Source organism: Proteocatella sphenisci DSM 23131, from assembly GCF_000423525.1.
GTDB classification, from domain to species: Bacteria; Bacillota; Clostridia; order Peptostreptococcales; family Filifactoraceae; genus Proteocatella; species Proteocatella sphenisci.
Map to the genome: position 1 here is coordinate 1 of NZ_AUID01000023.1, position 43,763 is coordinate 43,763.

Here is a 43,763-nt window from a genome sequence, read left to right on the forward strand (position 1 = left end):
TTTTATATTTATTAAATAGAAGTTGACCGCTTTGGTACATTTCTTCTGCGAGATACCAAAGATGCTCTTCATTTTTTTGCTGTGAAAGTGAGAAATTAAACACAAATCGGCTACAACCTATAGTTTTGTTGATTAGAACAACCTGTTCTTGTGTAGGATATATTCTAAATTTGTATGCTTTGTGTTTCAACATTTTCTTCACCTCGCCTCAATGTTAATATAGTAATATTATACCACTATTATCTATACTTGTAACACTTGCAACCGATTCATCTCCCGCCTTCATTCTCGCTAAAGCGAGCAAGGAGACTTAGAGGCGGGGGTATTCTCGGCACTACTGATAAAATTTTACAAAAAAACTGATTTTCATATAGAAGGCCAGTTTTTTTGTAAAATTATAATTATTTTTAAGTCTAATCTTTGTATGATATGGAGTTGAGTTTCTTTTTAGCCCTTTGTAATGTGCTGCTTATTCCTTTATCACTTATACCTACTATATCTGCCATTTCCGAGTAACTGAAACCCAAAATAAAAAGGTTGACAATCCTGGCTTCTTTTTCTGTAAGTTTGTCTTTTATAGTTCTTCGTATATTTTCATTTTTTTCTTTTTCAATCAAAATTTCTTCCGGACTTTTTGAAAAATCTAAATTTATATTTTCGAGCAAGTCTTCATTTTTTTCATCTGCACTTGAACTAAGGGAAATATAATCATTTAGCGGTATGTGTTTTTGCCTGTTTGAAGTTTTTACTGCAGTCATTATCTGCCTTGTGATACAAAGTTGTGCAAATACATGAAAGTAAACCTTTTTTTCAGGATTAAAATCTCTTATTGCTTTGTAAAGACCTATCATACCCTCTTGAATCAAATCTTCCCTGTCAGCTCCTCTAATGTGATACTGACTGGCTGTTTTTTTGACCAGGTTTTTGTATTTTTTTAGTATTAATTCCTGTTCATCCTTATTTCCATTTTGTGCTCTTATAACTGATTCATCATCTTTATAGCTTGCAGATTCCCTATCTTGCTTTCTCGGTTTTTCCACTGACACACCACCTTTTAAGTTTGGTATCTTACTTGCCTCGTCTCATTTTTTCCAGTTTGTCTACTACGTCTTGATTAAGTATAGTATCCAGAGTGTTTTTGCTCGCATACTTACCGCTTATTTTTTCTTTTATTTTTTTCTGGCTATCTTTAATTTCAAGATGGAGTTCTCTGGTGGACATCCGGTTTGCGCCTTTTCCTAAGACCATATTCTGCTCGGCCATATCATCTGTTGCAACCCTTATTATAGTATTTCTCTTATCTTCAAAATCATGAATAAATTTTTCTATAAAACTGTCTGCTGTCTGATTTTCTTTTGTATATATAATTGTCATGTCCTTGTTTTTTTCTTCTCTGGAAAGAGAAGTTTTTATCTTGTATGCGTCATATACTATATAAGTGTAAATACCCTTATAAGATGAGTACTCCGCTATCATGAAATTAAGTTTTTCTCTTGCGTTTTCAAGGCTAATCTCTGCTGTTTCAATAAGCTCGTCCCATGCATTTATGACATTATACCCGTCTATTACAAGTATTTCTTTTATTTTCCTTTTCACTCACCTATCCTCTTTGCCTTACGGCTTCAAACATCAGAATAGACGCTGCAACCGAAGCATTCAAGGAATTGATGTGCCCTTTCATTGGAATGCTGACAGTAAAGTCACTTTTTTCCTTTATCAGTCTGGATATTCCCTTGCCTTCATTTCCTATCACAAGTGCGATATTACCCTTGAGATCTGTCTTTGTATACTGGGTTCCATCCATATCCACGCTGTAGACCCACACTCCTGAAGCTTTGAGTTTTTCTATAGCCTGAACCAGATTTGTAACTCTTGCTATCTTTACATGACTGGTCGCTCCAGCCGCTGTTTTTTCAACAGTTGCATTTACCTGACACGCTCTTCTTTTAGGAATTATTATAGCATCTACTCCACTGGCTTCGGCGCTTCTTATCATAGCTCCAAAATTATGTGGATCTTCTATTTCATCCAGAATCAGAAAAAAGCTTTCTTTTTCCCTGGTCTGCTCTATTATATCTTCAAGGTCAAAATATTTGTATTCATTGGCTACAGCAATTACCCCCTGATGATTTTTGCTCTCTGACATTTCATCAAGCTTGTTCTTATCCACGACTTTTATCATGATCTTCATATCATTGGCTTTCCCAATTATCTTGTTGATAGATCCTTCATTATCACCTTTTTTAATGTATATATAATCTATTTCCCTTTCGTTTTTAAGGGCTTCGAGTACGGCATTTCTTCCTTCTATCTGCATATTTTCCCTCCGGTGAAATCTCTAAATTTGCAATTCCATCTGCTCTATTCTGTTTCTTGATATTTCTGGTTTTTTACAGCTCATCTTTCCTTCTTTGCATGATCCCTTGTAACAACTCGGTCCACATTTTCTAAAGAGTATAGGAGCTGACTTTTTGCATTCTTCAAGCATTTTGTAAGCAAGCTCTCTTATTTCCCACTGAGCTCTTTCGCAGCATCTGTGCTCAAAAAAGTTAAACAGGCTTCTTGCATTCATTGTAACTACAATCTTGGTTTCACATGCATTCGGAAAGACATATCTTGCATCTTCAATTGCTTCTTTTTCTGTTCTTCCATTTTTTATAAGTTCTGCAACCATTGTATTGTAATCGCTTTGAGCTCTATCCATAGCTTGGACATATATCTGCTTTAATTTTTCATCCGATTCAATTGTAGGAGGTATTATATATTCAAATTGTGAAAGCTTTACATATCTTTGAGACTGCTGGGAATATGAAGCCATTCTATGCCTGACAAGTTGGTGAGAGCAGGCCCTTGATATACCTTCTATGGCAAAGGTAAAGCTAGTATGCTCTACCGGACTTTCATGTCCAAGACTCATAAGCATACTCAGGAATTTATCAACTTCTTGATTTGTCATCTTTTCTGACATTTCCTCAACCCCAACATGTGAATAGCATAGCTTTGCAGCCATTGATACAACTTTATCAGGCTCAGGTGTATGTGCTATAAGTTTTACTTTAAGTGTGCTCATTTTTTTCTCCTTTAAAATCCATTTTTATTTACTTTGTGTTAATTTAGAAAAGTGTCAGCTGATTGCTCTCTGGAAGCCCTTGAAGGCATCCATGACTTATGAGTATATCTGTAACTGATTTATTAGCTTTGGTTCGAGTTCTAAAATCTTCCAGAGAAATAAATTCTCTATCTGCCTGAGCCTCTATATTTTTTGCAACCGTTTCTCCAAGCCCTTGAATTGAACAAAGAGGCGGAAGAAGCTTATTGTCTTCAATCTTGAATTTTTTAGCATGAGATCTGTACAGATCTACTTTTTTTATCTCTACTCCCCTTGAAAACATCTCATAGGCAACTTCCAGAACTATAAGCATTCCTTTTTCTTTTGCAGTTGCATTGTTCCCAAGTACATCAAGTTCTTTTATTTTATCATAGACATATTCTTTTCCTCTGCATATAAGGTCTGCATCAAAATCATCTATCTTTGTAGTAAAAAACGTCGCATAAAACGCTTCTTTATGATGAACTTTGTAATATGCAACTCTAAAAGACATCATTACATATGCTGCGGCGTGAGCTTTGGGGAACATATATTTTATCTTCTGACATGATTCTATATACCACTGAGGCACATTATGTTCTTTCATGTCTTCTATGTGCTCTTCAGTAAGACCTTTTCCTTTTCTGACATTTTCCATTATCTTAAAGGCGGTCTTTGGCTTCAAGTCTTTTAGCATAAGATAATTCATTATGTCATCTCTTGTAGATATTACCTCTTTAAGAGTTGTGACCTTGTTTCTTACGAGTTCTTGAGCATTGTTGATCCACACATCTGTTCCATGTGAAAGACCCGATATCCTTACGAGTTCGCCAAAGGTACTGGGTTTTGTATCCATAAGCATCTGCCTTACAAATTTTGTTCCAAATTCAGGTATGCCCAAAGACCCTGTCTCACATTTTATTTCGCTTAGGTTGCACTCTATGGCATCTGCAGATGTAAATATAGACATAGTATCAGGATCATCAAGTTTTATAGAGGTCGCTATCACTCCTGTAAAATCTTCCAGCATTTTTATTATAGTAGGGACGTCATGGCCCAGTATATCAAGTTTGAGTATTCTTCCACTTATGGAGTGATAATCAAAATGAGTTGTCTTTACCCCGCTTGTCGGGTCGTTGGCCGGATACTGTATGGGTGTAAAATCATATACATCCTTGTAATCTGGAACTATCATTACCCCGCCAGGATGCTGGCCTGATGTACGCTTTACCCCTGTACACCCTTCTCTGAGCCTGCTTATCTCTGCCCCATTTGCAACAGAATCAGTCTCTTCAAGATATTTCATCACGTATCCATATGCCGTTTTTTCTGCTATGGTGCCTATTGTTCCCGCCCTGAAAACGTAATCTGCTCCAAATAGTTCTTCTGTGTATTTGTGAGCAAGAGACTGATATTCTCCGGCAAAGTTGAGGTCTATATCTGGTTCTTTATCCCCCTCGAATCCAAGGAATACTTCAAATGGTATATCATGCCCATCTTTTATGAGCTTCTCTCCGCAATCAGGACAGTATTTATCAGGAAGATCTATGCCTGAAGCATAACTCCCATCTGTAATGAACTCACTGTATTTGCAGGTTTTGCAGACATAGTGAGGGCAAAGGGGATTTACTTCTGTTATATCGCTCATGGTTGCTGCAAATGAAGAACCTACAGATCCTCTTGATCCTACCAGGTAGCCATCTGCTATAGATTTTGTAACCAGCTTTTGAGCTATTATATACATTACTGCGTAGCCATTTCCTATAATAGAATTGAGTTCTCTGTCAAGCCTTGACTGGACTATCTCTGGGAGAGGACTTGAATATATATTCTCTGCTTTTTTAAAACACATTTCTCTTAGCTCTGTATCTGATCCTTCTATGAAAGGCGCAAATGTCCCGTCTGGAATGGGTTTTATAAATTCTATCATGTCCGCAATCTTGTTTGTATTTTCAACGACTACCTCATGCGCTATCTCTGTGCCCATATAAGTGAATTCTTCTATCATTTCATCAGTTGTTCTGAAATAAAAAGCCTTATCTTCTTCTGTAACCGAATATTTTTGTGCTACTTTTAATATATGACGGTATATTCCATCCGATGGATCTTTATAGTGGACGTCCCCAGTTGCTACAACAAGTTTTCCATTTCTTTTTGCATGATTGTATATATTTTTATTTATCTCTTTTAATTCATTTACATCCTTTACTATCCCTTTTTCTATCATAAAGGAATTATGCTCACATGGCATTATCTCTATATAATCATAATAAGCCATTATTTTATCTATCTCTTTATCTGAAAGTTTTCTTTGTACAGCCTGGTATACCTCTCCTGCTTCACATGCACTTCCAACTATAAGACCTTCTCTATACTTGCTTAAAACACTTTTCAGGGTTCTTGGGTTTTTATAAAAATTTTCTATGTGGGCAATTGATATCATCTTATAGAGATTTTTTAAGCCAATCATGTCTTTTACAAGTATGGTTATGTGATTAGGCCTCTTGGTCTTGTAATCTTTGTCTGTATATCTCTCATTTACCTGAGAAAGAATTTCTATGTCATCAGCTCTAAACATTTCTATAAATTTGAGGAATATATTTGCAGTAGCTTCGGCATCATCGACTGCCCTGTGGTGGTTATCAAGCTTTATGCCAAGATGTTTTGCAACTACATTTAGCTTATGCCTCTTTAATTCTGGAAGCAAAACTCTAGAAATTGAAACGGTATCCAGGGCCTTGAGATTATATATTATATCTTGTTTTTTGCAGGCTTCTCTTATAAATCCTGTATCAAAGTCGCTGTTGTGGGCTACCAGCATGCTATCACCAACAAAATCCAGAAAATCAGGCAGCACCTCTTCTATGGTCCGGCTATCTTTTACCATGTCATTTGTTATTCCTGTAAGCTCTGTTATTTTTGAAGGAATCCTCATCTGTGGGTTAATCAGTTCGCTGAAGCGTTCCACTATCTCACAGTTTTTTATTTTAACTGCTCCAATTTCGGTTATTTTTTCATTAGAAGCTGAAAGCCCTGTAGTCTCTAAATCAAACACCACAAAGGTCTGGTCAAATGTAAGATTGTTATAATCTTTAAGTACCATTCCAAGGTCATCTATAAGGTATGCTTCTACCCCGTAGAGTATCTTTATATCATGCTTTTTCCCCGCACTCATGGCATCTGGAAAAGCCTGAACTATTCCGTGGTCTGTTATTGCCACAGCTTTATGACCGAAGTCTTTTGCCTGTTTTACAAGGTCTTCTACATTTGATACTGCATCCATCATGGACATTGAAGTATGCATATGAAGCTCCACTCTTTTTTCTTTAGAAAAATCTCTTCTCACAATTTGGTCCGCTTTGTTTATATCTTTTACCATCACTATGAGCTCTCTTGCATAGGGGTCGTACTGAGCGTCTCCTCTGACCCTTATATAGTCACCCTTCTTGACAATATCTTCTTCGGTGTCTGTAAATAACTTGCAGTGCATGGAATTTGTAAAGTCCGTTACCGAAAATGTCTGAATTACTTTTCCGGAGTTAAGAACTCTTTTATCCGTTGCAAAAACGCCTCCCTCAAATGCAATATTAGGACTTATATCTCTGATTGTTGCAAGCTTTACAGTTTCAATACTTATCTTTCTTCCATGGATAATGTCTTGATCACTTACCTGTTTTTTGGGAGCAGATGCTTTTCGTCCCTTTTCAGCTTTTTGACTTATTATATCAGCTTCTTTTTTAATCATTTCTGAATTTTTATTAATAAAATCTGTTGTATCCTGGGATATGCTGACATCATTTATGTTGACCCTTACATCCACCCCTAAATCAAAAGCCATGATATTTTTCAGCTCAGAATCTATTCGTTTTGTTTTTATGCTGTTAAATACCATTTTATCTTTAACATCAAGGGTTACCTGGGCTTCTGGATTGTTTTCATACTTGATTTCAATATAATTTTTACCACACTTTACAGCAGGGCAAAAAGCCTCAAGCATATATTCTATGTTTGGAATATATGCCTGAAGCAGTTGATCTTTATCTTTGTTTCCCTTATATTTGATTTTTATAAGGGCTTTTTTGATATCTGGATTCTCTCTTACAAAGCTCTCTTCAACACTTCTTATGTCTCTGTAGTTTACTATAGTGTCTGAGTTCGCAGTAAATTCGAGTTTTTTTTCTTCTTTATAAAGACTTATGTTTTCCAGTGAAATATTGTTGTTTCGAAAATATTCTTTTACTTTTTGCATGGCTTTTCTTTCTAATAGTTTTCTATTTCTTTAAGAAGGACAGCCTCTATTTCATCCTCGCTGAACTTGCTTACAATTTTTCCCTTTTTAAAGAGTATGGCTTCCCCATTTCCACCTGCAATTCCTATGTCAGCTTCACTTGCTTCTCCAGGTCCATTTACTGCACACCCCATAATAGCAACTGTTATCGGTTTTTTTATATTTTTTGTTTTTTCCTCAATACTCTCTGCCAGTTCTATAAGGTTTATCCTTGTTCTCGCGCATGTAGGACATGATATTATCCTTAATCCATCTCTTTGCAATTCAAGTGATGAAAGAATCTCTTTTGCAACATATATCTCTTCTACGGGATCTGCTGTAAGTGAAACTCTTATGGTATCTCCTATCCCATTAAGAAGCATGTGGCCTATACCTATCGCAGATTTTATGGTGCCTTTTTTCATCGTTCCCGATTCTGTTATCCCAAGGTGAAGAGGATAATCTGTCATTTGCGCAAATTTGGTGTATGCTTCTATAGTCTTGAATATATCACTTGATTTAAGTGATACCACTGTATTATAAAAATCCAGATCTTCAAGTATTTTTATATGACTCATGGCGCTTTGCACCATGGCATCTGAGCCCTTGCCATATATATTTACAATTTCTTTTTCAAGAGAGCCCCCATTGACACCTATTCTTATCTTTATGTTTCTCTCTTTGGCTTTTTGTATTACCTCTCTTACTTTTTCTGTTCCCCCGATATTTCCAGGATTTATTCTAAGTCCATCTACCCCATTTTCAATAGATTTTATAGCAAGTCTGTGGTCAAAATGTATATCTGCTACAAGAGGTATGTTGATTTTATTTACTATGGTCTTTATGGCTTCTGCAGATTCCACATCCGGAACAGATGCTCTTACAATCTCACACCCGGCTTCTTCAAGCCTCTTTATCTGTGCAACAGTTGCTTTTATATCTGATGTTCTTGTATTTGTCATAGACTGTATGCTTACTTTATGACCACTTCCTATTTTAACATCTCCAATAGTTGTGGTTTTTGTTTTTCTTCTATTTATCATTTTTTACTCCAGTTTATTCTCTAACCAATAAGTCTAATTATATCCTTGAATGTTATAAAGACTGTAAATGCCATAAGAACTGCAAATCCAACCATTGTGAGTTTCATTTCCAGATCTTTGTTCATAGGCTTTCCACTCAAAGCTTCAAATCCATATATCAGTATCTTGCTTCCATCGAGTGCCGGTATTGGAAGAAGATTCAGTATCCCCAGGTTGAGACTCAGTATGGCCGTAAGATAAATCAAATTTATCATTCCTGTCGAAGCCACATCATCTACTATAGCCACTATCCCCACTGGACCAGAAAAACTGTTAATATCTGCTTTGCCTGTAAAAAGTTGCTTGACTACATCTATCATCATAGTACTCATCTTAAGTGTTGCTGTTGTCCCCGCTGAAATTGACTGTCCCAGATTTTTTTCAAAAGCCGGGGAAATACCAATCATCATCTTTCCGTCGCTTTCAACAGGCCTTATTTCAAGTGCTGCGGTCTCTTTGTTTTCTCTTTCCACTACCACACTTATTACCTGGTCTGAATTGGATTCAATAGCTGCTACTACGTCATTCCACGATTTTACTTTAGTGCCTTCAATCTCTATAATTGAATCTCCTTCTTGCATCCCAGCCTCAATTGCAGGCATGTCAGGAGCCAAAGATCCTATTTTGTTTACAGGTACTCCTGTCATAAATACCACAAGTATCATAAGCATAAGCGCTGTAACTATGTTTACAAGCGGCCCCATAACTATTATCTTTATCCTGTCCCAGGGTCTCTGATTCATAAAATTGTCTCCCTCTTCAAAAAGAGAGTCTTCTTCATCTCCAAACCTTACATATGCACCAAAGGGTATTGCCCTAAGTGTATATTCGGTATCTTTATATTTTTTTCCAAATATTTTAGGTCCCATTCCTATAGAAAGTTCATATGCTCTTACGCCTAATATTTTGGCTGTAAGAAAATGTCCCAGTTCGTGTATAAGAACCAGGAATGTAAATATCAGTATCGCTATTATTATACTCATTTATTCTCCTTAACTTAAATCCTATTAAAGGTTACAGATTTTGAATATAGTTTATGAATGTTATTCCATAATAAGTCAAAGGAGCAGTGAACAGTATGCTGTCAAATCTATCCAATATTCCTCCGTGACCTGGAATAAGATTTCCATAATCTTTTATTCCGAATTCTCTTTTTATAGCAGATGCAAACAAATCTCCTATCTGAGAGACTGTGCTCCCTATCATTGCTAAAGGTATAAAATACATGAGGTTGGGTTCTTGAAAATATTTAGCAAAAACCAGTGTCATCACTACTGTTCCCGCAATTCCACCAATAGAGCCTTCTACAGTCTTTTTAGGACTTATTTCAGGTATAAGTTTGTGTTTCCCAAAGAACATACCTGAAAAGTAAGCACAGGTATCACTCCCCCACGCAAATATAAACACCAGCCATATATATATTGTCTGCTGCATACTCATAAGATTTATGTGAGACAAAAATACAGGTATATATATATACCCCATTATGCTTATCATTAAATCTTCGACTCTCACCTTACGGTTCATTATATATACAGCACCAACTGCAAAAATAATATATATTATAGAGATCACTATGTGTGAATACAAGATTCCCGAATATGTCATGGCAGTATACATTATTACAGTAGCGGCATAAATTGTACTTTTAAGCGGTTTGTAGCCACTGCTCTCAAACACTTTGAAAAATTCATACAGTCCTATAAGTGAACATATAAGTGCTCCCAGATATATCGATATCCCGCCTTTTATTATTACAAAAAATAAAAGTGGAAGCAGTACCAGTCCGGAAATTATTCTCGTCAGCATAAATCCCCCTTATTTGGCATTGCCAAATCTTCTGTCTCTATTTTGATAATCTGAAATAGCCTGTTGAAGCTGGTCTGCTCCAAAATCCGGCCAGTTAATATTTGAAAACCACAATTCACTGTATGAGGATTCCCACATCATAAAATTAGAAAGTCTGTATTCTCCGCTTGGCCTTATTATAAGATCAGGATCTGGCATGAAATTTGTGCTTAGATGATTGGATATTGTTTCTTCATTTATTTCTTCCAAAAGGATCTCTCCATTTTTCACCTTGTCTGCTATAAGCTTTGTCGCCTGAGTTATGTCAGATCTTGATCCATAGTTAAGGGCCAGAGTAAGTGTAAGGTCACGATTATCCTTTGTATATTCTATGCCCTCTGTCAGTTTTTTGCACGTGGACTCTGGGAGTTCATTTATGTCACCTATAGTCTTTATCCGCACCCCTTCTTTGTGTAGCTCTTTTAGCTCTCTGGTCATATATTGCTCAAGCAGCCACATAAGTGATGAAACTTCTTCCTGAGTTCTTTTCCAGTTTTCCGTAGAAAAAGCGTATACTGTAAGAAATGGTATCTCCAGTCTCTTACACTCTTTTACTATAGTTCTCAGGTTTTCAACGCCTTGCTTGTGACCCATGGTACGTTTTAGTCCTTTAGATTTTGCCCATCTTCCGTTGCCATCCATTATGACGCCTATGTGTTTTGGCATATTTTCTCTGTTAAGTTGCATTTTCTATCCTCTTTTTTGAATCATTGAATTATATATGTTAACGTGAGTTGTTTTCGAATTTATATTTTTTAACAAACTCAGCGGATTTTCCGCTGAGTCTGTATTTGTAAAATTTTATATTTTTGTTTTAAAGCCTGTCAATGTAAGTATTATTCCTTCTGGTTTTCTTAATGCCCGTATTACATACATATCTTTAAGGATATCAGCATCCTTTCCTCCACAAGTATACTCCACTTTATATTTTTCTTTATTAGCCTTTAAAATCTCTTCGGCTTCTTCTAAACGCTTAGAAATAAGGTCATTTATATCCATTATACTTCCATTATCTCTTTTTCTTTTCTAACTACCATTTCATCTACAGTCTTTGTATATCTATCTATTATCTTTTGTACTTCATCTGTAGCTTTTTTTGCGTCGTCTTCTGAAATATCTCCATCTTTTTCAAGTTTTTTGATTTTTTCATTAGCTTCTCGTCTCTCATTTCTCAGTGCTATTTTTGCCTGTTCCCCAGTTTTTCCAACAAGCTTTGTAAGATCTTTTCTTCTGTCTTCTGTAAGTTGGGGTATAGCAATTCTGATTTGGATTCCGTCATTAGTTGGATTGAATCCCAGATCAGATATTTGAATGGCTTTTTCTATGCTTTTAAGAGAGCTTTTGTCCCATGGTTGTATAAGTATTACTCTTGGTTCTGGCGCTGATACTCCTGCCATCTGTTTAAGTGGCGTAGGCGTTCCATAATAATCTACTACTACCTTGTCTAACATTGATGGATTTGATCTTCCAGCTCTTATTACTGCCATGTCCTCTTTTAGCACAGATATTGTTTTTTCCATTTTGGATTCAAGCTTTTCATGCACTTCTGTTCTCATAGTAATACTCCTTTGCTTTTTAGTTTATTATATCATATACTACTCTACTATTGTCCCTATATTTTCGCCGTTTATAACCTTTATTATGTTGTTTGGATTTTCAAGTGAAAATACTATTATAGGTATTTTATTGTCTTTACAAAGGGAGGTTGCTGTTGAATCCATTACTTTCAAATCTCTGTTTAGTACATCAAGATAGGTCAGTTTATCGAATTTAACCGCATTTGGGTTTGTAACAGGATCACAGTCATATACCCCATCAACTTTTTTTGCAAGCAGTATTACATCTGCATCTACTTCGGCAGCTCTGAGTGCTGCAGCTGTATCTGTAGAAAAATAAGGGTTTCCACTTCCTGCCCCAAATATAACTACTCTTCCTTTTTCCAGGTGTCTCATAGCTCGTCTTCTAATATAGGGTTCAGCTATTTCTTTCATTTCAATTGCAGTTTGAACTCTTGTAACTACATCAATGTTTTCAAGTGAAGTTTGAAGTGCTAGAGCGTTTATTACAGTTGCAAGCATTCCCATGTGGTCTGCTGTTGTTCTGTCCATGTTCTCTCCAGATCTACCTCTGAAAATATTGCCGCCTCCAACTACTATAGCTACTTCAACTCCCATTTCCATGATTGTTTTAACTGATTTTGCTATTTCCAGAACCATACTGGTGTCTATGCCAAATCCTTTTTCTCCTGCAAGCGCTTCGCCACTAAGTTTTAAAAGTACTCTTTTATATGCTAATTCACCCATTTGATTATTTCCTCCGCTTATAAAAAGAGAACACTCTCATAGCCGACAGATGATTTATTTCACTGCATCACAAGGTGTTCTCTACTAATTCAGTTTAGTTTCCTAATTGTTTTGCAACTTCATCTGCAAAATTTTCTTCTTTTTTCTCTATTCCTTCTCCAACTTCAAATCTCTGAACACCTGCAACTTTTATATATTTTCCAAGAGCTTTTGCCTTGTTTTCTATTATCTGTTTTACAGTGAAATCTGAATCTTTTACAAATACCTGCTCAAGAAGACAAACTTCTTTAAGTTGCTTGTTAAGTCTTCCTTCAACCATCTTTTTCGCTATTTCTTCTGACTTACCTTCGTTTATAGCCTGAGCTGTAAGAATTTCTCTCTCATGCTCGATGTATGACTGATCTACATCATCTCTTGAAATGTACATTGGGTTCATTGCAGCTATCTGCATTGCAACGTCTTTTCCAAGTTCTTGAAGATCTCCAGCTGCAGCATCTGAATCAAAGTTTACAAGAACTGCTATCTTACCAGCGCCGTGAAGATAACCCACAACTGCTCCTTTAGCTTCTTCTCTTGCCAGTCTTCTCAGGTTCATATTCTCACCGATTCTTGAGATCTTATTGTTAAGAACGTCCTGAACGGTTTCTTCTGTTCCCATATATTTTTTGTTTTTAAGGTCTTCTACTGAAGTTGGTGCTATCTCAAGTACCATTTTCGCAAGATCTTCTACAAATCCTATAAATTCTTCGTTCTTTGCAACGAAGTCAGTCTCTGAGTTTACTTCTACTAATGATCCTGATTTCATATCATCTGCTATTACAAGTTTCACAAGTCCTTCTGCTGCTATTCTGTCTGCTTTTTTAGCTGCTTTTGAAAGTCCTTTTTCTCTTAGAAGATCTATTGCTTTTTCCAAGTCGCCTTCAACTTCAGTTAAAGCTTTTTTACAATCCATCATTCCAGCTTGAGTTTTTTCTCTAAGCACCTTTACCATACTAGCTGTTATTTCCATTTATCTTTTCCTCCTGTGCATATTAAAATAAGGTACCCAGACTACCACACTTGCCTTGGTGGGTGAGTATTTTAATGAGGATACCTTACTTTGAGTTTGAATTATTTATTATGCTTCTACTGTTGTTTCTACAGTAGCTTCTACTGTCTCTTCAGCTGATTCGTTTGAAGTAACTTCAATACTTCCCTGCTTAGCTTCGATTATCGCCTGTGAAATTGCTCCTGCAATAAGTTTTACAGCTCTTATAGCATCATCATTTCCTGGTATTGGGAAATCAAGTTCATCTGGATCACAGTTTGTATCAACTATTCCTACTACTGGTATTCCCAGTTTTTGAGCTTCTTTTATCGCTATTCTTTCTTTTCTTGGGTCAACTACGAAAAGTGCTCCTGGTAGTTCTGGCATATCTTTGATTCCGCCAAGATATTTCTCAAGCTTTTCTTTTTCTGCCATAAGCTTTATTACTTCTTTTTTAGGAAGTACATCAAAAGTTCCGTCTTCTTGCATTTTCTCAAGTTTTCTAAGTCTGTCTATTCTTGTCTTGATAGTCTTGTGGTTTGTAAGCATTCCACCTAACCATCTCTCGTTTACATAGTACATTCCTGATCTTTCAGCTTCTTCTTTTATTGAATCCTGAGCTTGCTTCTTTGTTCCTACGAAAAGAACTGGCTTTCCTGATTCAGCTACTTCTCTTATGAACTCATATGCTTCTTCTATCTTCTTAACAGTTTTCTGAAGATCTATTATATAGATTCCGTTTCTTTCTGTAAAGATAAATCTTGCCATTTTTGGATTCCATCTTCTTGTCTGGTGTCCAAAGTGTACTCCAGCTTCTAAAAGCTGCTTCATGCTAACTACGCCCATTTTTTTCTCCTCCGGTTTTTTCCTCCGCTGCGCTTACCTCTGCAAAAGCCCTGTTTCAGGCACCCTTTTGCAAAATGCACAGAGTGTGTATTATTAAAATTTATACCCATAACATATTATACCATTTTTACTGAAAAAGCAAGATGATTTTAAGAAAAACAAATACTTTCACAATCCTACTTTGAAGGAAGTATCTCCAGCCAGTACCCATCCGGATCTGATATGAAGTATATCCCCATAGTTTTATTCTCAAAACATATGCAACCCATGTCCTTATGCTTTTTGTATGCTCCTTCAAAATCATCTGTCTCAAACGCAAGGTGGAATTCATTATCTCCAAGATTGTAAGATTCTACTCTATCTCTCATCCATGTGAGTTCAAGCTGGTGGGTTCCTGATCCAGTCTCCAGATAAACCAGTTTGAAGCTCTTATCTTGCGGCTCATATTCTCTCTTTATTTCCATGCCCAGTGCATCTTTATAAAAAGTAATGCTCTTTTCCAGGTTCAGTACATTAATGTTATTGTGAATTATTTTAAATTCCATTTTATACCCCTTTCTTTTTAAGCAGTATCACCGCCTGCGAAGATATACCTTCTTCTCTTCCTTCAAACCCGAGCCTCTCAGTAGTCGTTGCTTTTATACTTATACGGTCTTTGTCAGTTTCAAGGTCCATACATACGTTTTCTCTCATAAGGTCTATATACTGGGCCATTTTGGGTCTTTGGGCCACTATGACAGCGTCTACATTTCCTATTTCGTAACCTTTGCTTTTTATGAGCGCAAAGGCATCTCTTAGAAGTATTCTTGAATCTATGTTTTTAAAGTCCTTGGAAGTATCCGGATAAAGTTTCCCTATATCACCCAGCGCAAGCGCTCCGAGCATTGCATCTGTTATGGCATGAAGAAGCACATCTGCGTCCGAATGACCGGCAAGCCCTTTTTCATGAGGTATTGTTGCTCCCCCAATTATTAGTTTTCTCCCATGTTCAAAAGCATGTACGTCATATCCTATTCCTATTCTCATATACCACACTCCGATTTTATTATAGATTCTGCAAAGCCTATATCCGATGACGTAGTTATTTTTATGTTCTCATAGCTTCCTTCTACAACATGAACATTAGCTCCATAACGTTCTGCTACTGAAGCATCATCAGTTGGCATAAATATTTCATCTGAATTTATAAGATCCATGTAAGCATCGAGTAAGAGTTTTTTTGAAAAACCCTGTGGAGTCTGTATAAGATATACCTGGTCTCTGTCAGGAGTTGAATTTATTATTCCGTCTGAAACCAGCTTTACTGTGTCCTTTGACTTTACCGCAAGTACTGCAGCTCCAGTTTTTCTTGCTTTTTCAGCAACTTTTTCAATCTCCTCTATCTTTACAAAGGGTCTTACTGCATCATGAATTAGAATAGTATCAGAGTCTTTTGATGAAGCATTTATTCCGTTTAGACTGGATTCAAATCGTTCTTTTCCACCGTATGCAATTTTAATTGGCTTGCCCGACTTTATTTTTGAAAGCACTTTTTCTTTTAAATATTGCTCATCTTTTTTGCTAACCACGATTATTATCTCATCTATGGCTTCTGATTTTACAAATTTTTCTATAGTTCTTAGAATGATGGGTTTCCCCACAATTTCAATATATTGTTTACTTAGCCCCTTGCTGGACTTCATCCTTGTACCTTTTCCAGCTGCAACTATAACTGCACTTGTCATATCCTACCTCTAAAAAAACATTCCGAAATCAGTAATTATAATAGCCTGACTTCAGAATGCATATTTTGATATTATTTGTCTTGTTTAAGAAGAAGAGCTTTTCTTGAAAGATTAAGTCTTCCCTGTGAGTCGATTTCTTGAAGCAGTACTTCAATCTCATCTCCTGGCTTAAGCACATCTTCAACTTTATCTACTCTTTTTATATCAATCTGTGATACGTGAAGCAGACCTTCTTTTCCTGGTAGTATCTCAACAAATGCTCCAAACTGCATAAGTCTTGTTACTTTACCTTTGTAGACTGTTCCTGGAATCGGATCAGCTACTATGCCTTCGATTATTGCTTTTGCTTTTTTACCCATATCTCTTTCAATGGCAAGTATGAATATCTTTCCATCGTCTTGGATATCTATTTTAACTCCAGTTTCTTCAATTATCTTGTTGATAACTTTTCCACCTGACCCTATTACGTCTCTTATCTTATCTGGGTTAATCTGCATGTTGATAACAAGTGGCGCATATTTTGATACTTCTTCTCTTGGCCCTGCTATTGCTTTTTGCATTTCTGAAAGTATGTGTAGTCTACCTGTTTTAGCCTGAGCCAGCGCTTTTGTAAGCACTTCTTCATCTATTCCTGATATCTTAATGTCCATTTGGATTGCAGTTATACCTTTTTCAGTTCCTGCAACTTTAAAGTCCATGTCTCCCAAAAAGTCTTCCATTCCTTGAATGTCTGAAAGTATTGCTACTTTATCATCTTCTTTGATAAGACCCATAGCAATTCCTGCTACCATAGCTTTTAGCGGTACTCCTGCATCAAGAAGCGACAGTGTGCTTCCGCATACACTTGCCTGTGAGCTTGATCCGTTTGAAGAAAGTACTTCAGAAACTACTCTTATTGCATAAGGGAAATCTTCTTTGGAAGGAATCATTGGTTCAAGTGCTCTTTCTGCAAGGGCTCCGTGACCTATTTCTCTTCTTCCCGGACCTCTTGATGGTCTTGCTTCACCTACACTGTATGATGGGAAGTTGTAATGATGCATGTATCTCTTTTCGTCTTCTTCACCAAGTCCATCTATTGACTGTGCATCTCTTAGTGATCCCAGCGTAGTAATGCTCATTACCTGAGTCTGTCCTCTTGTAAAGAGTCCGCTTCCGTGTGTTCTTGGAAGAGTTCCAACTTCACACGAGATAGGTCTTATGTCTTCCATGCTTCTGTTGTCTGGTCTTATTCTGTCTATCAGTATAAGATCTCTTACACCTTGTTTTGTTATCTTGTATATTACTTCATCTACGTGCTTGATGTTGTCTGGATATACCTGAGCAAAGTGTTCAAGAGTTTCCTTCTTAACTTTGTCCATGTTATCCATTCTTTCAAGCTTATCTTTTGTAAGAATAGCAGCTTTCATCTTATCTTTTGTATAAGCTACTACTTCCGCTTCTATTTCTTCAGGTGCTTTAAAAACTGCGTACTCGTCTTTTTCTTTTCCAACAGCTTTAACTATTTTTTCAACAAATTCAACTATATCCTTGATTTGTTCGTGGGCAAAAAGTATAGCTTTTAGCATTACTTCTTCTGAAATCTCATTTGAAGCAGCTTCTACCATCATTATTGCGTCTTTTGTTCCTGATACAACAAGATACATCTCTGAGACTGCTCTTTGCTCAAGATCTGGGTTTATTATAAATTCTCCATCTATAAGTCCCACCGCTACCGATCCAGTTGGACCATTAAATGGAATTGAAGATATTGAAAGTGATATTGATGAACCTATCATTGCAAGAGTATCTGGATTTACATCTGGATCTATTGACATAACCACAGCCACTACTTGTACGTCATTTCTGTATCCCTTTGGAAAAAGTGGTCTTATGGGTCTGTCTATCAGTCTTGATGTCAGTACTGCTTTTTCTGAAGGTCTTCCTTCACGCTTTATAAAACCTCCTGGAATTTTTCCTACTGAGTAAAGCTTTTCTTCAAAATCTACACTTAGAGGGAAAAAGTCTATCCCCTCTCTTGGGCTTTTTGAGTTTGTAGCAGAAACAAACACTACTGTATCTCCGCATCTTAACAGACAAGCTCCGTTTGCCTGCTCTGCTAATTTACCTATTTCTACTTCAAGGTTTTTGCCGCCTAATTGCATTTCAAATTTTTGTATCATCGATACCTCCATTACATTAATTCTATACATAAGTTTAATTTCATTTTTTTATAGAAAAAGAGCGGTTTTTTCCCGCTCTTTTTTTCCTTTACTTTCTAAGTCCTAATTTTGCAATTAGAGTATTGTATCTACCAAGGTCTTTGGCTTTAAGATATTTTTGTAGGTTTCTTCTGCTACCTACCATTTTAAGAAGTCCTCTTCTTGAATGGTAATCTTTTTTGTGAACCCCAAGATGGCCGTTAAGCTCATTGATTCTGTGTGTAAGAATAGCTATCTGTACTTCTGGGGAACCAGTGTCTCCCTCATGAATTTCGTATTCTTTGATTATAAGTTCTTTTTCAACTTTAGTCATTTTCTTTTTCTCCTTTTAGTTTTTTTATCAATCATGTCCTGGACCAAGGCTTACGTCGGAGTGTCGTGAGTCCTAGTTTCAGGCAAAATCAATCTTTATTATTATATCACATAGCTTATTATTCGTAAACATGTTTAGACCTGTTTTCCATTATATTTTTTACATCTTCTGCCATCTGTTCAACAAGTTTATCAAGGCTGTCAAATTTTATTTCATCTCTGAGTCTTCTTACAAACCTGATTTTGATGGTCTTATCATAGAGGTCTCCTTCAAATCCAACAAGGTAAGTTTCAACTCTTAGCTTTTTCTCTCCAAGGGTAGGGTTGTTGCCTACATTTGTAGCTCCTATGAATAGGTTCCCATCTATATCTACCTCTGTTTCATAGACCCCTTTTGCAGGAACTGCCTTGTCAGCATCTATGTGCAGATTTGCAGTTGGATATCCTAATTTTCTTCCAAGTTTCTTACCATGAACAACCTTTCCTTCTACAGAAAACATCCTCCCAAGATAACGATTTGCGGTCTCTATGTCTCCATGTTCCACAAGTTTTCTTATATGAGAGCTTGATATGCGCTTGTCGTCCATAATAAGGAGAGGTATGATGTGAACTTTTATTCCACGACTTTCGCAGTAGTCCTTTATCTTATAAATATCTTGTTTCTCTTTACCAAATTTTGCATCGGCTCCCATGACAAGATGCTTTGCTCTTAGTTTGTCTATGAGTATAATGTCACAAAATTCTTCACTGGTCATATTTCTTATCTGTTCATCAAATGGCACATGCAGCACACGATCTATTCCTCTTGAAATAAGTATATTTTCTTTGTCCTGATTGCTCATAAGAAGATGGACAGACTTTGAATATAAAAAGCTTAGCGGGTGTATATCATAAGTGAAAGCTATACTTTCAAGGTTTTCTCTCTTGCCTATAAGAACAGCTTTTTTTATAAGCTGCATATGCCCCAGATGTAGTCCATCAAAATTTCCCACCGTAATCACAGTATCCCTTTTTATTTCTGTCATTTTTATATATTCCAGGAATGTCATCTAATTATACCTTTCTCTTGTCTATATTTGAGTTTCTGATTTTAACACATAGTTTGAATTGTAGTTCTTCTTGAGGTTCCCTATCCCCAAAAAGTCACCACTTTCATTATATACCTTATGCCTGGAATCTAACACTTCTTTTTCAATTTCACTTTTTAAATCTCTCTGAGTCAGATGCATTCCATTGAGATATGATTTCTGACATTCATCTTTTATCACAAGATTCGGGTATTTGGAAAGCAAATTTTCAGGTTTTACAATCACTTGTGTGAATTTCCCCTGACCAATCAAAAAATCCAGTTCTTCAATACTATAACTTTCTTCAATAGAGAAATCTTCCACTTTAGTCCTGATAAGAAGGCTCAGATGAGCAAATTCTCCCAAATCTTGCCCTATATCTTGTGCCAGACTTCTGATGTATGTTCCAGCTGAACATTCCACTTCAATTTTAATACGCGGATGTGAATAATCAATTATTTCAAGTTTTGTAATATTTATTTTTCGAGATTTTATTTCTGGTATTTCAAGACCCTTTCTTGCCAGATCATATAGCTTCTGCCCATTTATCTTTATTGCGCTGAACTTAGGAGGGATCTGCATAGTTTCGCCTTTGTATTTTGAAAGCACGTCTTCTATCTCTTGTCTGCTCAAAATTCCGGGTTCTTTTTCCTCAGTCACTTGTCCATAGGTATCCATGGTATCAGTAGTCTTTCCAAAAGTTATTTCCGCTATATATGTTTTTTTCTTTTCAACTGCATACTGACTGAATTTTGTAGCCCTTGCGCAGCATACCATCATTACGCCGGCAGCATTAGGATCAAGTGTCCCAGTATGACCAAATTTGATTTTTTCACCAAGGTGGGTTCTGGTCAGATACTTGAGTTTACCTACTAGATCATTTGATGTCATTCCCGTAGGCTTTAGCACATTTATAAATCCGTTATACATATCTGCTCCTTTGCTGCATCTTTTATTCTCTTAACTACGCTTGTTATATCTCCATTTATGGTGCACCCAGAGGCTCTTTTATGTCCGCCACCGCCAAATTTGCCTGCTATCTCGCATACATCAGTGGCATCCTTTGATCGAAGAGATATCTTGTACTCGTCATGTCCCTTCTCTTTTATAAGGATTGCTACCCTGACTCCATTAATGTTTATGATGTTGTTCACAAGTGAATCGGTATCCTTGGCATCAACTTGGTTGTTTTCAAGCATTTCGAGGGTAAGCAGCATGGTTCCTACCCCAGCTTCTACTTCCAGAGTATCCAGGCACTCTTTTGTGAGTTTTATATAATTATAGCTGGTATTTTGATATATTCGATTTGCTACAGTGTCTCTGTCAGCTCCCATTTTAGTCAAAAAACTCGCATTTTCAAATGTGTAAGCATCTACCGAATCATAGAGGAAATTTCCTGTATCAGTTGATATCCCTGTATAAATTGCTGTCGCTATCTGTGGTGTCACTTTTTTCTCATCCATAGATCTTAAAATCTTACATAATACCTCACAAGTCGAACTTACGTCAGGCTGTATGTGGTTTATATCTGCATAGCAGTCATTAGAAATGTGATGGTCTATGTTTATAGTAGATGATGCATTTTTTAGTATTTCTTCTGAGATGCATATCCTTGGCTCATCTGAGGTATCAAGGATTACCAGCACATAATCACCACTGTCAACTACTGATTTCCCCGCTTGTGTATCAAGAAATTCTTCGCTTGTATATATTCTGTGTTTCCTGCCTGTCAAATCGCTCTCATTTTTTACCCTGTGCCCGGGTTCGTCAAGAAGAAATCTTAAATTTTCTGGAACACTGTCGTCGATTACATGCCATGCTTTTTTATCAAGCTGTCTCAGGTAAATCGTCAGGGCTATAGACGAACCTATATTGTCTCCGTCAGGGCTTGTATGTGATGTTATAATAAAATTCTTTGAGCTGTTTATCTTTGTTACAATTTTTTCTATATTATTTATTTTGGTCATATTTTTCTCTTCCCTGGTAATGTATTTATTATCTTGATTATATCAGATATACATACTTGTTTACAATAAAAAGCAAGTTTTATTCCATATAAAAATGGCCGTGAGGCTCCTGATAAAAACTCAGAAGTTCACCGCCATTTTTATTTATATTGCTGATTTTTATTCTTCGCTGTTGTCACTGTTTTCTTTGTTGTCCTTTGTGTTTTCCATTTTTTCTCTGTTTTTTCTGTTATCGTCGCTTTCCTTGTTCAGATCATTTATAATTTTTGACATATGCGCTCCTCTTTCGATAGAGTCGTCAACCTTAAAAATAATCTCAGGGATATATCTTATGTCTATCTGCTTTCCTACTTCTCTTCTTACAAATCCAGCAGAACGCTTGAGCCCTTGCATTACACTTCCCTGATCTTTTCCAAGTACACTTATATAAACATATGCGTATCTGAGGTCTCTTACCACCTCTACACCTGTAACTGATATAAGTGATCTTGAACCGCTTACTTTGACGTCTTTAATCTGACCTTCAAAGAGCATTTTTCCAATTATTTTTTTTATTTCTTCACTTATTCTACTTGTTCTTGCGTATGACATATTATCACCTGCATTTCTTATTTTCTTTTAACTTCTTTCATGAAATATGCTTCAATTATATCGCCTTCTTTTATGTCGCTGTATTTCTCTAAGCTTATTCCGCATTCATACCCTGTTGCTACTTCTTTAACTTCGTCTCTGAATCTTCTAAGTGAGTTTATAGTTCCATCATATACAACTATGCCGTCTCTTACAAGTCTTACTTTAGAAGTTCTTGCAATCTTGCCTTTTGTAACATAACATCCAGCAGCCATACCTGCACCTGGCACTTTGAATACCATTCTTACGTCTGCTTTACCCTGCTCTTCTTCTACAAACTCCGGATCCAGCATTCCCTTCATAGCAGTTTCAATTTCTTCTATAGCCTGATAGATTATTGAATAGGTTCTCATATCTACCTGTTCTCTTTCTGCTATAAATGCCGCTCCAATTGAAGGTCTTACGTTAAATCCTATTATTATTGCATTGGATGCAGAAGCCAGCATTGCGTCTGATTCAGTTATAGCTCCAACACCTGAGTGAATAACTTTTACCGTAACTTCTTCGTTACTTATCTTTTCAAGCGATCCTCTAAGTGCCTCTATAGAACCTTGAACGTCAGCTTTTACAATAAGATTAAGTTCTTTAACCGAACCTTGCTGCATTTGAGAGAATAGGTCCTCAAGATGGATTTTTGAAGTTGACTTCATATAGTCTTCTCTTATCTTGTCTCTTCTCTTCTCCGCTATTGCTCTTGCCTGTTTTTCATTCTCTACTACTACAAACTGGTCTCCAGCATTTGGAACTTCGTTTAGTCCAAGTATCTCAACTGCAGTTGAAGGTCCAACCTTGCCCGTACGATTCCCTTTGGAATTTATCATAGCTCTTACCTTACCATGTGATGAACCTGCTACGACTGCATCTCCAACTTTAAGAGTTCCGTTTAATACAACTATTGTAGCAACTGGTCCTCTACCTTTGTCAAGGTTTGACTCTATTACCCAACCCACAGCATTTCTGTCTGGGTTTGCTTTAAATTCTTCTAACTCAGATACAAGCAATACCATTTGAAGGAGATTTTCCATTCCTTCTCCAGTTTTTGCTGATACTGGGCAATCTATTACGTCTCCACCCCAAGCTTCTACAAGAAGTCCGTGGCCAGAAAGTTCCTGTCTTACCTGATCTATGTTTGCAGTTGGTTTGTCTATTTTGTTTATAGCTATAATAAGTGGTACTCCTGCTGCCCTTACGTGGTTTATTGCCTCTACTGTCTGTGGCATTATTCCATCATCTGCTGCAACTACTATTATTGCTATATCTGTTACTTTGGCTCCTCTGGCTCTCATTTCTGTGAAGGCCTCGTGACCAGGAGTATCCAAGAAGACTATCTTCTGACCTTTTACAACAACTTCCGAAGCTCCTATGTGCTGCGTTATTCCACCGGCTTCTTTTTCTGCAACTCCAGTGTGTCTTATTGTATCAAGCAGAGTTGTTTTACCGTGGTCAACGTGACCCATTACTGCAACGATTGGTGCTCTTGGTTTAAGATTTTCTTCAGCATCTTCTTCTATCTCTATATCCACAAGATCCTGAGGTTCTTCCTCTACTTCTTGCTGGATAAGTATGATATCATAATCCACTGCTACTTTTTCTGCAGTTTCAAATTTTATTTCTTGATTTATACTTGCCATTATACCAATTTTTACAAGCTTTAATATTACTTCTGATACCTGAACTCCAAGCGCCTTTGCAAACTCTCCTACAACAATAGTTTCTCCAATTGAAAGTATACCGTCTTTTGCACTTCCCTCAATTTTAACTACTTCTGGATCTTCTATTACTACGTTGTCAGATTTTCCTCTTTTTTTCTTCTTGCTGTGAGTTTTTTTAGTAAGGTCTCGCTTGGCATACTTCATTTCGCCAGATGCAAATTTGTTATCTTTCTTTTTTGACTTGTCAGCTGTTGCTTTTTTTGTCTCTTCTATCTTAAGTTCTTTTCTTTTTTCTTCTTTTTTAATTTCTATAAGCAGTTCTTCTTTTGTAAGATCCTCTTTTGAATCCTTTTTATTGTCAGCTGACTTGTTGTATGGACCACCCTTTTGGTAGGGTTTTCTCTCTCCAGTTGAGCTTCCCTGGTAGGGTTTTCTCTCTCCAGTTGAGCTTCCCTGATAAGGTTTTCTCTCTCCAGTTGAGCTTCCCTGATAAGGTTTTCTCTCTCCAGTTGAGCTTCCCTGATAAGGTTTTCTCTCTCCAGTTGAGCTTCCCTGATAAGGTTTTCTCTCTCCAGTTGAGCTTCCCTGATAAGGTTTTCTCTCTCCTGTTGAGCTTCCCTGATAAGGTTTTCTCTCTCCAGTTGAGCTTCCCTGGTAAGGTTTTCTTTCTCCTGTTGAGCTTCCCTGGTAAGGTTTTCTTTCTCCTGTTTGAGTTCCCTGATAAGGCTTTCTCTCTCCTGTTTGAGTTCCCTGGTAAGGTTTTCTTTCTCCAGTTTGAGTTCCTTGATAAGGTTTTCTTTCTCCTGTTGAGCTTCCCTGATAAGGTTTTCTCTCTCCTGTTGAATTTCCCTGATAAGGTTTTCTTTCTCCTGTTGAGCTTCCCTGATAAGGTTTTCTTTCTCCTGTTTGAGTTCCCTGATAAGGTTTTCTCTCTCCGCTTTGAGTTCCTTGATAAGGCTTTCTTTCTCCCTGTGGTTTTTGCGCTTGTTCTGGCTTTTGCGCTTGTTCTTCTTTTTTACCCAGGCTTGTTGCATCTTTTTGAGTTTCTTTTTCTGTTTTGTTTTCTATTTTGTTTTCCATATCGTCCTTTTTTATCTCATCGTTTGTTTTCGATTCTATTTTACCATGTTTATTATCCTTCTTATTTGCTTCCATGTCAATCTTAACATTAGATAATTTTTTCATCATCTGTTGAGCTTCTTGTTCCGTAACTGCAGCCATATGGCTGTCAATCTTGAATCCGACCTTACTTAGCATATCTATAAATTCTTTTGTTGGCAGCCCAAGGTCTTTAGCTAGTTTGTGTATTCGTATCTTTTCCAAGTTCTTCACCTCCAACTATTTTTTTGATACTATCCGCAAAGTTTTTATCAGTAATTCCTACTACTACTCGTTCTTCTGTACCGATTGCTCTTCCGATTTCATACCTGTCCAGGTCTTCTATTACCCTTATGTTCCTGTAGCTGGCTTTGTCTTTTATTCGTTTAGATGTGTTGTTGGATGCGTCACTTGCCAGTATGACAAGTTTCACTCTTGAGTTCTTGAGATTTTCCAGGGTAATTCCCTCTCCCGAGGTTATTTTTCCTGCTTTTTTTGCAAATCCCAGCATTGTTTTTATTTTTTGTTTCAAGCTTTTATCAGCTCCTCTTTAAGACGGTCATATACTTCACTCGGGATTTCTACCCTGAAGCTTCTTTCAAGAGCATGAGTTTTTATTGCTTTTTCCATACACTCCATGCTTTGACAGATATATGCACCTCTTCCATTGGCTTTCCCTGTAGGATCTACAAATATCTGACCTTCTTTATTTTTTACTATTCTTATAAGTTTTTTCTTATCGCTTCTGTCTGTACAGACTATGCATTTTCTCTGAGGAATTTTTTTGGTTTTCACTGCTTGTGCCATAGTTGCCCTCCTGCACTTTTATTCTGTAATCAGTTCGTCTGATGTTTCCGGTGTTATCTCTTCACTTATTTCTTCGGCTAGTTCTTCAGCCATTTCTTCAGCTATAAGTGATTGACTTTCACTTTTTATGTCGATTTTCCATCCCGTAAGTTTAGCTGCAAGCCTTGCGTTTTGTCCTTCTTTTCCTATTGCAAGCGAAAGTTGATAATCCGGCACTACTACTCTTGCCGTCTTTTCTTCAAGGCCAATCTCCACAGACACTACTTTTGCAGGACTCAGCGCACTGGAAATATAATCTATCGGATCATCACTATAAACGATTATGTCTATTTTCTCGCCCCTGAGTTCATCAACTATGTTTTCTACTCTTTGACCTTTAGATCCTACGCATGCTCCTATAGGGTCTATTCCAGGGTCTGATGACCATACTGCCATTTTTGTTCTGGATCCAGCTTCTCTTGAAATCGATTTTATCTGAACTATCCCTTCGCTGATTTCTGGGACTTCTCTTTCAAAAAGCCTCTTTACCAGCCCTGGATTGCTTCTGGATACCTGCAATTGCGGCACTCCATTTTGTTTTTTTATTTCCATAAGGTATACAGTTATTCTGTCATTTACCTCATATTCTTCAGTAGGCATTTGTTCTTGTGAAGGCAGCATTGCTTCAGTTGCAATAAGCAGGTCATTTTTCCCTCTTATGCTCAGATTTACAAGCACATTAGCTCTTTGAGGTCCATTGACCTTTCTCACTATTTCTCCTGTCATTATCTCAGTTTCTTTAAGTGAGAATTCATCAAACACTATATCTCTGCTGGCTTCTTTGATTTTTTGAACAACCATCTGTCTCGCAGTTTGGGCGGCTACTCTTCCAAAGTTTCTCGGAGTTTCTTCTTCTTCTACTATGTCCCCTATTTCATAGGTCATATTTACTTCTTGAGCTCCCTCAAGTGAAATTTCCCCATCCAAAAGGTCTATTTCTCTCTTGTTAACTACTGTTTTTGATGTGTATACTTTTATGTCTCCGTTTTCTCTGTCTATTACAACTCTTACATTATTTGTAGCCCCAAAATTTTTCTTGTAGGCATTTACTAATGCATTTTCAACAGCCTCTATAATTACGTCTTTGCTTATGCCCTTTTCTGCTTCAATCTGGTTCAGTGCTGTTATGAAATCAGCGTTCATCTGTTAATTTACCTCCTAAAATTAAAATATTACTTTAAGTCTTATTATAGCAATATCTTTTTTGTTTAATTCAATAACTCTATTGTTGAATTCTATCTGTACAATGCCTTCTTCAGTTAGTCCTAAAAGAATTCCTTCAAATTCTTTTTGCCCGTCAATCGGTTTGTAGAGCTTTATTTCAACTTCTTTTCCTTTTTCTCTTACAAAATCTCTTTCTTTTTTAAGTGCTCTATCTATTCCAGGAGAAGAAATCTCCAGCATATACTGCTCTTGTATAGGATCTTTTATATCGAGCATCTCACTTACTATTCTCGAGAATTTCTGACAGTCTTCTAAACTAATTTTTTCATCTTCAGCTTTTATATCTATCAGTATTCTTAAATACCAGTCAGATCCTTCTTTTACATACTCCGTATCTACTAATTCATATTCTTGAGGAAGGACTTCCAGTACCAATGATTCTACCATTTCTTCTGTTTTGTTTGCCATGTTTTACCCTCCTTTTTTTGTTTATTCTAAAACGAAAGAGTGGGTTTTTCCCACTCTTTTGGCCCGTTTTTATATTGTATATCTACTATAATAACAGATTTTGCAAGGTTTTTCAATGCTTTTTAAGTATTTTTTTATATTTTGAGCTATAATGGGTATATAGTTAAAAATCAATTTTGGAAAGGATGTCTTTATGTCAAATACAGAATTATATTCTTCTTTAAATAGTTATCTTAGGTCCAAGTTTGGCTGCAAAGTCATCAAACTCTCAATAGATGGCGGATTCAGCTGTCCAAACCGAGATGGAAGTCTGGCATATGGAGGATGCATATTCTGTTCCGAAGAGGGCTCAGGAGAGTTTTCAGGTGACAGAAAACTCAGCATAACTCAGCAGATGAAAGATCAGTCTCTTCTTCTGGAAACAAAATGGCCTGAAAGTAAATATATTGCATATTTTCAAAATTTTACAAACACATACGATAATATTGATAGTCTTAGAAAAAAATATGACGAAGCCCTTGCCTTCCCAAACGTAGTGGGTATAGCGATTGCTACCAGACCCGACTGTCTAAGCATTGATGTTCTTTCACTTTTGTCTGAATATAATTCTAAAACCTTTTTATGGGTAGAACTTGGTCTTCAGACTATACATGAAAAGACAGCTGACTTTATAAGACGTGGCTATGGACTGCGTACTTTTGATACTGCAATGAAGAATCTCAACAGCCTTAAAATAAAAACTGTATCTCACATTATTCTAAATCTTCCTGGCGAAAATTTTGACGACATGAGAAATACTTTGGAATATATTTCGAGCAAGCAAGTCTGGGGCGTAAAGCTTCAGATGCTTAATATTCTTAAAAACACAGATCTTGAAAAGCACTATCTTTCCGACAAGTTTTATCTGCGCTCTGCCGATGAATATATAGAGCTTATAAGTAATCTGATTACCTACCTTCCCCCCCATATGGTCATTCACCGTATTACAGGCGATGGAAAAAAAGAAAGCCTGTTAGCTCCCTTATGGGTTCTAGACAAGCGTTACGTTCTCAATGGTATTCAAAAATACATGCGCTTGAACAATCTTTATCAATCCAAGAACTATCTTGATATATGCTAGTTTATTACTATATAAAATATGGTATTGCAATGCCATAGACCAGATATCCCAAGCATCCCCCGATTATTATCATTAATATGGGGGATGTTTTTTTGAAATGATAAAGTGCTGCCATCACCGCAGCGATAAGAAATCCGTAAATATCCGTTATAGACATTGGAAATAACTTTATTACAGCAAAGAGTATTATAGGAACTACACAAGGCTTTATGCCGTAAAGCAGCTTAGATATAGTTCCTCCAGTGCTGTTTCCTTTATAAAAAGAGGCCAGAGTAAGCGAGAGTATGACGGGAACCGTTATCACTCCCAGCGTAGCAACAAATGCACCCATTATTCCCCCAGACTTGAAACCTACAAAGGTCGAAGAATTAATCGCAAGCGGGCCAGGCGTCATCTCTGAAAGTGCAAGCATATCAATAAACTGACTCTTATCTATAACATTGTATTTTTCGAGTATTTCCTGCTGAATCATAGATATGACAGCATAGCCTCCCCCAAAACTTACGGCCCCGATTCTCACAAAACTTAAAAACAGGTTAAGCATAACACTTTCACCTTCTTTCCAATTTCTTGAAGACCATTCCGGATAAAGCAGCTGCAAGTATTATATAGAAACTCGAGACATTGAGCATAAGTAGTCCCAGTGCCGCTACAGCTATATATTTTCTTTTTCCAGAAAAGTCTGTATTTCTAGCCATATTTATAAGTGCATAAATTATCATTACTACTATTGTTGGGCGTATTCCTTTAAAAATAAGTTTTACTGGTTCAAGAGATGATATATCATCAAAAAATGTTGCTACTGCTATTATAGCTGCGAAGGCTGGAAGTATTGACCCAAAACCAGCAGCGAGCGCCCCTAAAAACCCTCTTATTTTATACCCTGTAAAGATACTGCAATTTACAGCTATAGCACCCGGCAAACTTGTAGAAAGCGCTACCGCATCATAATACTCCTCACTGCTTAACATTTTATGAGTTTCCACGAGTTCTCTCTCAATAAGTGGGAGCATGGCATAGCCTCCGCCAAGTGTAAAGGCCCCTATTTTGAAGAATATCCAGAACAGCTTTATTATCACTACAGAATTCCCTCTCGTGTGAAAATAGATCTTATTTCTTCCCAGCCGTGGACTCTGGTTATGTTTTCATGTACTGATACTTGGTTGTATGGGGCGTCCACAAGATATAATTTTATACCGGCCGCAGCAATATCTACAGATGCATCGGGATGGTCCTCTATAAATATCTCACAACCAAGTTCTGTGGCCTTTTCCAGTTTGTGTGGCGTTCCCAGTGTTATAAGTTCAATTTTTTCAAGTCCATTATAATCAAGCCAGCTTCTGGTTTTTTCGTGCATATCTGGGTTTCTGGCGGTTATTATCCACACATTGTGCTTTTTTGAGAGTTCCATAACAGTCTCTCTGGCCCCATCGAGAAGATCCACATTAAAAATAAGGTTTTTTCCCTCTCCTTTAAAAAATTTCATCATTTCTTCGTCAGAAACATCGTAAATGTCCCTGAAGTCGTATTTATTAAGCTCTTCGTATCCCACATTTCTTCCAAAATACTCATTGAGATATGGAAGAAAATAACCTGCAAATGTAAGTGTTCCATCTATGTCTATTCCAATATTATATTTTTTCATAATTCCCCCTGTAATTAATGCACATAGTATTCCATCGTTGGTTGTACATTAAATATTTTTTTCATATCTTCATATTCTTTTTTTGCAACTAAGTTTTCATCAGAAGTCTTTACCGCTCTTATCATAAGATTCTTTGGTGTATCAAGAGGCGAAACATACTCAAGAGCCGAAACCTCGTATCCATATGACTCTATAAATATGCTTCTTAGCGAATCCGTAAGAAGATCATTCAGCCTTGTTCTGAAAATATTGTGTTTATAAATTGGTTCAAGCTCTTTAGAATCGATCTGGTCTATCAGTTCCTTGTGGCAACATGGGACTATTATCATGCTTCCAGCCTTGGCTCTTATAGCTGCAGATATTGCATAGTCTGTAGCTATATCACATGCATGAAGACTCACTACCATATCAATTTTTCTTGAAGGCGCATAGGTTCTCAAATCTTCTTGTATAAATTCCATATTCTTGTATCCAAGCCTTTGCGCTCTTTCTCTGGAACTCTTTATTACACCTTCTGTATAGTCTATGCCTATAAAGTAACAATTCCGCTTCATGACTTCTCTTATATAATAGTTCAAAACAAATGTAAGATAACTTTTTCCACATGCACAGTCCATTATAGTGATAGGCTCATTTGGATCCATATTTTTTAAAATTGGCTCAACCACTTCTATAAAATGATCTATCTGATTGTACTTCCTTATCATATCATTTTTTACTTTTCCATCTTTTGTCATTATTCCTATTTCTTTAAGAAGCGCTGGCGCTTTTGAAGCTTTTATAAAATAATCTCTCTTGCTTTCTACTTTGACTTCCATTTCAGGCTTTGGTTCTTCATATCTTATATTTACATTTTTACTGTCTGCGCTTATTATCACGTGGGTTCCACGCTCAATATAGACCGCTTCAAGGGCTTCAAATTTTGCAGCTTCATCTATAAAAGCATTAAGAGCTTCTGAAAACTCCATATTTTTTATTTCTTTATTCAAATATAACTCATTGTCCTTAAAACTTCCCGTAAAGGTTTTAGTTCCTGATTTAAAAGCCACATTCATTTCTTTGAAAAAATCTTTTTGCTCGTCATATCTGCTCTCTATTCCAGAAAAAAACAGTTTAAGCTTTGCTATAGTCTTTTTTTCCATAAAATCTCCTTAATTTTTTTACTATGGTTCATCGTATCCGCTGTATATAAGTTCCAAACCATCCCCGTCATATCTGAATACATTATAGTTTTTAACTACACCGTTATTATCTCCTGACACCACTATTTCATTTTTTTCGTCCTTGTCCGTATCATAAAACTCTATCTGCGGATAAAGTCCACCATCTATACCTTCAGCCATTTCCCCAATATGAGTCTTTCCATCCCATACTATTAAATATAGTTTCTTAAAGTCTGCGGACAGACTGTTTTTTCTGTTACCCACAAGAATTATACTCTCCAAGTTTCCATCTTTATTAACATCTTGTTTGAAGAGCCTTTGTATAACCACAGGCGCATCTCCTACAGGAAGTTTGTTGGTATTTTCATATCTTGCAAGTTTCATTTCTATAGTGGCATAGGATCCATGATGCACCAGTTTATACTGCACCGCATCTTTTATCCATATAGCATAGCCTCCCTTTGTTTGTGGAGACTGGCTTTCAAATGGCTCTCCAAAATTAAGGATGAGTTTTTCACTGAGATCTTTGGCGCTCTCATTCCCAACATTGAGTTTTATTCTATTGAAATGTTCATTATTATCATAGAACATCACAGTTTCTCTTGTCTTTCCAAACCATTTGAGTTTATATACTACAAATTTAGTGTCTTGAGTCTTTGCATCTCCCTTAGATTCAGGGGCTCCTCTAAAATCTGTCATTCTTTCTCGGTTTGATGAGAGTATTTCAAAGGGATGTATGTCTCCGTCATATGACTCTACCCCTCCATTTATAGCTTTCTTGTGAGTTTCATCCAAAGAAGGAATTTTCATATAGTATGCATAATATACTGATATGGCCATTATTAATGCTCCCATGGCAAAAGCAATCAGCCTTTTATTTTTCTTGACAAATTTTGTTAGTTTTGTATATTTAATCTGATTAACAAGGGGCTTATTTGAAGTATTTTTATTTTTTTCGACATTTCTATCAGTTTTCGCCTTATTTGTATTGTTATTTTTACTTGTATCTCTTATAATCTTTTTAGACATTTAAATTTTTCCTTTCTTAGTACATGTTTATTCCAGATTTAATTATATCATATTATAGCAAATATTTGTGGGATAATTAAGAGAGCAAACAAGCTTGAAGATTTTCTTTTATATAAATATATCTAATTGTGCATTTGACATTATCGCGAAATAATTATATTATGATTATATGCACTGTTTGATAAAAAGCATTATTAATTAGGAGGTCCAAATGCCAAAGATAGTTGATGTTCAGGAAAAAAAACAAGAGATATACAAATCTGCTACACAGGTTTTTCTAGATAAAGGATATAACAACACTACACTTCTTGATATAGCAAAACTCTGCAAGATGGGCAGGAGCACTATATATCAATATTTTAAAAACAAAGAAGAAATCTTTTTCGAAGTATCTATATCATTTTTCTCCGAACTGGTTTCTAATCTTGATTCCATAATGCTTGAAGAAGGTATTTCTTCAACAGAAAAAATCAAAAAAATGCTTTCAATTTTTATATTTGACTCCAAAGCTGATTCACAAAGATTTTTCCAACTTGCTAAGGTACTTATGTTCTTGAAGGAAAATAATTCAGTTTTTGAAAACAAATTCAAATTTTTCTACCTGAGCGTTCAGGATATGTTTTTTCAGATTGTGGAAAGCGGTATATACAATAATGAAATACAAAAATGTGATGCAGAATCAATGTCCATTGCAATATTTGGGCTTGCACAGTCAATAATCCTTCACACTTATGTAGACACCAGCCGAGACAATCAAAAATATTTCGACTCTATATGTCTAATGATCGATGGTATAAAGTTTAAGGAGGCGCTTTAGATGAAAAAACGCAAGAGCCCCAATGTAGTTTTAGTTATATTGATATTTATGGTGGTGATAGGCCTTGTCATTACCCCACTTCTTGGTTTATTGTAATTTAAATTGATATTTTTGTAATAGTTTGGAAGGAGCAAGAAATGCCAGCATTAGAATTGAATAAAGATAATTTTGAAAAAGAGGTTTACGAGTCAGAGCTTCCTGTACTTCTTGATTTTTGGGCACCGTGGTGTGGGCCATGCCAGGAAGTGCTCCCAATTATAGAAGAGCTTGCTCAAGAACTTGAAGGCAAGGTAAAAGTATGCAAACTCAATATTGATGGCAGTAAAGAAATCGCTCGGAAATTCAGGGTTATGACCATACCTACAATACTAGTATTCAATAATGGAGAAAAAATCTCAGAAAAAATATATCCAAAAACTAAGGAAGAAATACTTTCAATGATAGAAAATCTTTAATTAAAAAGATCGAAAGCTTAATTAAGCTTTCGACCTTTTTAATTTATAATCTCATTTTTGAGAAAATCTCCTATCTGGGTTTTATCTTTGCACATTTTAAGATTATCAGCTTTTTCAGATGACATCAGCACTCCTATTATTTTTCCAAGAATTTTTATATGGTCTTCCGGTTTTTTTATCGCAAGCATAAATATAAAGTTCACATCAGAAGTCTCGTCCTGACTTCCCATCACATTGAATTTTACAGGTTTATCAAGGACTGCAATAGCAATAGCCGATTCAATTATATGTTCCGAATCTGCATGAGGTATAGCAAAGCCAAGCCCCTGTTCTGGTATACCAGTCGGGAAGATTTGCTCTCTTTCGAGTACTGCATCGGCATGACTTTTTCTTACATATCCTCTCATATGCATTTCGCGTGATATTCCTCTTATAGCCTCCACCTTGTCTATATATTCTACATTTAAAAAAATCAATTCTAAATCTATTTTTATTTCACTCATATTACCTCCTTGCAGCAAATATGTAAAGGCGCACTTCATCAATTTGATGATCATGCGCCCTTTTTTTTAAAATTATCCTATTTTTAAGAAAAATGAGCATCTGTATGCTGCATTATCTTTTTTGATAGAGTTTTAAATACTGGAACTCCTACTACAGTTACAACTATAAATTCTCCAAGAGCAACATAAAGCATAGTCTGGATTATAGGGAGCTGAGCAATAAGTGCAATTTCAAGACCAACTATTACACCATTTGCTATAGTTGGCATGAGTGATGCAATCCACATGTTTTTTGCATACCTCATGGAGTAGACCGCAAGAGCTGTAGCAAAAGTGCCTACTATTACGTCTATGATCCCAAAAGGGCTGAACAAGTTTGCAATAAAACATCCAAGTACAAGTCCTGGTGCAAATTGCGGGTTGACGAACGCCAAAAGCGTAAGTATTTCTGGAATCCTCATCTGGATAGCTCCATAGCTTACTGGAGCCATAGAAATCGTAAGTGATGCGTATATGCCTGCTATTATAGCGGTATATACTATAAATCTGGTTTTTCCTGTGTTCATTTTTTTCTACCTTTCTTGTTTTTTTATTAGTGGGGCCAAGTAAACACTAATATATATATTACAGATATTCCTCTTCTTTATCCTTTATGGCAAGAAAAACATCTTGTAATTCGTCTTTATGGATCTGAATTAGGTCTTTAAGAACCTTTTCGAGTAAATCAATATCGTCGTCTTCCAAGGGAAAGCTATACTCCCATGCAGGGTTGAACTCTTCGTCACATATGGAAACTGTTACTTGATTTTTTACAATTTCTGCTATAGCTTCAGATACCTTATCTTCTTCATAGTAGTCATATATAGCTGTATATTCCCAGTCTTCTACTCCAGCTCTTGTAGCAAGTTGAATGTTTAGAATCTCTTTTTTCTTATCTTCTGTGATAAATATACTGTTTATATATTCTGCATCACTTCCAATATCTATAGTTGCCACTTCTTCTGTAATCATGTTGTCACTATCTTTTTTCATCAGTATTATTGCAAATTCATTCATAAAAATTTCACTCCTTTAACAATGGCCTATCAGCTCCATATACAAATAGTTCCCAGCACTCCAGGTCCAGCATGTACTGATACGAGGGTTCCCAGATCTACAATATCCACTTCTTTTTCTGTTATGTCCCTAATCCTGTCTTTGAGCCTTTGTGCATCTTCCATTCTGTCTCCATGGGCTATATAAATTTTGTCGATGTCATGTTTTTGTGCAATATTTCTAGTTATTTCTTCAATTTTAAGAATGGATTTTTTTCTTCCTCTTACCTTATCTACAGGAACAAGTCGCCCTTCTTCTGTCATATTTATAATGGGCTTTATGTCCAGAGCTTCGCCAATAGTACCTGAGATTCTACTTATCCTTCCACCTTTTTGAAGGTATTTAAGAGTTTCTACTGCAAAATTGATCTGCTGATTTTTAAAGCTGTCTGTAGCATATTGATTCAAAGTTTCAAAATCAATGCCTTTTTTTGCCATTTTAGCCGTTTGCGCAACTACATGACCTATGCCATATGCCACGGATTTTGTATCTATATTTGAAATTACAAGTTTATCTTTGTATTCCTCGGATACAGTCTTTACCATATTATATGTTCCACTAAGATTTTGAGATATGGTCATTACAATTATATGAGTATATCCCTCTTCCAAAAATTCATCAAAAGCCCTTATTGCTTCTGATATTACAGGTAATGATGTCTTTGTATCATAACTATCAAGAGATGACATACAATCTTTGTAGCTTATATCATATTTATCTCTGAAGGTTCTTCCATCATTAAATATCACCTGCAAGGGTATTATCTTTATATTTTCATTATTTTGAACTTCTAAGTTTAAGTCGCTGGTCGTATCTGTCAATATACCAATTTTATGCATCATCGTCCTCCCAACTAACACATATGCCCACCGTTCCAGGTCCCGAATGTCCTGCCATCATAGGCCCTACATTTATAATATACCTGTCTTCTTGTGACACGTTTTCAAGCGCAGCAAAAATATCATACTGCCTTTGTGCATCTTTAAGTGATTTACCATGCATAGATGCAAATTTGATTTTTCGCTTGCCCTTAACGTCTGCCATTGCCAGGTCCATCATTTCCTGAAGTGATTTTTTTCTTCCTCTTATTTTTCCTGCAGCATAATATTTGCCCTCTGCATCAACTCCAATTATTGGTCTGATATCTAGAAGTTTACCTATTTTCGCTTCAAAACTGCTTATTCTGCCGCCTTTTGCAAGATATTTAATATTGTCAACTGTAAAATAACCGCGACTTCTCTCTAAAACATAATTTGCTCTTTTTACAGCCTTCTCAAAATCGCATGTTTCCTTTACTACTTTGGCTGCCTCTATGACAGCAAATCCCATAGCCATGGATATCAATTTAGAGTCAATGATTTCCACGCAGAATATATCTTTATATTCATCAATCGCTTTTCTAACCGCATTATAAGTACCGCTTAGATTCGACGAAAGAGTGATCACTATTATATGTGTGATGCCTTCGTTTTTCAATTGTTCCAAAGCATACGTAATATCAGAAATCAGCGGAAGTGATGATCTTGGAATTTCATCTTCCAGATTGTCATATACATATTCCACGTCTATATCCACTCTATCTTTAAAAGCTCTGTGGCTGTATACTACTTGCATGGGTAAGAGCTTGATTCCATACTTTTCCACTATATCATCTGGTATGTCACAAGTCGTATCCGATATCACCGCAATTTTATTCATTTTACCCCCAAAATCTGATTTCATTTACATTCAGACTTCTATATTTTTTACTTTCACTAAGACATTATACTATATATAAGCTAATTAAAAAATACTTTTCAAAAAAAGTATTTCAAAACAAAGGAAGCAAGGCTTGTAAACTTGCTTCCTTTGTTAAAAATATATATTTTTTTAACTAAGCTGTTTTAGAACCTCTCCCAGCTCATTTATTTTTGATTCATATTCACTTAAAGAACCTTTTTTAAGCGCTTCTTGTGCTTCTTCGTATAGCTTGTTTGCATAGGCTATGGTACTTAATTCACTCTGAGTCCCTGAAGGTAAAGCATCAGGTCCATTTTCATCTATAATGTCCACAGGATTTCCTTCGTCGTCCACCACACTTCCTGCAAGCACTTCACCAGAATCTTCAGGCTTGCCAAAAATCTTTTCAAGTGCCTTGTCCAAAGTTTCTTCCATGACAACCTTATCATTGTATCCAACTATTATCCTTTTCACTTCAGGTATAGCATTTTCTGAAGCTGCTCTTATATAAAGCGGTTCAACATATAATATTGAGCTTTTTATAGGAATTGTCAGGATATGTCCTCTTAAAACCTGAGATCCACTGGTATCCCATAGTGAAAGATCTTTTGAGATCATGTCGTTGTTACTGAATCTGGCTTCCATCTGCTGAGGACCAATTATACTCTTATCTTTAGGGAAACTGTAGAGCACCAGGTCTCCATAGGCCTCTCCATCATTTCTTCCAACAAGAAAAGCAGTCATGTTCTGTTTCTGTTTTGGAGTATAAGGTATACTCAATACAAATTCTGCTTTTTCTTCTTTAGGAAGTTTGAATGTGAAATAAAGTGATTCCATAGGCACTGTCTCACCTTCGTAAGCTTCGACTGGTATATCCCACTTATCTTCTCTGTTGTAGAATACATCAGGATTGCTCATGTGATATGTCGCATACATCTGTGCCTGAATATCAAACAGAAACTGAGGATATCTTATGTGTTCTCTTACAAACTGAGGCATTTGATCCATGGCTTTAAATAATCCCGGGAATATCTTTGAGTATGTCTTTATTATTGGATCACTTTCATCAGATATATAAAAATCCATTGTTCCATCATAAGCATCAACTACAGCTTTAACAGAGTTTCTTACATAATTGACATTACTCTCCTCACTGAAAGGTTCGGAATATGGGTAGGCATTGGTAGTTGTGTATCCATCAATTATATAATGCACTCTGCCATCTGCTATTACAGCATATGGATCTTCATCAAATTTTATGAAAGGAGCTACTTTTTGTACTCTTGATTTTATATTTCTGTTTATAAGAATTTTTGAATCAGAGTTTATACCTCCGGATATAAGAATCTTAAGGTCTCTTTCTCTTGCCGCAAACAAGGCTCTGTTGAACAGGCCTAATTCTATTCCACCTTGTCCGTCATACTTTGTCATTTCGTTTGAATCACCCTTTGGATAATCAAACTCCATTTCATTTGTATTTACTATTACATAGTCATTTGTAAGCTCTCCAAAATATACCTGAGGTTTTGAAAGCTTAAGCGCTTCAGCATTTGTGCTGACCGGTACATTTTTGAGTATCATGTTTGGTTGCCCTGAAGGATTAAGCTGATTAACCGGTGCTACAGTTGCCCCGTAACCATGGGTATATTTGAGCTTAGTGTTTATCCAGGTTCTTGCATTAGCTTCCAGTTTTTCTTTATCTATCTCTCTTATCGAAAGAAATACCTGGGTAATCTTTCCATCAATTACGTATCTGTCTATGTCTACATCATGGAAACTGTAATATCCTCTTAAACCCTGAAGCTGGTTAAATGCTTCTTTTGTAGGTCTGTAGTCATTAAGACTTATATTTGTTATGGTTTCTTTATTATTTATGATATCATCAACCGTAAGGTTTTGATCTACTTCAAAATCTCTTATCTCGACATCATCTATACCATAAGCCAGGTTTGTATATTTTATTGTATTTTGAATATAGGGTCTTTCTTTAGAAAGTTCATCTGGCGCAACTATAAGACTTTGCGTTGCTATCTCTGCTCCAGCACCAAGAAGTGTAACTATTACAAGTGCCGAAATTCCTCCCAGTACAAGTTTTTTGCTATCACCTTTTTTACTTCCAAAAAGGAGCACTCCAGCTATTGCAACCGACACAACCGCTTTTATTCTGTAGACCCAAAGTGTTACTTTTACATCCGTGTATCCTGCTCCATATATTGCTCCTCTTGCAGAGTAAAGCAGTTCATAAGTCGAAAGTACATTTCTTAGAGCAAGCACAAGGAAGAATACAACCCCTATTTTAATGATAATAGACAAACCCATCTCAAGGAGTTTGTTCATCGATTCTTTGTTTCTCATTTCAGGATACATATCTCTTATATTGTCATCGTGCATGCTATGTTCGTCTCTCGCCGGAGGATCTTGTCCTATCAGCACGGCAAAATACACTGCTGTTATTATGACTAAAGATATAAGTGCATTCAGCGCCAGAGCAAACAAGTTGTTCACAAGCGGAAGCTTGAATACATAAAAAGATATGTCTCTGTTATACAGAGGATCTGTAATACCAAAAACCGTGCTGTTTATAAACTTTAATATGTCCATCCAGAAAATGTTTGATATTGAAAATGCAAATAATATAGATACTATTGCAACTGCAATATTTTTCATTTTACCAGAACGTTTATCCACTTCTGGATCAGGTATAATGTCCATAGTATCATAATATTTTTTCTTTATCAGTTTCAGGTATATAGTCAGAAATATATAGAAAAACACAAAGATAGGTGCTCCCACTATAAGCTTGGAGAATACCATTTTTAAAAATGTATCTGTATATCCGACTTCTCTGAACCAGGAAAGATCCACAAGAAAGCTTATTATGGTTCCAAAAAACGCAAAAATCACTCCTATTGCTGCAATAAGTATCAACATGCCTGTCTGTTTTACATCAAATTTTCCAAAGGAAAAAGATTTAATCTTCATAAGCTACCCTTCTTTCGTTTTGCGGTTCCTTTAATCAAGTCATTATATATTGCCATGATCATTTATATCTTAACATAAATTTTATACCCTTTAGTTAATATATTACTCATGAAAATTACAACTCTTATTAATTAACTATTTTTTATTTGAATAATCAAAAGGCACAATGATATCATTGTGCCTGATTTTACTATTCTACTGAGTATGGTAAAAGTGCCAGATTTCTAGCTCTTTTTATAGCTACTGTAAGTTTTCTCTGTGCTTTTGCAGATGTTCCCGAAACTCTTCTTGGAAGTATCTTTCCTCTTTCAGAGATATACTTTTTAAGAAGTGAAACGTCTTTGTAATCTATCATGTTTATCTTGTCGCCTGCAAATGGATCTGCTTTCTTTCTTCTTCTTTTCATGCCTCTTTGTGCTGCTGCCATGACCAAACCTCCTTTTTAAAATGGTACGTCATCGTCTTCAAGTGCCCTGTATCCTTCGTCATCCAGTCCTTTTGGAGAAAATCCTTCTGGTGTCTGGAAACCGGATGGTTCAAATACATCTGAACCAGCATTTGAAAACCCTTGACTTAAATCAGTTCTTGGTGAAGCTGCCTGAGCTTTTTCCAAGAATTGAACTGTATCGGCAATTATTTCAGTTACGTATCTTTTTTCGCCGTTTTGATTATCGTAACTTCTGTTCTGGATCTGACCTTTTATCCCAACTAATCTTCCCTTAGAAATATAATTGGCACAATTCTCTGCAATTTTTCCCCATACTACTATGTTAAAAAAATCCGTCTGTTTCTGGCCATCCTTCGATGTAAATGGTCTGTCTACTGCAATTGCAAATGTAGCTACAGCTTTTCCTGTTGAAGGAATATATCTTAGCTCAGGATCCTTGGTAAGTCTTCCAATCAGTATTGCAACATTCATAGTTTACCTCTTACTTCTCATCCAAGTTGATTATCATGTGACGTATAACACTGTCGCTGATCTTAAGGTTTCTATCAAGCTCCTTAGGTATCTCTGTGCTTGCTTTAAAGTTTACAAGAACATAGAATCCTTCGTTTAGCTTCTGTATTTCGTATGCAAGTCTTCTTGCTCCCCATACGTCAACCTTATCAACCTCTCCAGATGTTTCAATTATCGCTTTTACTTTGTCAAGTACAACAGTTTTTGCATCATCCTCAATGTTTGTTTTTAGTACATAAATCAATTCATAATTTTTCATTACATTTCACCTCCCTTTGGACTATACGGCTCTTAATGAGCAGAAAGATGAGAACCGAAACTTTCATTCCTTCGCATTATATGCGCAAATCTCATACCGCAGTATTATAACATAAATATTTATTGCATGCAAATATTTTTTCTGATTTTTATTAATAATCCTCGTTTACATAAGGTTCTCTATGTGGCTCATACAAGTCCTCTTCATAATCATACTGAAAACTTTTCTGATTGTTTCTGAATTCACTCAGTGGTTTTTGCTTGAGGCTCTCTTGAGATTTTTCTATTTCCAGTTGTTTAATTATAGTCTCTATGTCTATTTTTCTTATCTTTTCCATTTTTTCTCCTTGCTTGTATATATTCCACCTTTAAATTTAAATCCCTTCTTTAATTACAGTTTATATTTCATATATTTTTTTGTCAAGGTAAAAACCTATGTACACCCGCATTGTTTTGGGTTAAAATAGGTTTAAAGAATGAATTGAAATCCACGTTGAACCATATAAGGAGGCTATTATGAAATTAAATATTTTGCACAGTCTTGAAATAATGCAGGATTATGATTCCTATGTTATCCCGTTCACTTCTCCTGCTCTTATGCCAGAGTTTTTTGAAGAAGATTTCTGTGATCTTGTAAAACCTTACCTGGATTCAGAACTTTTCAAGGCAAAAAAAGGAGAGATATACAGTTTTACATCATTTTTTAAAGGAACCAGCAAGCACGTCAATATCATACTTGCAGGTTTTGGAGAAGAAAAAGACCTAAGTATTGATGTACTCATGAATGGTTTTGGAAAAGCTGTCACAGCTCTGCAGACCCTCAAGGCTAAAAAACCTCTTGTTTTCATGGAAAATATTGCCCCTTGCGTAAACAAGGTAGACTCTTTTCTAAAGTCATGCAAAGCCATGATTCTTGCTGAATATGCTTTTGAAAGATATCAGACTAAAGAAGACAAGACACACAGAATTGATTCGCTTGATATATACTCACAATATTACGAGGCTCCTCGCTGTGAAAAAAGAGCTTCCATACTTGCTGAAAATACAATAATTGCAAGAGATCTGGTAAATGAACCTGCTAATTTCATGAAGCCTGCTGATCTTGCTCAAAAAACAAAGGATCTTCTTGATGGACTCAATCTTGACATCAACATTTACGACGAAGATGCCATAAGCAAATTTGGAATGTCTGCATTCCTGTCTGTAGCAAAAGGATCTTCTTCAAAACCAAAACTTATAGTTGTAAATTATAAAGGTAACAAAAATTCAGACGAGAAACTTGCCCTCGTAGGCAAGGGACTTACCTACGACAGCGGTGGGTACTCAATCAAACCTACAGACAGCATGATGACCATGAAAACAGATATGGCTGGTTCTGCTGCAGTTATAGGAGCTATAAAATCCATAGCCGAGGCTAAACTCAAGGTTAATGTAGTTGCCATTATTGCTGCATGTGAAAATATGATTTCTGGAGAAGCTTATCTTCCAGGTGATTTAATTGGATCTATGGCTGGAAAATTCATAGAAGTGGTTAATACAGACGCCGAGGGAAGACTCACCCTTGCTGATGCAGTAACTTTTGCACAAGAAAATGAAAAGGCTACTAAAATCGTAGATATAGCTACTCTTACTGGAGCTGTCCTGTCAGCACTGGGTCTTGATTATGCAGGTGTCGTAACTAACAATGATGAATTTTATAAATTAATTGAAAAAGCTTCAAAAATGTCAAACGAAAAAATCTGGAGGCTCCCTCTGGACGACAGCATAAAAGATAAAAACAAATCTGATATAGCTGATCTTAAAAATTCTGGTGGAAAATATGCCGGTTCAAGTACTGCAGGTGCATTCATAGGAGAATTCATAAATGATACTCCATGGGTTCATATAGACATAGCAGGAACTTCAGCTGCAGAAAAAGATATTCCTTACTGCAGAAAAGGCGGAACTGGATATGGCGTAGAGCTTCTTTTTGATATAGCATCTCAGATTAGATAATAAATTTCAATTTAATTTAAAGGGGCTGTCGGAGAATGACGTTTTTGACCCCTAAACTTTAATAATTAAAAATCCCAGATTATTCAACATCTACAAAAATGTAGAGAACCGAATAATTTGGGATTTTTTTGTTTGATTTAATATTTATTGTATGACAAAAAAGCCATTTGATATTTTCTCATGACTCATAAAAATCTGATAGGATTAGGCTGTTTTTGCTTCGTAGGTTTTGATTTTTTCCTTCGCGAAGCGATAGTATTTATTTAAATTTCTTCCTACAGCGTATAAAAGAAATTCTTTGTATACTTTTTCAGATGTACGATGGTTAAATCTTCTGAAATTATCATTTTCTTTGATATCTCCAAAATGACCTTCGGTCTGGATAGAACGTATCTGACGATAAAATATACCTTTTTCACTTTGGATATTATTATTAG

49 protein-coding genes are annotated in these 43,763 nt (G+C 36.2%); 4 read left to right on the forward strand and 45 right to left on the reverse strand.

Annotated elements, in window-relative coordinates; all coding sequences use genetic code 11:
- The 29 genes from G558_RS14360 to G558_RS0109225 form a co-directional block, all read right to left on the reverse strand.
- Positions 1-193: helix-turn-helix domain-containing protein (locus G558_RS14360; RefSeq protein WP_028829886.1), on the reverse strand; the 193-nt coding region annotated here is incomplete at its 3' end.
- Positions 194-413: 220 nt separating this feature from the next.
- Positions 414-1,040, reverse strand: a complete 627-nt coding sequence (locus G558_RS12920) for a sigma-70 family RNA polymerase sigma factor (RefSeq protein WP_051188619.1) — start codon at positions 1,038-1,040, stop codon at positions 414-416.
- Positions 1,041-1,068: 28 nt separating this feature from the next.
- Positions 1,069-1,596: an NYN domain-containing protein gene (locus G558_RS0109095; protein ID WP_028829887.1), complete on the reverse strand. Its 528-nt coding sequence runs from the start codon at positions 1,594-1,596 to the stop codon at positions 1,069-1,071.
- Between the two features lie 4 nt (positions 1,597-1,600).
- Positions 1,601-2,317: a 23S rRNA (guanosine(2251)-2'-O)-methyltransferase RlmB gene (rlmB, locus tag G558_RS0109100; protein ID WP_028829888.1), complete on the reverse strand. Its 717-nt coding sequence runs from the start codon at positions 2,315-2,317 to the stop codon at positions 1,601-1,603.
- A gap of 21 nt (positions 2,318-2,338) precedes the next feature.
- Complete coding sequence (gene thyX / locus G558_RS0109105; RefSeq protein WP_036931861.1) at positions 2,339-3,070, reverse strand: FAD-dependent thymidylate synthase; 732 nt, start codon at positions 3,068-3,070, stop codon at positions 2,339-2,341.
- Positions 3,071-3,113: 43 nt separating this feature from the next.
- A complete protein-coding gene (locus G558_RS0109110) occupies positions 3,114-7,337 on the reverse strand; it encodes a PolC-type DNA polymerase III (protein WP_028829890.1) in 4,224 nt (1,407 codons plus the stop codon).
- 11 nt (positions 7,338-7,348) lie between these two features.
- Positions 7,349-8,398: a flavodoxin-dependent (E)-4-hydroxy-3-methylbut-2-enyl-diphosphate synthase gene (gene ispG, locus G558_RS0109115; protein WP_028829891.1), complete on the reverse strand. Its 1,050-nt coding sequence runs from the start codon at positions 8,396-8,398 to the stop codon at positions 7,349-7,351.
- A gap of 20 nt (positions 8,399-8,418) precedes the next feature.
- A complete protein-coding gene (rseP, locus tag G558_RS0109120; protein WP_028829892.1) occupies positions 8,419-9,420 on the reverse strand; it encodes an RIP metalloprotease RseP in 1,002 nt (333 codons plus the stop codon).
- 31 nt (positions 9,421-9,451) lie between these two features.
- Positions 9,452-10,246, reverse strand: coding sequence for a phosphatidate cytidylyltransferase (locus tag G558_RS0109125; protein ID WP_028829893.1), 795 nt, complete (start codon positions 10,244-10,246; stop codon positions 9,452-9,454).
- Between the two features lie 9 nt (positions 10,247-10,255).
- On the reverse strand, positions 10,256-10,972 hold the full coding sequence (locus G558_RS12925; RefSeq protein ID WP_036931862.1) for an isoprenyl transferase: 717 nt from the start codon (positions 10,970-10,972) through the stop codon (positions 10,256-10,258).
- Between the two features lie 114 nt (positions 10,973-11,086).
- Positions 11,087-11,284 carry a hypothetical protein gene (locus G558_RS0109135; protein WP_028829894.1) on the reverse strand — a complete coding sequence of 66 codons (198 nt, stop codon included), beginning with the start codon at positions 11,282-11,284 and terminating at the stop codon, positions 11,087-11,089.
- Positions 11,284-11,841, reverse strand: a complete 558-nt coding sequence (frr, locus tag G558_RS0109140; RefSeq protein ID WP_028829895.1) for a ribosome recycling factor — start codon at positions 11,839-11,841, stop codon at positions 11,284-11,286. The genes G558_RS0109135 and frr overlap by 1 nt, the downstream gene beginning before the upstream one ends.
- Positions 11,842-11,880: 39 nt before the next feature.
- Complete coding sequence (gene pyrH / locus G558_RS0109145; RefSeq protein WP_028829896.1) at positions 11,881-12,588, reverse strand: UMP kinase; 708 nt, start codon at positions 12,586-12,588, stop codon at positions 11,881-11,883.
- 94 nt (positions 12,589-12,682) lie between these two features.
- Positions 12,683-13,597, reverse strand: a complete 915-nt coding sequence (tsf, locus tag G558_RS0109150; protein WP_028829897.1) for a translation elongation factor Ts — start codon at positions 13,595-13,597, stop codon at positions 12,683-12,685.
- 108 nt (positions 13,598-13,705) lie between these two features.
- Positions 13,706-14,461 carry a 30S ribosomal protein S2 gene (gene rpsB, locus G558_RS0109155; RefSeq protein WP_028829898.1) on the reverse strand — a complete coding sequence of 252 codons (756 nt, stop codon included), beginning with the start codon at positions 14,459-14,461 and terminating at the stop codon, positions 13,706-13,708.
- Between the two features lie 176 nt (positions 14,462-14,637).
- On the reverse strand, positions 14,638-15,006 hold the full coding sequence (locus tag G558_RS0109160; protein ID WP_028829899.1) for a VOC family protein: 369 nt from the start codon (positions 15,004-15,006) through the stop codon (positions 14,638-14,640).
- A gap of 1 nt (position 15,007) precedes the next feature.
- Entirely contained in the window at positions 15,008-15,487 is a 480-nt protein-coding gene (gene ispF, locus G558_RS0109165) for a 2-C-methyl-D-erythritol 2,4-cyclodiphosphate synthase (RefSeq protein ID WP_028829900.1), read from the reverse strand.
- Positions 15,484-16,185 (reverse strand): 2-C-methyl-D-erythritol 4-phosphate cytidylyltransferase, encoded by a 702-nt coding sequence (gene ispD, locus G558_RS0109170; protein ID WP_028829901.1) that lies wholly within the window; start codon positions 16,183-16,185, stop codon positions 15,484-15,486. Before ispD ends, ispF begins: the two co-directional genes overlap by 4 nt.
- A gap of 71 nt (positions 16,186-16,256) precedes the next feature.
- A complete protein-coding gene (locus G558_RS0109175; RefSeq protein WP_028829902.1) occupies positions 16,257-18,344 on the reverse strand; it encodes a polyribonucleotide nucleotidyltransferase in 2,088 nt (695 codons plus the stop codon).
- Between the two features lie 88 nt (positions 18,345-18,432).
- On the reverse strand, positions 18,433-18,696 hold the full coding sequence (rpsO, locus tag G558_RS0109180; protein ID WP_028829903.1) for a 30S ribosomal protein S15: 264 nt from the start codon (positions 18,694-18,696) through the stop codon (positions 18,433-18,435).
- A 118-nt stretch (positions 18,697-18,814) separates the two neighbouring features.
- Positions 18,815-19,720, reverse strand: coding sequence for a bifunctional riboflavin kinase/FAD synthetase (locus G558_RS12930; protein WP_169337718.1), 906 nt, complete (start codon positions 19,718-19,720; stop codon positions 18,815-18,817).
- Between the two features lie 45 nt (positions 19,721-19,765).
- Positions 19,766-20,692 carry a tRNA pseudouridine(55) synthase TruB gene (gene truB / locus G558_RS0109190; protein WP_028829904.1) on the reverse strand — a complete coding sequence of 309 codons (927 nt, stop codon included), beginning with the start codon at positions 20,690-20,692 and terminating at the stop codon, positions 19,766-19,768.
- Positions 20,674-21,729: a DHH family phosphoesterase gene (locus G558_RS0109195; RefSeq protein WP_051188621.1), complete on the reverse strand. Its 1,056-nt coding sequence runs from the start codon at positions 21,727-21,729 to the stop codon at positions 20,674-20,676. The genes truB and G558_RS0109195 overlap by 19 nt, the downstream gene beginning before the upstream one ends.
- A 159-nt stretch (positions 21,730-21,888) precedes the next feature.
- Complete coding sequence (gene rbfA / locus G558_RS0109200; protein ID WP_028829906.1) at positions 21,889-22,320, reverse strand: 30S ribosome-binding factor RbfA; 432 nt, start codon at positions 22,318-22,320, stop codon at positions 21,889-21,891.
- A 17-nt stretch (positions 22,321-22,337) separates the two neighbouring features.
- Positions 22,338-25,334, reverse strand: coding sequence for a translation initiation factor IF-2 (gene infB, locus G558_RS14570; RefSeq protein ID WP_071604475.1), 2,997 nt, complete (start codon positions 25,332-25,334; stop codon positions 22,338-22,340).
- Entirely contained in the window at positions 25,303-25,641 is a 339-nt protein-coding gene (locus G558_RS0109210) for a L7Ae/L30e/S12e/Gadd45 family ribosomal protein (protein WP_028829908.1), read from the reverse strand. Before G558_RS0109210 ends, infB begins: the two co-directional genes overlap by 32 nt.
- Positions 25,638-25,916: an RNase P modulator RnpM gene (gene rnpM / locus G558_RS0109215; protein ID WP_036931863.1), complete on the reverse strand. Its 279-nt coding sequence runs from the start codon at positions 25,914-25,916 to the stop codon at positions 25,638-25,640. The genes G558_RS0109210 and rnpM overlap by 4 nt, the downstream gene beginning before the upstream one ends.
- A gap of 18 nt (positions 25,917-25,934) precedes the next feature.
- The gene (gene nusA, locus G558_RS0109220; RefSeq protein WP_028829910.1) at positions 25,935-27,098 is read right to left on the reverse strand and encodes a transcription termination factor NusA; all 1,164 of its coding nucleotides are present in this window, start codon (positions 27,096-27,098) and stop codon (positions 25,935-25,937) included.
- Between the two features lie 21 nt (positions 27,099-27,119).
- The gene (locus tag G558_RS0109225; protein WP_028829911.1) at positions 27,120-27,587 is read right to left on the reverse strand and encodes a ribosome maturation factor RimP; all 468 of its coding nucleotides are present in this window, start codon (positions 27,585-27,587) and stop codon (positions 27,120-27,122) included.
- 193 nt (positions 27,588-27,780) lie between these two features.
- Here G558_RS0109225 and G558_RS0109230 point away from each other — a divergent pair, with 193 nt between their 5' ends.
- Positions 27,781-28,707 (forward strand): TIGR01212 family radical SAM protein, encoded by a 927-nt coding sequence (locus G558_RS0109230; RefSeq protein ID WP_028829912.1) that lies wholly within the window; start codon positions 27,781-27,783, stop codon positions 28,705-28,707.
- Positions 28,708-28,714: 7 nt separating this feature from the next.
- Here the strand turns inward: G558_RS0109230 and G558_RS0109235 are convergent, their stop codons facing one another.
- From G558_RS0109235 to G558_RS0109255, 5 genes are read right to left on the reverse strand one after another with little or no spacing between them, the layout of a single operon-like run.
- Positions 28,715-29,251 carry a chromate transporter gene (locus G558_RS0109235; protein WP_028829913.1) on the reverse strand — a complete coding sequence of 179 codons (537 nt, stop codon included), beginning with the start codon at positions 29,249-29,251 and terminating at the stop codon, positions 28,715-28,717.
- 7 nt (positions 29,252-29,258) lie between these two features.
- Entirely contained in the window at positions 29,259-29,786 is a 528-nt protein-coding gene (locus G558_RS0109240) for a chromate transporter (protein ID WP_028829914.1), read from the reverse strand.
- Positions 29,786-30,352, reverse strand: a complete 567-nt coding sequence (locus G558_RS0109245) for a 5' nucleotidase, NT5C type (RefSeq protein ID WP_028829915.1) — start codon at positions 30,350-30,352, stop codon at positions 29,786-29,788. Before G558_RS0109245 ends, G558_RS0109240 begins: the two co-directional genes overlap by 1 nt.
- 14 nt (positions 30,353-30,366) lie before the next feature.
- Positions 30,367-31,494 carry a class I SAM-dependent methyltransferase gene (locus tag G558_RS0109250; RefSeq protein ID WP_028829916.1) on the reverse strand — a complete coding sequence of 376 codons (1,128 nt, stop codon included), beginning with the start codon at positions 31,492-31,494 and terminating at the stop codon, positions 30,367-30,369.
- Between the two features lie 21 nt (positions 31,495-31,515).
- The gene (locus tag G558_RS0109255) at positions 31,516-32,544 is read right to left on the reverse strand and encodes a hypothetical protein (RefSeq protein WP_028829917.1); all 1,029 of its coding nucleotides are present in this window, start codon (positions 32,542-32,544) and stop codon (positions 31,516-31,518) included.
- 211 nt (positions 32,545-32,755) lie between these two features.
- On the opposite strand from G558_RS0109255, the gene G558_RS13480 reads away from it, so the two are divergent.
- On the forward strand, positions 32,756-33,361 hold the full coding sequence (locus G558_RS13480) for a TetR/AcrR family transcriptional regulator (RefSeq protein WP_028829918.1): 606 nt from the start codon (positions 32,756-32,758) through the stop codon (positions 33,359-33,361).
- Between the two features lie 137 nt (positions 33,362-33,498).
- Positions 33,499-33,816, forward strand: a complete 318-nt coding sequence (gene trxA / locus G558_RS0109270; protein ID WP_028829919.1) for a thioredoxin — start codon at positions 33,499-33,501, stop codon at positions 33,814-33,816.
- A gap of 38 nt (positions 33,817-33,854) precedes the next feature.
- On the opposite strand, the gene G558_RS12940 is transcribed toward trxA, so the two are convergent.
- The 10 genes from G558_RS12940 to G558_RS0109320 form a co-directional block, all read right to left on the reverse strand.
- Complete coding sequence (locus tag G558_RS12940; protein ID WP_051188622.1) at positions 33,855-34,319, reverse strand: PTS sugar transporter subunit IIA; 465 nt, start codon at positions 34,317-34,319, stop codon at positions 33,855-33,857.
- Positions 34,320-34,402: 83 nt separating this feature from the next.
- Complete coding sequence (locus tag G558_RS0109280) at positions 34,403-34,885, reverse strand: QueT transporter family protein (RefSeq protein ID WP_028829920.1); 483 nt, start codon at positions 34,883-34,885, stop codon at positions 34,403-34,405.
- Between the two features lie 58 nt (positions 34,886-34,943).
- Positions 34,944-35,375 (reverse strand): DUF6762 family protein, encoded by a 432-nt coding sequence (locus G558_RS0109285; RefSeq protein ID WP_028829921.1) that lies wholly within the window; start codon positions 35,373-35,375, stop codon positions 34,944-34,946.
- A gap of 29 nt (positions 35,376-35,404) precedes the next feature.
- Positions 35,405-36,253: a DegV family protein gene (locus G558_RS0109290; protein WP_051188623.1), complete on the reverse strand. Its 849-nt coding sequence runs from the start codon at positions 36,251-36,253 to the stop codon at positions 35,405-35,407.
- A complete protein-coding gene (locus tag G558_RS0109295; protein ID WP_028829923.1) occupies positions 36,246-37,112 on the reverse strand; it encodes a DegV family protein in 867 nt (288 codons plus the stop codon). The genes G558_RS0109290 and G558_RS0109295 overlap by 8 nt, the downstream gene beginning before the upstream one ends.
- 171 nt (positions 37,113-37,283) lie before the next feature.
- Positions 37,284-40,115, reverse strand: a complete 2,832-nt coding sequence (locus tag G558_RS0109300; protein ID WP_084502877.1) for a UPF0182 family membrane protein — start codon at positions 40,113-40,115, stop codon at positions 37,284-37,286.
- 190 nt (positions 40,116-40,305) lie between these two features.
- Positions 40,306-40,542, reverse strand: coding sequence for a 30S ribosomal protein S18 (gene rpsR, locus G558_RS0109305; RefSeq protein WP_028829925.1), 237 nt, complete (start codon positions 40,540-40,542; stop codon positions 40,306-40,308).
- A 15-nt stretch (positions 40,543-40,557) separates the two neighbouring features.
- The gene (locus G558_RS0109310; RefSeq protein WP_028829926.1) at positions 40,558-41,034 is read right to left on the reverse strand and encodes a single-stranded DNA-binding protein; all 477 of its coding nucleotides are present in this window, start codon (positions 41,032-41,034) and stop codon (positions 40,558-40,560) included.
- Positions 41,035-41,044: 10 nt separating this feature from the next.
- A complete protein-coding gene (gene rpsF / locus G558_RS0109315) occupies positions 41,045-41,332 on the reverse strand; it encodes a 30S ribosomal protein S6 (RefSeq protein ID WP_028829927.1) in 288 nt (95 codons plus the stop codon).
- Between the two features lie 151 nt (positions 41,333-41,483).
- Complete coding sequence (locus tag G558_RS0109320; protein ID WP_036931864.1) at positions 41,484-41,669, reverse strand: hypothetical protein; 186 nt, start codon at positions 41,667-41,669, stop codon at positions 41,484-41,486.
- 178 nt (positions 41,670-41,847) lie between these two features.
- On the opposite strand from G558_RS0109320, the gene G558_RS0109325 reads away from it, so the two are divergent.
- The gene (locus tag G558_RS0109325; protein WP_028829929.1) at positions 41,848-43,326 is read left to right on the forward strand and encodes a leucyl aminopeptidase; all 1,479 of its coding nucleotides are present in this window, start codon (positions 41,848-41,850) and stop codon (positions 43,324-43,326) included.
- Positions 43,327-43,530: 204 nt separating this feature from the next.
- On the opposite strand, the gene G558_RS0109330 is transcribed toward G558_RS0109325, so the two are convergent.
- Positions 43,531-43,763 (reverse strand): transposase (locus G558_RS0109330; protein ID WP_028829930.1); only part of this gene is annotated, 233 nt, incomplete at its 5' end.

What these genes read in the sequence shown, in the direction of transcription:
- rlmB (WP_028829888.1), bottom strand. Translation starts at nt 2,317, where the DNA reads ATGCAGATAGAAGGAAGAAATGCCGTACTCGAAGCCCTTAAAAACGAA.
- thyX (WP_036931861.1), bottom strand. Translation starts at nt 3,070, where the DNA reads ATGAGCACACTTAAAGTAAAACTTATAGCACATACACCTGAGCCTGAT.
- G558_RS0109110 (WP_028829890.1), bottom strand. Translation starts at nt 7,337, where the DNA reads ATGCAAAAAGTAAAAGAATATTTTCGAAACAACAATATTTCACTGGAA.
- ispG (WP_028829891.1), bottom strand. Translation starts at nt 8,398, where the DNA reads ATGATAAATAGAAGAAAAACAAAAACCACAACTATTGGAGATGTTAAA.
- rseP (WP_028829892.1), bottom strand. Translation starts at nt 9,420, where the DNA reads ATGAGTATAATAATAGCGATACTGATATTTACATTCCTGGTTCTTATA.
- G558_RS0109125 (WP_028829893.1), bottom strand. Translation starts at nt 10,246, where the DNA reads ATGCTGACGAGAATAATTTCCGGACTGGTACTGCTTCCACTTTTATTT.
- G558_RS12925 (WP_036931862.1), bottom strand. Translation starts at nt 10,972, where the DNA reads ATGCAACTTAACAGAGAAAATATGCCAAAACACATAGGCGTCATAATG.
- G558_RS0109135 (WP_028829894.1), bottom strand. Translation starts at nt 11,284, where the DNA reads ATGGATATAAATGACCTTATTTCTAAGCGTTTAGAAGAAGCCGAAGAG.
- frr (WP_028829895.1), bottom strand. Translation starts at nt 11,841, where the DNA reads ATGAGAACAGAAGTGCATGAAAAGCTTGAATCCAAAATGGAAAAAACA.
- pyrH (WP_028829896.1), bottom strand. Translation starts at nt 12,588, where the DNA reads ATGGGTGAATTAGCATATAAAAGAGTACTTTTAAAACTTAGTGGCGAA.
- tsf (WP_028829897.1), bottom strand. Translation starts at nt 13,597, where the DNA reads ATGGAAATAACAGCTAGTATGGTAAAGGTGCTTAGAGAAAAAACTCAA.
- rpsB (WP_028829898.1), bottom strand. Translation starts at nt 14,461, where the DNA reads ATGGGCGTAGTTAGCATGAAGCAGCTTTTAGAAGCTGGAGTACACTTT.
- G558_RS0109160 (WP_028829899.1), bottom strand. Translation starts at nt 15,006, where the DNA reads ATGGAATTTAAAATAATTCACAATAACATTAATGTACTGAACCTGGAA.
- ispF (WP_028829900.1), bottom strand. Translation starts at nt 15,487, where the DNA reads ATGAGAATAGGAATAGGATATGACGTACATGCTTTTGAACATGGGAGA.
- ispD (WP_028829901.1), bottom strand. Translation starts at nt 16,185, where the DNA reads ATGACAAGTGCAGTTATAGTTGCAGCTGGAAAAGGTACAAGGATGAAG.
- G558_RS0109175 (WP_028829902.1), bottom strand. Translation starts at nt 18,344, where the DNA reads ATGATACAAAAATTTGAAATGCAATTAGGCGGCAAAAACCTTGAAGTA.
- rpsO (WP_028829903.1), bottom strand. Translation starts at nt 18,696, where the DNA reads ATGACTAAAGTTGAAAAAGAACTTATAATCAAAGAATACGAAATTCAT.
- G558_RS12930 (WP_169337718.1), bottom strand. Translation starts at nt 19,720, where the DNA reads ATGACAGAAATAAAAAGGGATACTGTGATTACGGTGGGAAATTTTGAT.
- truB (WP_028829904.1), bottom strand. Translation starts at nt 20,692, where the DNA reads ATGTATAACGGATTTATAAATGTGCTAAAGCCTACGGGAATGACATCA.
- G558_RS0109195 (WP_051188621.1), bottom strand. Translation starts at nt 21,729, where the DNA reads ATGACCAAAATAAATAATATAGAAAAAATTGTAACAAAGATAAACAGC.
- rbfA (WP_028829906.1), bottom strand. Translation starts at nt 22,320, where the DNA reads ATGTCATACGCAAGAACAAGTAGAATAAGTGAAGAAATAAAAAAAATA.
- rnpM (WP_036931863.1), bottom strand. Translation starts at nt 25,916, where the DNA reads ATGGCACAAGCAGTGAAAACCAAAAAAATTCCTCAGAGAAAATGCATA.
- nusA (WP_028829910.1), bottom strand. Translation starts at nt 27,098, where the DNA reads ATGAACGCTGATTTCATAACAGCACTGAACCAGATTGAAGCAGAAAAG.
- G558_RS0109225 (WP_028829911.1), bottom strand. Translation starts at nt 27,587, where the DNA reads ATGGCAAACAAAACAGAAGAAATGGTAGAATCATTGGTACTGGAAGTC.
- G558_RS0109230 (WP_028829912.1), top strand. Translation starts at nt 27,781, where the DNA reads ATGTCAAATACAGAATTATATTCTTCTTTAAATAGTTATCTTAGGTCC.
- G558_RS0109235 (WP_028829913.1), bottom strand. Translation starts at nt 29,251, where the DNA reads ATGCTTAACCTGTTTTTAAGTTTTGTGAGAATCGGGGCCGTAAGTTTT.
- G558_RS0109245 (WP_028829915.1), bottom strand. Translation starts at nt 30,352, where the DNA reads ATGAAAAAATATAATATTGGAATAGACATAGATGGAACACTTACATTT.
- G558_RS0109250 (WP_028829916.1), bottom strand. Translation starts at nt 31,494, where the DNA reads ATGGAAAAAAAGACTATAGCAAAGCTTAAACTGTTTTTTTCTGGAATA.
- G558_RS0109255 (WP_028829917.1), bottom strand. Translation starts at nt 32,544, where the DNA reads ATGTCTAAAAAGATTATAAGAGATACAAGTAAAAATAACAATACAAAT.
- G558_RS13480 (WP_028829918.1), top strand. Translation starts at nt 32,756, where the DNA reads ATGCCAAAGATAGTTGATGTTCAGGAAAAAAAACAAGAGATATACAAA.
- trxA (WP_028829919.1), top strand. Translation starts at nt 33,499, where the DNA reads ATGCCAGCATTAGAATTGAATAAAGATAATTTTGAAAAAGAGGTTTAC.
- G558_RS12940 (WP_051188622.1), bottom strand. Translation starts at nt 34,319, where the DNA reads ATGAGTGAAATAAAAATAGATTTAGAATTGATTTTTTTAAATGTAGAA.
- G558_RS0109280 (WP_028829920.1), bottom strand. Translation starts at nt 34,885, where the DNA reads ATGAACACAGGAAAAACCAGATTTATAGTATATACCGCTATAATAGCA.
- G558_RS0109285 (WP_028829921.1), bottom strand. Translation starts at nt 35,375, where the DNA reads ATGAATGAATTTGCAATAATACTGATGAAAAAAGATAGTGACAACATG.
- G558_RS0109290 (WP_051188623.1), bottom strand. Translation starts at nt 36,253, where the DNA reads ATGCATAAAATTGGTATATTGACAGATACGACCAGCGACTTAAACTTA.
- G558_RS0109295 (WP_028829923.1), bottom strand. Translation starts at nt 37,112, where the DNA reads ATGAATAAAATTGCGGTGATATCGGATACGACTTGTGACATACCAGAT.
- G558_RS0109300 (WP_084502877.1), bottom strand. Translation starts at nt 40,115, where the DNA reads ATGAAGATTAAATCTTTTTCCTTTGGAAAATTTGATGTAAAACAGACA.
- rpsR (WP_028829925.1), bottom strand. Translation starts at nt 40,542, where the DNA reads ATGGCAGCAGCACAAAGAGGCATGAAAAGAAGAAGAAAGAAAGCAGAT.
- G558_RS0109310 (WP_028829926.1), bottom strand. Translation starts at nt 41,034, where the DNA reads ATGAATGTTGCAATACTGATTGGAAGACTTACCAAGGATCCTGAGCTA.
- rpsF (WP_028829927.1), bottom strand. Translation starts at nt 41,332, where the DNA reads ATGAAAAATTATGAATTGATTTATGTACTAAAAACAAACATTGAGGAT.
- G558_RS0109320 (WP_036931864.1), bottom strand. Translation starts at nt 41,669, where the DNA reads ATGGAAAAGATAAGAAAAATAGACATAGAGACTATAATTAAACAACTG.
- G558_RS0109325 (WP_028829929.1), top strand. Translation starts at nt 41,848, where the DNA reads ATGAAATTAAATATTTTGCACAGTCTTGAAATAATGCAGGATTATGAT.